Origin of the sequence: Streptomyces sp. NPDC001634, from assembly GCF_040298185.1 — a bacterium.
Lineage (GTDB): Bacteria > Actinomycetota > Actinomycetes > Streptomycetales > Streptomycetaceae > Streptomyces.
Window position 1 is genome coordinate 24,122 of sequence record NZ_JBEOZU010000047.1, and the last position, 52,069, is coordinate 76,190.

Consider the following 52,069-nt stretch of genomic DNA (forward strand, 5'->3'; position numbering starts at 1 on the left):
GCCCTCTGCCATGTCGACATGGCAGAGGGCCCCGGCCGTTCTCGGTCAGCGGTGCGTCACGTGTCGTTCCACTTGAAGAAGCGCAGCGTCAACGCGGTCACCACGGCCGTGAAGGCCAGCATGCCGCCCATGGTCGGCAGGGCCTCCAGCACGCCGCCGCCACGGCTGAGCACCGCCTCGCTGCCCTTCACGAGGTAGCGCAGCGGCATCAGGTACGAGATCGCCTTGACCCAGCCCGGGGCGTTGTCCAGCGAGAAGAAGGACCCGGACAGGAACGACATGGGCAGCACCAGCAGCTGGGCGAGACCGCCGGCGGACTCCTCGGTCTTGGTGACCGAGCCGATGAACAGGCCGAGCGACATCAGCGACAGGGTGCCGCACATCACCAGCGGCACGACCAGCCACCAGTTGCCGGTGAGCTGCAGCCCGAAGTACGGCAGCGTGGCCACCAGCAGGAACAGGGCCGTCTGGGTGAGCGCCATGAGCATGGTCATGGAGATACGGGCGGCCACGACCTCCCAGGCCCGGATCGGCGACAGCCGCATCCGCTGGAGGATTTTCTTGCGACGCAGGGTCACCAGCGTCAGCGAGGTGCTGAACACCGCGCTGGAGGCGATGGCCCATCCCATCAGACCGGGGGTCAGATACTGGATCGGCTTGATCGCCTGGTCCTCGACCTGACTGGCCTTCAGCGTGTACGTGGCCGGCCGGCCCGTCGCGGCCAGGTTCGCCTGCTCCAGCAGCGCGTTGAGCGTCGCGCGGGCGGAGGCGCCCTTGACCGGGTCGGCGGCGCTGTAGCGCAGGACGACCGTGCCGCCCTCCTGCTCGACCAGCGCGTCGAAGTCGCCCTTGCGCACCTTCTCCAGCGCGTCCGACTCGTTGCTCACCTTGGAGATCGCGGCGGCCTTGGACAGCTGCTTCTGCTGGTCCTTGGTGAGCGAGTCGAGCACCCGTACGTCGCCGACCTGGGCCACCTTGATGTGCGAGGTCGCGGTGCTCTTGAACAGCGTGCCGAACAACAGCAGGAACAGGATCGGGAAGATCAGCAGGAAGAAGATCGTGCCCTTGTCCCGCAGCACGCTGAGGATCATCGCCCGGGACAGCTCGCGGACCGGGCTGAGCCGCTCGTCCCCGGCGGAGTCCTTGCGGCCCGAACCGGCCTTCCTGGCGGGCTTCTTCCGCTCGGACGGGCCGGTCCCGGCTGTCTCCGCCGGTGCGGTTCGCGTGGTGGTCTCCTCGATGCTCACGCGCGGTACTCCCGTCCGGTCAGCTGGAGGAAGACGTCCTCCAGGGTGGCTCCGCGTACCTCCAGGCCGCGCAGGGCCCCTTGGTCGGCCAGGATCGAGAGCACCGGCCCCGGAGCGTGGGTGGCGACGCACAAGGAGACTCCGTCGTCCTCCACGGCGGCGCCGTCCACCCCGGCGGACTCCAACAGGTCCCGCAGGGCGTCCGGCTTGAGCAGCCCGGACTCCACGGTCACCCGCACCATGTCGTCCAGCTCGCGGATCAGGGCCGCCGGGGCGCCGGTCTTGAGCACCTTGCCGTGCTCCATGACCGACACCCGGTCACAGAGGATCTCCGCCTCGTCGAGGTAGTGCGTGGTGAGGACCACCGTGCGGCCCTCCTCATTGACGTCGCGCAGCAGGTCCCACAGATTGCGCCGGGCCTGCGGGTCCAGACCGGCGGTGGGCTCGTCCAGGAAGACGATCTCAGGGTCGTGGACGAGACCGCAGGCGATGGACAGCCGCTGCGCCTGGCCGCCGGAGAGCTTGTCCGCCGGCACGTTCCCGAACTCGGTGAGGCCGACCCGCTCCAGCATCGCGTCGGCCTGCCGGGCGCCGACCCGGTAGAAGGAAGCGAACAGCCGGATCGTCTCCCGCGTGGTCAGCTTGTCGAAGAACGAGGACGCCTGGAACTGCACGCCGATCCGGGTCAGCAACTCGTGATTGCGGGGCCAGGGGCTCTTGCCGAACAGCTCGATCCGGCCCTCGTCGGGCTCACGGACGCCCTCCAGAATCTCCAGAGTGGTCGTCTTGCCCGCGCCGTTGGGGCCCAGGATGCCGTAGAACTCGCCCGCTTCGATGTGCAGCGAGACCCCGTCGACGGCCTGGATGTCCCCGTACCGCTTACGGACGCCGTCCGCGACGATCGCCGCCGTCATGACGCCGCCACCCTGACCCTGCGGAGCCGTGTCCCGGCCCCGTCGCACATGAACTGAAGGTCCATCACTCGACTGTCGTCTCTCCGTGATCGGTTGAGGGATCGGGGTCGAGCCGGGGAGTTCCCGGCCTTCCGCCCGCGTCCGACCGCCGGCGGCCGGCAGCGGCCGGACAGGGACGGGAGCATGGGCGCTCTTCGGCGGTACGGAACTCCAGCCCAGCACAGGCGCCATGGCGACGGCCATCGAAGGCGACGAAGACTAGGGAATCGCCCCTACTCCGCTCCGCAGAAAGGGGAATGACTCCGTCCAGTACGGTCACCGACCGTACGTTCACGATAAGAGATCCGCGACGGCTCTCCGCCGCGGCCCGACAGGATCGAGGCCACCACGATGCCCCCCACAGCCCGGGACGAGGCCGTGCACCGCGACGGCGGACACGGCAGGCCCGGGGCCACCCCCCGCCCGACCTCCGCCGACCCTTCGACGGACCAGCCTCCTGCCCTTGCCCTGCTGCCGGTGGCCGCGATCGCCTGCGCCACTGCGGCCCTGCTGCTGCTCACCGCCCCCCGCTTCGGCTACTTCAGCGACGAGTTGTACTTCCTCGCCGCGGGCCGCCGTCCCGCCTGGGGATACGCGGACCAGCCACCGCTGTTACCCCTGCTGGCCCACGCCCTCGACGCCGTCTCCCACGGCTCACTGGTCTGGCTGCGCGCACCGGCCGCGGCCGTCACCGCACTCGGTGTGCTCACCGCCGCACTGACCGCCCGTGAGCTGGGCGGCAGACGGGCCGCCCAGATCGCCACCGCCGGGGCGTACGTCGTCTCACCCGTCATGCTGCAGATGGGCCATCTGCTCATCACCGCCACCCTGGACATCTTCCTGACGACGGTCACCACCTGGCTGCTGGTGCGCTGGGTCCGCACCCGGCGCGACCGGCTGCTGCTGCTCGTCGGACTGACCGCCGCGCTCTCCCTCCAGGTCAAGTTCCTCAGCGCCGGCTTCTGGGCCGTGCTCCTCGTGGCCCTGGTGTTCGCCGGGCCCCGGGACCTGCTGCGGCGCCCCCTGCTGTGGGTGTCGGCGGCGGGCGCCCTGCTCACCGCGGTGCCCGGTCTGCTGTGGCAGGCCCGCAACGGCTGGCCCCAACTGGCCATGACCAAGGTCATCTCCCATGAGGTCGCCACCGAGGAGGGCGGCCGGGTCATGTTTTTGCCCACCGTGCTGTCGGCCTCGGGACTCGTCGGCGCCGTACTCCTGAGCTACGGTCTGTGGCGGCTGCTCACCGCCCGCGAGGCGCGCCCCTACCGGTTCCTCGGACTGACCTTCGCCGGACTGTGCGTCTGTTACCTCGTCGTCCACGGACGGCCCTACTACGTCTCCGGGCTCTTCGCCGTCCTGTGGGCGGCGGGCGCCACGGGGCTGCAGCGGCTGCGCCCCACCCGCCCACGCGCCTGGTCGACAGCCGTGGCGTACGTGCTCTCGGCGGCCCTGGCGGTCCAGGTCCTGCCCGTCTACCCTGTTCACCGGCTGACCAGCCCCTCTGCCGACCGGCTGGCGATGGAGAGCGTGGGCTGGCCCGACCTCGCGACATCGGTGGCCCGTGTCTACAGCGAACTGCCTGCCGACCGGCGCCGCCGGGCCCTGCTGATCACCGACCGGTACGACCAGGCGGGCGCCCTGGACCGGTTCGGCCCGCAGCTCGGCCTGCCGCGGCCCTACAGTGGCCACCGAGGCTACTGGTACCTGGACCGCCCGGCCGACGACACCGCGACAGTTGTCTTCGTCGGTGCCGACGCCCGCTATCTCCGGCAGTTCTTCACCAGCGTGCGCCGGCAGGGCACGGTCACCAACGCCCAGAAGGTCCACAACCTCAACTGGGGCGCCCCTATATGGGTGTGCGAGGGCGAGCGCCGGCCGTGGCGCACTCTCTGGCCCCGCTTCTCCCATCTGAACGCCGACTCGGCGAAGAGGCAGGCCGATCCTCCGAGGCGGTGACAGAGCTGCGGGCCGCCCCTTTCCGGGACGGCCCGCAGCCCGCTCGTGTCGGCGCGATCAGCCCCAGGTCACGGGCAGCGCGTACACGCCGTAGTGCATCGCCTTGTCACGCAGCGGGATCTCCTGCGGCTCGACGGCCAGCCGGAGGTCCGGGAAGCGGTCGAACAGCTTCTGGAAGCCGATGCGCAGGGTCGCCCGGGCCAGGTGCTGCCCCAGGCACTGGTGGATGCCGAAACCGAACGCCAGATGGCGTCGGGAGGGGCGGGTGACGTCGAAGACCTCGGGGTTCTCGAACTGCTCCGGATCCCGGTTGGCGGCCGGCAGCGACAGCACCACGGTCTGCCCGGCCTCGATGGTCCTGCCGCCTACTTCGACCTCTTCCAACGCCACGCGGCTCGCACCCATATGAGATATCGTCAGATACCGCAGCAGCTCCTCCACCGCCCGCTCCATCAGCTCCGGCTGCTTGCGGATCTTCTCCAGCTGCTCCGGATGCTCCAGCAGCGCGAAGGTGCCGAGGCCCAGCATGTTCGGTGTGGTGTCCAGCGCGCCGCCGATGGTGATCCAGGCGATGTTCGCCAGCTCCTCCTCGGTCAGCTCACCGGTCTTCACCAACTTGCCGAGCAGCTTGTCGTTGGGCTCGGCGAACAGGTCCTTGACGACCCGCGCCAGGGTCTGGTCCAGCGCCGTGTTGTGCTCGACGAACTCCTCGAGCGTGTAGTCGATGCGCATGATCGCCGAGAAGTGCCTGTCGAGCTCGGCGATGTCCTCCTCCGGCACGCCCATCACCGAGTGCACCGACCGGTACACGACCTTCTGGACGAACGCCGGCAGCAGGTCCACCGGCGGCTCCAGCCCGGCCATCTCCTCCAGTACGTCGTCGATGATCCCGGCCAGCGTCGGCTCGTACTCCTGGATCTTGCGGACCGTGAAGAAGCCGGTCAGCAGCCGCCGGTAGTGCGTGTGGCCCGGCGCGTCCATCCGTACGAAGGAGCCGGGGCCCGAAGGCTGCGGGTCGTAGCTCTCCACCTCGAACGGCGGCGACGCCACCAGCGCCAGCAGCTCGGCGCGGTGACTGAACCGCGGGTCGGTCATGATCGCCCGCACGTGCTCGTGCCGGGTGACCAGCCAGCCATCGTTGCGGCCCGGCGCGATGTCGAACGTGACCGGACTGATCGGATCTTCCTCGCGCAGTCGGCGGTACTCCGGGTCGGGGTCGAAGGGGCAGGTGCGATCGGTCGGGATCACAGGTGGTTTCGGCTCGTAGGCCATGAATCCTCCGTCTGGTGGGTTCCGTCCGCCGGGTGCGAGGCCCTGTCGTCGAACTCCCGCCTGCCCGGCGACGCCGGGCCCACCCTCCGGGCGGACGACGGGAGTTCGACGACGGGACCTAGGCCCGCCGGACCGTGAGCGGCAGCTGCCGAAGACCGAAGACGTTGACGCGGTTGTCGAAGTAGGACAGCGGACTGCCGCGGTCGACCCGGATGTCGGCGTAGCGGTCGAGCATCAGATTGAGGGCGATCTGACCTTCCATACGGGCCAGCGGGGCGCCCAGGCAGTAGTGGATGCCGTGCCCGAAGGCGAGCTGCTTGGCGTTGGGCCGGCCCGGCAGGAAGCGGTCCGGTTCGGGGAAGACGCGCTCATCGCGATTGGCGGAGAGCAGCCAGAGGTACACCATCGTGTTCTCCGGCACCTTCTCCCCGGCGATCTCCACGGGAGCCGTGGGCACCCGTTCGATCTTCAGGAACGGTGGCCTGCAGCGCAGTACCTCTTCGGTGAACGGCGTGATCTTCGCCCGGTCCGCGCGCAACTCGGCGAGCAGGCCCTCCTCCAGATCCAGCGTCAGCAGCATGTTGCCCAGCAGCACGGCGGTGGTGACATGACCGGCCAGCAGCAGCAGTGCGGCGAAGCTCACCACGTCGTCGTCGTTGAGGCTCTCCCCGTCGACCTCGGCCCGCACCAGCAGACTCATCAGGTCGTCGTGCTCGCGCGCCCGCCGCTCGGCGACGTGCTGCCGTAGATAGGCGTCCAGCTCCTGCACGGTCCTGCCCAGGACCTCGGCGCCCTCGGGTGTCTCCCAGTCCACGGTCAGCAGGTTGTCGGCCCACACCTGGAACAGCGGGCGGTCGGACGGCGGCACGCCGAGCATGGAGGAGATCACGATGACCGGCAGCGGATTGGCGAACGCCTCGACCAGGTCGAAGCGGTCGCTGCCCGCCAGGCCGTCGAGCAGCTCGGTGGCCACCTCGGTGATCCGCGGAGCCAGCTCGTTGATCATCTTGGCGGTGAAGACCTTGCTCACCAGCCGCCGCAGCTTTCCATGCCGGGGCGGGTCCAGCAAAAGCAGCGTTCCGCCGGGCGGCTGCTGCTCGCCGCCCGACAGCCGGCTCACCGTGTCCGAGGAGAAGGCTGCCGGGTCGGCGGTGATCCGCTGGATGTCCTCGTGGCGGAACACGTGGTAGCGACCCGCCGGATCGCGCCACACCGGCTGCTCGTCACGCATCCGTCGCAGCCAGGCCAGCAGGGTCGCACCGCCGTCAAGACCCACTTCGGGCGGCGCGGAGACCTCAGGGCCGTCAGGAGCGGGCACGGCTGTCATCGGGAACCCCTCTCGTAGGGCAGGCCGCACAGGAGGCGGGCCGGGAGCGGCCCCAGCGCAGCACGCCCGGCGAAGCCAAGGCCAGAAAACCCGGGCAACTCTAGGGATTTGCCGGTGCCGGAGGCCGCGGGCCCGGCCCGGCGGGCAACTAGGGGATTTTTCAGAGTCGGAGGTCAAGCCGCCGTGGACGGCGCGGGCGCCCCCAGACTTGGCCGGGTTCGAGGTGTACGAGGAGCCATGCCGAGCGCGTGGGTGTCCGAGCCTGAGGAGATCCGGTGTTGTCTACCGTTCCGAGCGCAGCGGGCCTGCCGCCGGTCATGTCCGCCATGGTGCGCGACTGGAGCCTGGGGGCCGAGCTGTGAGCGAAGACCGCCTGCGGGACTACCTGAAACGGGTCACCGCCGACCTGCACCGCACCACCACCCGTCTGCGCGAGTTGGAGACCAAGGACCGCGAACCCATCGCGATCGTCTCCATGGCCTGCCGCTACCCGGGTGGTGTCCGCACCCCCGAGGACCTGTGGCGGCTCGTCGCCGACGGCACCGACGCCATCACCCCCTTCCCGGAGGACCGTGGCTGGGACGTCGACTCCCTGTACCACCCGGACCCGGAGCACCCGGGGACCTGCTACACCCGGGAGGGCGGCTTCCTGCACGACGCCGCCGACTTCGATCCCGACTTCTTCGGCATGTCCCCGCGCGAGGCCCTCGGCACCGACCCGCAGCAGCGGCTCCTCCTGGAGATCTCCTGGGAGGCGCTGGAGCGGGCCGGCCTGGACCCGGGGTCCCTCCGCGGCAGCCCCACCGGTGTCTTCGTCGGCGTCATGTACAACGACTACGGCTCCCGCTTCGACGTGCCGCCGCCCGGCCTGGAGGGCTTCATCGGCAACGGCAGCGCGGGCAGCATCGCCTCCGGCCGCGTCGCCTACACCCTGGGCCTGGAGGGCCCCGCGGTCACGGTCGACACGGCCTGCTCCTCCTCCCTCGTCGCCCTGCACCTGGCCTGCCGGGCCCTGCGCGCCGGAGAGTGCTCGCTGGCGCTGGCGGGCGGTGTCGCCGTCATGTCGACCCCGGTCACCTTCACCGAGTTCAGCCGTCAGCGCGGACTGTCGCCCGACGGCCGCTGCAAGTCCTTCGCGGACGCCGCGGACGGCACCGGGTGGGGTGAGGGCGCGGGTCTGCTCCTGCTCGAGCGGCTGTCGGACGCCCGCCGCAACGGTCACCGGGTGCTGGCCGTGGTGGCCGGTTCGGCGGTCAACCAGGACGGTGCCAGCAGCGGCCTGACCGCGCCCAACGGCCCCTCGCAGCAGCGGGTGATCCGGGCGGCGCTGGCGAGTGCCGGGCTGCCCGCCGCCGACGTGGACGCGGTGGAGGCACATGGCACCGGCACCACGCTGGGCGACCCGATCGAGGCGCAGGCACTGCTGGCGACGTATGGGCGTGACCGTGAACGGCCGCTGTGGCTGGGCTCGTTGAAGTCCAACATCGGCCACACACAGGCGGCTGCCGGTGTGGGCGGTGTGATCAAGATGGTGATGGCGATGCGACACGGGGTGCTGCCGCGCACCTTGCACGTCGACGCGCCGTCCTCCCACGTCGACTGGTCCGCGGGCCGGGTGAGCCTGCTGACCGACCCCCAGGACTGGCCGAGCACGGAAGAGCACCCGCGGCGTGTGGGCGTCTCCGCCTTCGGCGTCAGCGGCACCAATGCGCATGTGATTCTGGAGGAGGCCGAGGCGGTCGAGGAGGCTGCTGAGACCACGGAGCCGGGTGCCGGCGGGTTTGTGCTGTGGCCGCTGTCGGCTCGGGGAGAGGGCGCTCTGCGGGCGCAGGCGGCTCGGTTGCTGGAGTACTTCGATGCTGCGGTCGGGTCTCCGGTTGACGTCGGCCTGTCGCTTGCGGTGACGCGGTCGGCGTTCGAGGACCGCGCTGTTGTCGTGGGTTCCGGTGCGGAGGAACTGAGGTCCGGGCTCGCGGCGTTGGCGGCGGGCGGGACCGATGCGCGGGTCGTGCGGGGTACGGCGGCACGTGGGCGTACGGGGTTCCTGTTCGCCGGTCAGGGCTCCCAACGGCTCGGTATGGGGCGGGAGTTGTATGACACATACCCCGTCTTCGCCGAGGCGTTCGACGCGGTGGATGCGGAACTGCCGTTCCCTCTCCGGGAGGTTGTCTTCGGGGACGACGCCGAGCTTCTGAACCGGACCGAGTTCGCGCAGCCTGCTCTCTTCGCCCTTGAGGTGTCGCTGTTCCGGCTGCTGGAATCGTGGGGTGTGCGACCGGACGTGCTCGCCGGTCACTCCATCGGTGAGATCGCCGCGGCGCATGTGGCCGGTGTGTGGTCGCTGTCGGATGCGTGCCGTCTGGTTGTGGCGCGTGGCCGGTTGATGCAGGCGCTTCCGGCGGGCGGGGCGATGGTCGCGCTCCAGGCCGCCGAGGACGAGGTCCAGCCGCTCCTCAATGACGCGGTGGGTATCGCCGCGGTCAACGGTCCCCGGTCGGTGGTGATCGCCGGTGGGGCCGATGCCGTGGAGGAGATCGCCGCGCACTTCCGTGGCGAGGGCCGCAAGACCACGGCCCTGCGGGTCAGTCACGCCTTCCACTCACCGCTGATGGAGCCGATGCTCGACGACTTCCGCAAGGTCGCGCAGGAGTTGTCGTACGGGCGACCGAAGTTGCCCCTGGTCTCCACGGTCACCGGCGAGGCCGCGAGCGTGGACGAGTTGATGTCGCCGGAGTACTGGGTGCAGCACGTGCGCCGCACCGTCCGGTACGCCGATGCCGTACGCACCCTCGCGCAGAGCAGGGCGACCCGGTTCGTCGAACTCGGGCCCGACGGCACTCTCACCGCTCTCGCCCGCACCCTGCTCGACGACGACCGGCACATGGTGGTGCCCGCACTGCGCAAGGAGGGGCCGGAGGCGGGCAGTCTGCTCGGGGCCGTCGGTGCGCTCCACGCGCACGGGCACAGTCCGGACTGGTCCGCACTGTTCCCCGGCGCACGGAACGTCGAACTGCCCACCTACGCCTTCCAGCAGCGCCGCTTCTGGCTCGACCCGATTCCCGGCAGCGGGCGGCGCGGCGGGGGGCATCCGCTGCTCGGCTCCTCGGTGACCCTGGCGGACTCCTCCGCCGTACTGTCCACGACCGTCCTCTCCACCCGCATCCACCCCTGGCTGGCCGATCACGCCGTGGCGGGCACCGCCGTGCTGCCCTCGGCGGCGTACATCGACTTCGCCCTGCACCTCGGTGGCCGGGTCGGCTGCCACCACGTCGTCGAACTCGGCCAGGAGCAGCCGCTCGTCCTCGACGGTCATGAGCCGGTCGACATCCAGGTCGTGCTCGACGGACCGGGGGAGGACGGCATCAGGCCCTTCGCCTGCTACTCCCGGCCGGCCACTGCCACCTCCGCCGACGACGGTGAGGCCGACCGGCTCTGGACGTGCAACGCCCGTGGTGCTCTGGCACCGGCCGGTGCGGAGCCGGGGCTGTCCGCCCAGGACGAACCGGTTGGTGCGTGGCCACCGCCGGGTGCCCAGGCCCTCGACGCCGACGAAGTCGACGAGATCTACGGGAGTTTGCGGGAGCAGGGGCTGGACCACGGCCCCGCCTTCCGCGGACTGACCGCCGTGTGGCGGGCCGGGGACGAGGTGTACGCCGAGGTCGCCGTGCCGGAGGAGTTCCGGGCGGACGCCCTGCGGGTCGCACTGCACCCGGCGCTGCTGGACGCGGCCCTGCACGCGGCCCCCGCGCTCGGGCACCCCGGCGGATTCGCCGTGAACTGGCGGGACTGCACCCTGAATGCGTCCTCCGCGGAGGTGCTGAGGGTCCGGCTGCGGTCCCTGCCCGACGGCGCGCTGCGACTGGACCTCACCGACGAGTCCGGTGCCCCGGTCGCCGCCGTGGGTGCTGTCGCCCTCACTCCGGCCGGCGAGCTGTCCCTGCCCGCCGTGTCCCGGGCCGATGACGACCTGTTCGCCGTCGAATGGGCCGAGCTGCCCGCCGCAGCACGGCCCGCGCACCGGCCTGTGGTGGCCGTCGTGGGCACCGGACCGGCCCCGGCGGACGCCGACCGGTACCCGGACCTGGATGCATTCGGCACCGCTCTCGGCGACTCCGGCGTCGCCGTGCCGGACCTGGTCCTCGTGTCCTGGCAGAGCGACGGGGCGGAACTGCCCGCCGCCGTACACGAGTCGGCCTCCGCGGCCCTGGAGGTGCTGCAGCGCTGGCCGGCCGAGGAGCGGACGGCCGACGCCCGGCTGGTCGTGGTCACGCGGAACGCGGTGTCCGTCCGCCCCGGCGAGCCGGTCGCCGACCTCGCCGCGGCCGCCCTGCGCGGTCTGGTGCGCTCGGCGCAGTCGGAGAACCCCGGGCGCCTTCTGCTCGTGGACATCGACACGGACACCGGCGCAGAGGCCGGCACCGATGCCGAGGCCCTTCTCGCCGCCGTCGTCGACGCGGTGCAGGGCGGGGAGACGGAGATAGCCCTGCGGGACGGGCGCACGTACGCCGCCCGTCTGACCCGGCACCACCCGGTCGGCGCCGCCACGCCGGCCCTCGATCCGGAACGGACCGTGCTGATCACCGGGGCCGGCGGCACCGTCGCCGCCGCCGTCGCTCGGCACCTGGTCACCACGCACGGAGTACGCCATCTGCTCCTCGCGAGTCGCCGCGGCCCCGACGCTCCCGGCGCCGGTGAACTGCGCGCCGAGCTGGAACAGGCCGGTGCCCGGGTGACGATCGCCGCCTGCGATGTGGCCGACCCCGCCGCGCTGACCGCACTGCTGGCCGCCGTACCGCACGAGCATCCGCTCGGCGCCGTCTTCCACGCTGCGGGGCTCATCGACGACGGGGTGATCCCCGCGCTGACCCCCGAGCGGCTGTCGGCCGTGCTGCGGCCCAAGGTGGACGCCGCCGTCCATCTGGAGCGGCTGACCCGGGACCAGGACCTGTCGGCGTTGGTGTTCTTCTCGTCCGCCGCCGCCACCTTCGGCGGTCCGGGTCAGGGCAACTACGCCGCCGCCAACACCTTCCTGGAGGCGCTGGCGGTCACTTTGCGGGCGCAGGGCCGGCCCGCGCTCGCGCTCGGCTGGGGTCTGTGGGCCGAGGACAGCGGTATGACGGCCGGGCTCGGCGAGGCCGACCGCACCCGGATGGCCCGCGCGGGCATCGCGCCGCTGCCCACCGCGGACGCCCTGAACCTGCTCGACCTCGGACTGGCGCAGGACCGCGCGGTACTGCTGCCCGTCCGGCTCGACCTGGCGGCGGCTCGCGCCGCGACCAGCCCCACCCCGGCCCTGCTGCGCGACCCCGCCGCCACGCGCCGGGTCGCGGGGGCCGGCCGGTCCGGCGGGCGACTGGCCCGTACCCTCGCCGCGCTGCCGGAGTCCGAGCGGCCCGCCGCCGTGCTCCGCCTGCTCCAGACGGAGATCGCCACCGTCCTCGGCCACGCCGCGGACGCCCCGGCCGCCGACCCCGAACGCGCCTTCCGTGACCTGGGCTTCGACTCGCTGACCGCCGTCGACCTGCGCAACGCGCTGGAACGCCGGACGGGTCTCAGGCTTGCGCCCACCGTTGCCTTCGACCACCCCACCCCGGCCGCGCTCGCCGCCCATCTCCTGCGTTCCCTGCCGGCCGGTGACCGGCCCGCCCGGGCCACCACCGCCCCGGCCCGCACCGCGCACTCCGGCGCGGACGAACCCATCGCCATCGTCGGCATGGCCTGCCGGCTCCCCGGCGGAGCCGACACCCCCGAGCGGCTGTGGGACCTGCTCGCCTCCGGCGACGACGGTCTGACCGGCTTCCCCGACGATCGCGGCTGGGACCTCACGTCCCTGTACCACCCGGACCCCGACCACGAGGGCACCAGCTACACACGCACCGGCGGCTTCCTGACCGGAGTCGACCGGTTCGACCCCGCGTTCTTCGGTATCTCGCCGCGCGAGGCGCTGGCAATGGACCCGCAGCAGCGGCTGCTCCTCGAGGTGTGCTGGGAGGCCGTGGAGCGTGCGGGCGTCGACCCGCGTACGCTGCGGGGCTCCCGCACGGGCGTCTTCGCCGGCACCAACGGCCAGGACTACCCGGCCCTGTTGCGTACCTCCGCCGAGGACGTCGACGGCTACCTCGGCACCGGCAACGCCGCCAGCGTCGTCTCCGGCCGCATCTCCTACACCCTCGGTCTGGAGGGGCCCGCCGTCACCGTCGACACCGCCTGCTCGTCGTCCCTGGTCGCCCTGCACTGGGCGGCGCGGGCGCTGCGCGCGGGCGAGTGCGACCTGGCCCTCGCGGGCGGCGTCACCGTGATGTCGACGCCGGCGGCGTTCCTCGAGTTCAGCCGCCAGCGGGGCCTCGCCCCGGACGGGCGCTGCAAGGCGTACGCGGACGACGCGGACGGTACCGGTTGGGGCGAGGGCGCCGGGATGCTGTTGGTGGAGCGGCTGTCCGACGCCCGCCGCAACGGACACCGGGTGCTCGCCGTGGTCCGCGGCAGCGCCGTCAACTCCGACGGCGCCAGCAACGGTCTGACCGCGCCCAACGGCCCCTCCCAGGAACGTGTGATCCGGGCCGCGCTGGACGACGCCGGGCTCACCGCGGCCGACGTCGACGCCGTCGAGGGACATGGCACCGGCACTGTCCTCGGCGACCCCATCGAGGCGCAGGCGCTCCTCGCCACCTACGGCCAGGACCGCGAACGGCCGCTGTGGCTGGGGTCGGTGAAGTCCAACATCGGTCACACCCAGGCCGCCGCGGGAGTCGCCGGCATCATCAAGACGGTGCTCGCATTGCGCCACGGCGAGCTGCCCCGCACCCTGCACGCCGACCGGCCCTCCACCCATGTCGACTGGACCTCGGGTGCCGTACGCCTGCTGACCGAGACCCAGCCGTGGCCGCAGGACGAGGGCCGTCGGCGGCGCGCGGGAGTCTCCTCCTTCGGCTTCAGCGGCACCAACGCCCATGTGATCCTGGAGGAGGCCCCGCCGACCCCGGAAGCGGCCCCGGCCGCCTCCGGTCAGCCCGCAAAACATGCCGCGACCGCCTGGCCGCTGTCCGCCCGTACCCCCGAGGCGCTGCGCGCCCAGGCCGAAAGACTGCTCGACCACGCCGTCCGGCACCCCGAGCTGTCCGCCGCCGACCTCGGCCACTCCCTGGCGACCACCCGCGCCGCCTTCGAACACCGCGCCGTACTCCTCGGCAGCGGACGCGACGACCTGCTCGCCGAACTGGCCCGGCTCGCCTCGGGCGACCTGCGACCCGACGAGATCGGCGCCGCCGCCCGTGGCGGGCGCACGGCCTTCCTGTTCACCGGTCAGGGCGCCCAACGCCCCGGCATGGGAGGCGAGTTGTACGCGGCCTTCCCGGCCTTCGCCGACGCGTTCGACGAGGTGTGCGCCCACTTCGGCGCCGGAGTCCTCGATATCTCGCTCCGCCAGGCCGTCCTCGGCGACGCCGGACGACTGCTCGACCGTACCGGGTACGCCCAACCGGCCCTGTTCGCGCTGGAAGTGGCCCTGTACCGGCTCGTCCGGAGCCTCGGCGTGACCCCCGACCATCTGCTCGGCCACTCCATTGGCTCCCTCGCCGCCGTGCACGCCGCCGGAGTCCTCTCCCTCGCCGACGCCTGCGCCCTGGTCGCGGCCCGCGGCAAGCTGATGGACGCCCTCCCCGACGGTGGCGCCATGGTCGCGCTCCAGGCCACCGAGGAGGAGGTGCTGCCGCTCCTGGACAGCCAGGAGCACCTGGTGGGCGTGGCCGCCGTCAACGGCCCCCGGTCGTTGGTGGTCTCCGGCGAGGAGGCCGCCGTCCTCGCTCTCGCCGCCCGCATCGAGGGTCTCGGCCGGCGCACCAAACGCCTGTGCGTCAGCCACGCCTTCCACTCGCCGCTGATGGAACCCATGCTCGGCGACTTCCGCCAGGTCGCCGCCACGCTGGAGTACCACGAGCCCCGCATCCCCATGGTGTCCGACGTCACGGGCCGGCCCGCCACCGGCGACGAACTCGCCTCCCCCGACTACTGGGTGCGGCATGTGCGCCAGGCCGTCCGCTTCCACGACGGCGTACGCACACTGGAGGACCTCGGCGTACGCCGCTACCTGGAGATCGGCCCCGACGGCACGCTGACCGCACTGACCGCCGACGCCCTCGCCGCCCCCGCCGACGCCGCCACGATCGCGCTGCTGCGTCCCGGACAGGAGGAGCCCGGCAGCCTGCTCGCCGGACTGGCCCGCGCCCACGCGTATGGCGTCGACGTCGACTGGAGCGCCGCCACCGGGGGCTCCGGCACGGTCGTCGACCTGCCCACCTACCCCTTCCAGCGTCAACGCTACTGGCCCGCCGCCGGAGGCCGGAGCGCGGGCGACCTGGCCGCGGCGGGCCTTGCCGACGCCGGACACCCGCTGCTCGGCGCACGCGTCGACCTCGCGGACGCCGACGGACACGTCTTCACCAGCCGGCTTTCCGTGGCGGACCAGCCGTGGCTGGCCGACCACGCCGTCGGCGGCACAACCGTCCTGCCCGGCACCGCCTACCTCGACCTGGCGCTGCTCGCCGGCGAGCGCGCGGGCTGCGACCGGGTGGCTGAACTGACCCTGGTGGAGCCGCTGTTGCTCGCCGCCGGGCAGGCCGTCACGCTGCAACTGCGGCTCGGCGCGCCCGACGCCCAGGGCAGCCGCCCACTCGGCGTGCACTCGCGTGCCGCCGACGCCGCGCCCGACCGGCCCTGGACCCTGCACGCCGACGCCATCCTCGCCTCCGCCACCGCCCGCCCGGAGCCCGATGGCTCCGCGCTCGCCGCCTGGCCGCCCGCGGACGCCGAGGAACTGCCCGTCGACGACACCTACGACCGCCTCGCCGCGGCCGGATTCGGCTACGGGCCCGTCTTCCAGGGGCTGCGCGCCGCCTGGCGGCTCGACGGCGACGTGTACGCCGAGATCGAGCTCCCTGAGCAGGCACACGCCGACGCCGCCCACTACGGCCTGCATCCCGCCCTGCTGGACGCCGCCCTGCACGCCACCGCCTTCCTGTCCATGGACGGCTCCGCGCCCGGCCGGCTGCCGTTCTCCTGGCGGGACGTGACCCTGCACGCCACCGGCGCCACCGCCGTACGCGTCCGGCTCGCCCTGCGCGGCGACGATGCCGTCACCCTCGACGTCGCCGACACGACCGGACGGCCCGTCGCCTCCATCGGTTCCCTCACCCTGCGCGAGATCGACCCCGAGCGGCTGCGCGCACGGCCCGACCGGGGCGCGGGCGACCTGTTCCGGCTGGACTGGCAGCCACAGCCGGCCACCGACGGCCCCTCCGTCGACCAGCCGGACACGGACACGCTCACGGTCCTGGGAGACGCGGCGGGGCGGGAGTTCGCGGCACAACTCGCCGCCGTCGGCGTGACCGCAGACCTCACCGAGGCCACCGATCTCGCCGCCCTCGCGGCGGGAGCGGGGGAGACCGGGGCGTCCGCGCCGGGCACCGTCCTCGCGGTCGTACCCGACGACAACGGTCTCCTCGACCAGGCAGGTCACTCGGCGGCCCAGCACGCGCTCACCCTCGTACGGCAGCTGCTCGGCGAGCGGCGCCTGGACGCGACCCGGCTGGTGCTGGTGACCCGGGAGGCGTTCGTGCCGGACGGACCCGCCGGACCCGGACTGCGTCACCCCGCCGCGGCGGCGGCCTGGGGCCTGGTCCGCTCTGCCCAGTCCGAACACCCCGGCCGGTTCCTCCTCGTCGACACCGACAGCGCCGCCGCCTCACTGGCCGCACTGCCCTCCGCACTCGGCCGCGGCGATTCCCAACTCGCCCTGCACGAAGGCTCCGTGCACCTGCCGCGCATCGCCCGCACCGACCCGGACGCCGCGCTGCGCATCCCGCACCCCACGGCCGGGACGGCCTGGCGGCTGGACATGGTCCGCAAGGGCACCCTCGACGGCCTGGAACTCGTCGCCGCTCCCGACGCCGAACGCGCCCTCGCCGACGGCGAGATACGCATCGCCGTCCGCGCGGCCGGCGTCAACTTCCGTGACGTGCTCAACGCACTCGGCATGTACCCCGGCCCGGCCCGCGACTTCGGCCTGGAGGGCGCCGGCGTGATCACCGAGATCGGCCCCGGTGTGACCGGTTTCGCCGTCGGAGACAGCGTCATGGGCATGTTCCCCGCCGCCTACGGGCCCGTCGCGGTGGCCGACGCCCGCACCGTCGCCCGTATCCCGGACGGCTGGACGTTCGCCCAGGCGGCGACCGTGCCGATCGTCTTCCTCACCGCGTACTACGCGCTCGTCGACCTCGGCGGCATCACCGCGGGACAGTCCGTCCTCGTCCATGCGGCGGCCGGCGGCGTCGGCATGGCCGCCACCCAGCTCGCCCGCCATCTGGGCGCCGAGGTGTACGGCACCGCGGGACCCGGTAAGTGGGACACCCTGCGCGCGGCCGGACTGGACGGCGCACACATCGCCTCATCCCGCGACCTGTCCTTCGAGGACGCCTTCCGCGACGCGACCGGCGGCCACGGTGTCGACCTGGTCCTGGACTCCCTGGCCGGGGAGTTCGTCGACGCCTCCCTGCGGCTGCTGCCCCGCGGCGGACACTTCTTGGAGATGGGCAAGACCGACGTCCGCGACCCCGAGGACGTCGCCGCCCGCCACCCCGGCGTCCGCTACCGGGCGTTCGACCTCATCGAGGCCGGACCCGACCGCATCGGCGAGATGCTTACCGCCCTCGTCGATCTCTTCGAGACCGGGGTGCTCACCCCGCTGCCGGTCACCCCGTGGGACGTACGCCGCGCCCCGGAGGCCTTCCGGTACATGTCGCAGGCCCGCCACACCGGCAAGGTCGTGCTCACCGTCCCGGCGCCGCTGGACCCGGACGGCACCGTCCTGATCACCGGCGGCACCGGCGGCCTGGGCGCCCTGCTCGCCCGCCACCTGGTCACCGAGCACGGTGTACGTCATCTGCTGCTCGCCTCACGCCGCGGTCCGGCCGCTCCCGACGCGGCGCAACTCGCCACCGAACTGGAGGAGTTGGGTGCCGAGGTACGCATCCAGGCCGCCGATATCGCGGACCGCGACCAGGCCGCCGCACTCCTCGCCTCCATACCCGCCGGGCAACCGCTGACCGCCGTCGTCCACGCCGCCGGCGTCCTCGACGACACGGTCGTGGACCAGCTCAGCCCCGAGCGGCTGGACGCCGTCCTGCGCCCCAAGCTGGATGCGGCGGCCCATCTGCACGACCTCACCCGCCCCCTCGACCTGACCGCCTTCGTCACGTTCTCGTCCGTCGCCGGCACCCTGGGCGCCCCCGGACAGGGCAACTACGCCGCGGCCAACGCCTTCCTCGACGCACTCGCCGGGCACCGGAGGGCCCTGGGCCTGCCCGCCCTGTCGCTGCCCTGGGGACCCTGGTCCCAGGCCACCGGAATGACCAGCGGCCTCACCGACGCCGACATCCGCCGCATGGAACGCGCCGGACTGCCGCCGCTCACCCCGAAGGAGGGCCTGGCCCTGTTCACCGAGGCCCTGGAGCAGCCGGCGGCCGTACAGCTGCCCCTGGCGGTGGACACCTCCCGCCTCGGCGCCGACGGCCCCGTACCCCCGCTGCTGGCCGGCCTGGCCCGCGCCCGCCGCACCGTCGTGGAACGGAAACTGGCCGACCGGGCGGGCGACAGCGCGGACCTCGCCGCCGAACTGGCCCGGCTCGGCGAGGCCGACCGGCAACGCAGGCTCGTCGAGGAGGTCTGCCGCCAGGTCGCCGCCGTCCTCGGGCACGCCTCCGCGGCCCGGCTCGACCCCGACCAGTCCTTCAAGGAGCTCGGTTTCGACTCGCTCACCGCCGTCGAACTGCGCAACCGGATGAACGCCGCCACCGGAGTACTGCTGCCCGCCACGCTGGTCTTCGACTACCCGACCCCCGCCGTGCTCGCCGACCACCTGTGCCGGGAGCACTTCGCCGGTGCGACGGACGCCGGCCCGGCGGCACGGGCCGGGGACAGCGGTGGCGCGGGCGAACCCGACGAGGCCACCATCCGCAAGCTCCTGACGTCCATCCCCATCACCAAATTCCGCGAGTCGGGGCTGCTGGACGCGTTGATGGACCTGGCGCCGGCCGCGGTCCCCGCCGCCCGCGACGGCCAGGGCTCGACCACGGACGACGGCGCCGACGTGGACGTCGACGAGATGGACGTGGACGACCTGGTCCGGATGGCCCTGGGCGCCGACGACTGAGCGTCCTGGCCCCCTCCTTATCAACCCGTCCAGCCCGTCCGGCCCCTTGTCCGCATGTTGTCTGCATCGAAGCGCGAAGTGTGGAGCTGAGCATGTCCTCCGAAAAAGTCGTCGAAGCCCTCCGTGCCTCGCTCCGGGAGAACGAACGGCTGCGCAAGCACAACCAGCAGTTGCAGGAGGCGATGACCGAGCCGGTCGCCATCGTCGCCATGGCCTGCCGCTGGCCGGGCGGAGCCGACACCCCCGAGGACTTCTGGCGACTCCTGGCCGACGGCACGGACGCCATGACGGACTTCCCGGCCGACCGCGGCTGGGACCTCGACGCACTGTTCCAGCAGGACGGCACCGGCGGAGGCAGCGCCGCCACCCAGGGCGGCTTCGTCCACGCGGCCGACCGCTTCGACGCCGACTTCTTCGGCATCTCGCCCCGCGAGGCCCTGGCCATGGACCCGCAGCAGCGGCTGCTGCTGGAGGTCGCCTGGGAGACCGTGGAACGCGCGGGCATCGCCCCCGCTGCCCTGCGCGGCAGCAGCACAGGGGTCTTCGTCGGGTGCAGCAACCAGGAGTACGGCTCGGGGCTGCGCGAGATTCCCGAGGGCGTCGAGGGCCACATCCTCACCGGAAACACCGGCAGCGTTGTCTCCGGCCGTGTCGCCTACACCCTGGGTCTGGAAGGCCCGGCGGTCACGGTCGACACAGCCTGCTCCTCGTCGCTGGTCGCGCTGCACCTGGCCGCACACGCCCTGCGGGCCGGTGAGTGCTCGCTGGCGCTGGCGGGCGGTGTCGCCGTGATGTCGACCCCGGGTGCCTTCGTCGAGTTCAGCCGCCAGGGCGGTATGGCCACCGACGGCCGCTGCAAGCCGTTCGCGGATGCCGCGGACGGTACCGGGTGGGGCGAGGGGGCCGGCCTGCTCCTGCTGGAACGGCTGTCGGACGCCCGCCGCAACGGTCACCGGGTGCTCGCCGTCATCCGGGGCAGCGCGGTCAACCAGGACGGTGCGTCGAACGGTCTGACCGCGCCCAACGGTCCCTCGCAGCAGCGGGTGATCCGCGCGGCGCTGGCGAGCGCGGGCCTGTCCTCCGCGGACGTGGACGCGGTGGAGGCGCATGGCACGGGCACGACGTTGGGCGACCCGATCGAGGCCCAGGCGCTGCTTGCCACGTACGGGCGCGACCGTGAACGGCCTTTGTGGCTGGGCTCCGTGAAGTCCAACATCGGGCACACACAGGCCGCGGCCGGTGTCGCCGGCGTCATGAAGATGGTGCTGGCCATGCGGCACGGTCTGCTGCCGCGCACCCTCCACGTGGACGCGCCGTCCACCCACGTCGACTGGTCGGCGGGCGAGGTGAGCCTGCTGAACGAACCGCAGGACTGGCCACGTGCCGACGACCGCCCGCGCCGGGCGGGTGTGTCGTCCTTCGGCATCTCCGGCACCAACGCGCACGTGATCCTCGAGGAGCCCGAGGCGGTCGAGGAGGCTCCCGAGGCCACGGAGCCGGGTGCCGGCGGGTTTGCGCTGTGGCCGGTGTCGGCGCGCGGGGAGGGTGCCCTTCAGGCCCAGGCCTCGAGGCTGCTGGAGATCGTGGACGGTTCGGCCGGTTCTCCCGCCGATGTGGGGTTGTCGTTGGCGGTGACGCGGTCGCCGTTCGAGGACCGCGCCGTCGTCGTGGGTTCCGGTTTCGAAGAACTGCGGTCGGGGCTCAAGGCGTTGGCGTCCGGCGAGGCGCACGCACGAGTCGTACGCGGAACGGCGGCGCGGGGGCGCACGGCGTTCCTGTTCGCCGGTCAGGGCTCCCAACGACTGGGCATGGGCCGGGAGCTGTACGAGACGTACCCCGTGTTCGCCGAGGCCTTCGACGCCGTGGACGCGGAGCTGCCGTTCGGTCTGCGGGACGTGGTGTTCGGTGCGGACGCGGACCGGCTGAATCGTACGGAGTACGCGCAGCCTGCTCTCTTCGCTCTGGAGGTGGCGCTGTTCCGGCTGCTGGAGTCGTGGGGTGTGCGCCCGGATGTCCTTGCAGGGCATTCGATCGGCGAGATGGCCGCGGCACATGTGGCGGGTGTGTGGTCCCTGGCGGACGCCTGCCGCCTGGTGGTCGCGCGGGGACGGCTGATGCAGGCGCTGCCCGAAGGCGGTGCGATGGTCGCACTCCAGGTCACCGAGGAGGAGCTGCTGCCCCTGCTCGACGACCGGGTGGGCATCGCCGCGGTCAACGGCCCGCAGTCCGTGGTCATCGCCGGAGCCTGCGAGGCCGTTGACGAGGTCGCCGCGCACTTCCGTGCCCAGGATCGCAAGACCACGGCCCTGCGGGTGAGCCATGCCTTCCACTCCCCGTTGATGGAGCCGATGCTGGCCGAATTCCGGTCGGTCGCCGAGGAGTTGTCGTACGAGCTGCCGCAACTTCCCCTTGTCTCCACGGTGACCGGCGAGGCGGCAAGCGTGGACGAGCTGACGTCGCCGGAGTACTGGGTGCAGCACGTGCGCCGCACCGTCCGCTTCGCCGACGCCGTCCGCACCCTCGCGGACCACAACGTCACCCGCTACCTCGAACTCGGACCCGACGGCACGCTCTCCGCCCTCGCCCAGGCGGCCCTGCCCTCCAAGGAGGAGGACCCGGAGCCGGCCGAGGTGCGGCACGTGGTGGTGCCCGCCCTGCGCAAGGAGGGGCCGGAGGCGGGCAGTCTGCTCGGGGCCGTCGGCGCGCTCCACGCGCACGGGCACAGCCCGGACTGGTCCGCACTGTTCCCCGGCGCACGGAACGTCGAACTGCCCACCTATGCTTTCCAGCGGGCCCGGTACTGGCTGGCCGACGCCGCGTCCGACGCGGAGGACGGCCAGTCGGCGGAGGCCGTCGACTCGGCGTTCTGGTCGGCCGTCCACAGGGGTGACGTCCGCGACCTGGCCGAGCGGCTGGCGCTCGACCCCGACGTCCTGGCACCCGTGCTGCCCGCCCTGACGGCCTGGCACCACAACAGCAGGCAGCGGGCCACCGCCGAGTCCTGGCAGCACCGGGAGCTCTGGACACCGCTGCAGTCCCCGACGGGCTCCCCGGCGGGGCTCTGGCTCGTGCCCTACTGCGGGGACGACCCGCACGCCGCCGAGACGGCCATGGCCGTGGTGGAGGCGTTCTCCGCCGCCGGGGCGGAAGCGAGCCCCCTCCCCGTGGCCGCCGACACGGACCGCGTTCGGTTCGCCGCCGCCCTGACCGACGCCGCCGCACACCGCGGCGGCACGGTCCAGCTGCTGTCGCTGCTCGCCCTGACCGAGACACCCCACCCGGACCACGCCGACGTCCCCTTGGGTCTGCACCTCAACACGCTGCTGGTGCAGGTGCTGGCCGAGTCCGGCACCCAGGCACGGCTGTGGGCGGCCACACAGTCGGCGGTGTCCGTCGGCGCCGCCGACCGGCTGACCCGGCCACTGCAGGCCACCACCTGGGGCCTGGGCCGCACCGTGGCCGTCGAACACTCCGACCTGTGGGCCGGCCTCGTCGATCTGCCGCAGCGGCCGGACCGGCGCGCGCTGGCCCGGCTCACGGCGCTCGTCGCGCAGCCCGGCGACGACAACGAGCTGGCGGTACGGGACTCCGCCGTCTTCGCCCGCCGACTGACCCGCATCACCCGCGGCGACGACGACCGTTCCGGACCGCGGCTCACCGGAACGACGTTGATCACCGGCGGCACCGGAGTCATCGGCGCCCATGTCGCCCGCCGACTCGCCAGAGAAGGCGCCGAGCACCTGCTGCTCGTCAGCCGGCGCGGACCCGAGGCACCCGGTGCCGACGAACTGCGCCGCGAACTCGAGGAGACGGGCACCCGGATCACCTTCGCCGCCTGCGACCCCGCCGACCGGACCGCGCTGGACGCCCTGCTCGCCACCGTGCCCGCCGACCGGCCGCTGACCACGGTGCTGCACGCCGCGGGCACCCTCGACGACGCGCCCCTGACCGCGATGGACCCCGAGCGCTACGCCACCGTCCTGCGCGCCAAGCTCAGGGCGGCCATCAACCTGGACGAGGCCACCCGGCAGCTGGACACACCCCTCACGGCATTCGTGCTGTTCTCGTCGATCGCCGGCGCGCTCGGCTCGGCGGGCCAGGCCGGATACGCGGCCGGCAACGCCTTCCTCGACGCCCTCGCCCGGCAGCGGCGCGCCGCCGGACTGGCGGCCACCTCCATCGCCTGGGGGCCCTGGGCGGGCGGCGGCATGGCCGACGACCCCGCCGTACTGACCCGGCTGCGGCGCGGCGGCCTGACCCCGATGGAGGTCGAACCGGCGCTCACCGCCCTGGACAGCCTGCTCGCCCACGACGATGCCTGGGCGCTGGTCGCCGACGTCGACTGGGCCAGAATCGCCGCCGGGCGGCTCGGTCTGCCGGGCGGCGCGCTGCTGAGCCGTATCCCAGAGGCCGCCCGCGGCCTGGCGGAGGCCGGCGACCAATCGGCAGGGCGGGGTGGCCGGCTGCGCGCCGAACTCGCCCCGCTGGGCGCGACCGAGCGCCGTCAGGCACTGCTCAAGCTGGTGCGGCACAGCGCCGCCACCGCGCTCGGCCATCCGACACCGGAGAGCATCCAGCCGACGCGGGCCTTCCAGGACTGCGGCTTCGACTCGCTCACCGCCGTGGAACTGCGCAACCTGCTGGCCACCAGCACCGGCCTCACGCTGCCGACGACCCTGGTCTTCGACCACCCGACGCCCCTCGCCCTCGCCGACCACCTGCTGCACGAACTCGACGACGGCACCCTGCCGGCCGGCCACCTGACCAACACCGCGGACCCGGTCCCGGCGGGCGGCAGCGGCGCCGGCAACGACGAACCGATCGCCATCGTCGCGATGGCCTGCCGGCTTCCGGGCCGGATCACCTCGCCCGAGGAGCTGTGGGATCTCCTGGCCGATGGCGGCGACGCCATCGCCTCTTTCCCGACCGACCGCGGCTGGGACCTCGACGCGCTGTACGACCCCGACTCGCTGCGGCCCGGCACCAGTTATGTCAACGAGGGCGGCTTCCTGTCCGACGCCGACGCCTTCGACGCCGCGTTCTTCGGCATCTCGCCGCGCGAGGCGGTCGCCATCGACCCGCAGCAGCGACTGCTGCTGGAGGTCTCCTGGGAGACCGTCGAGCGGGCCGGTCTCGATCCGCGCTCCCTGCGGGGCAGCCGCACCGGCCTGTTCGTCGGCTGCGGACACCAGGGCTACGGCGCCACGCTCACCGAGGTCCCGGACGACGTACGCGGCCATCTGCTCACCGGCAGCGCGGCGAGCCTGGCATCCGGCCGGGTGTCGTACGCGCTCGGACTGGAGGGCCCCGCGGTCACACTCGACACGGCGTGTTCGTCGTCGTTGGTTGCGTTGCATCTGGCGGTCCAGGCACTCCGTAGTGGTGAGTGTGATCTGGCGTTGGCCGGTGGTGTGACGGTGATGTCGACGCCGGGTGTGTTTGTGGAGTTCTCGCGGCAGCGGGGGCTTGCGGTGGATGGGCGGTGCAAGGCGTTCTCGGATGACGCGGATGGTACGGGGTGGTCCGAGGGTGTGGGCATGCTGCTGGTGGAGCGGCTGTCGGATGCCCGGCGTAACGGTCATCGGGTGCTGGCGGTGGTGCGGGGCAGTGCGGTCAATCAGGACGGTGCGTCGAATGGTCTGACGGCGCCGAACGGTCCTTCGCAGCAGCGGGTGATCCGTGCGGCGCTGGCTGGTGCGGGGTTGTCGCCGGCGGATGTGGACGCGGTCGAGGCGCACGGCACGGGCACGACGCTGGGTGATCCGATCGAGGCGCAGGCGTTGCTGGCCACGTACGGGCAGAACCGTGAACACCCGCTGTGGCTGGGTTCGGTGAAGTCGAACATCGGGCACACCCAGGCCGCCGCCGGTGTGGCGGGTGTGATCAAGATGGTGCTGGCGATGCGGCATGGGGTGCTGCCGCGCACCCTGCATGCGGACGAGCCGTCGTCGCACGTCGACTGGTCGGCGGGCGACGTACGGCTGCTGACGCAGGCGCGGGAGTGGCCGGGGCAGGAGGACCGGCCGCGCCGCGCCGCCGTCTCCGCCTTCGGGCTCAGCGGTACCAATGCCCACGTCGTACTGGAGGAGGCACTCCCCGCCGACGCTCCGGAACCCCCGGCCGCTCCGCAGCCGCCGGCGGCCATGGTGCCCTGGCTGGTCTCCGGCCGCAGCGACGAGGCACTGCGCGCCCAGGCCGCCCGGCTGGCCGGGCACATCGAGGCCCACCCCGAGCTGAGCCCGGCCGTGGTCGGACACGCGCTCGCCGCCTCCCGGTCCGCCTTTGAGCACCGCGCTGCCGTCGTCGGCGAGGACCGCGACGATCTCCTCGCCGCGCTCAAGGCAGTCGGCCGCGGCGAACCCACGCCCGCCGCGGCCGTGGGCACGGCCGACTCCGAAGGGGGCCTCGCCTTCCTCTTCGCGGGACAGGGCTCCCAGCGGCTCGGCATGGGCCGCGAACTCTACGAGACCTTCGAGGTGTTCGCGGAGGCGTTCGACGGCGTCTGCGCCCACCTGGACAACGAACTCGGCCACTCGCTGCGGGAGATCGTGTTCGGTGACGACGAAGTCGCCCTGAACCGGACCGAGTTCACCCAGCCGGCCCTGTTCGCCTTCGAGGTGTCGTTGTTCCGGCTGCTGGAGTCGTGGGGCGTCCGGCCGGACGTGCTCGCCGGGCACTCCATCGGTGAACTGGCGGCGGCCTACGTCGCGGGCGTGTGGTCCCTGGAGGACGCCTGCCGGCTGGTCGCCGCTCGCGGCCGGCTGATGCAGGCGCTGCCCGAGGGCGGTGCCATGGTCGCGGTGCAGGCGTCCGAGGAGGAGGTGCTGCCGCTGCTGGCCGGGTGGGAGGCCGAGGTCGGGATCGCCGCGGTCAACGGGCCGCAGTCCGTCGTGGTCTCCGGCACCGAGGACGGCGTCTCACGGATCGCCGGGCACTTCGGGGCCGCCGGACGCCGGACCACCAGGCTGCGGGTCAGCCACGCCTTCCACTCGCCGCTGATGGAACCGATGCTGCGGGAATTCCTGCACGTCGCCGAGAGCCTCACCTACCACCGTCCGCAGATCCCCATCGTCTCCGACGTCACCGGTACCCTTGCCGACCCCGGCGAACTGTGCGCGGCCGGCTACTGGACGGCTCACGTCAGGCAGCCCGTGCGCTTCGCCGACGATGTGCGCCGCCTGAGGGAGCATGGCGTCACCCGTTACCTCGAACTGGGCGCCGACGGCACCCTCACGGCGCTCGCCCGTACCTGCCTCGCCGGCGACCCGGCCGCCGGACCCGGCCCGCTGCTCGTCCCCCTGCTGCGCAAGGACCGCCCCGAGCTCACCGGCGTGTACGGCGCGCTCGCCCAACTGCACGTCAACGGCGTCGATGTCGACTGGATGCAGGCGTTCGGCGCCGTCCCCACCACACCGGCGGCGGACCTGCCGACCTATGCCTTCCAGCACAAACGCTACTGGCTCGATCACGGCACCGCGGCCGCCGTCAGGGTCGGCGAATCCGCCAGGACCGCGGCCGACACCGCCGACGACCGTTTCTGGGAGGCCGTCGAATGCGAGGACCTCGACGCGCTGACGCAGACCCTGGGCCTGGCGGCCGAGCAGATCGGCGCGGTCGTACCGGCGCTGGCCTCATGGCGTAAGCGGCAGCAGCAACAGACCGCCGTCGACGCCCTGTACTACCAGGTGGTGTGGAAGCCCGCCGCGACCGAACCTGCCGTCACCGCCCCGGACTTCACCGACCGCCGCTGGCTGCTGGTCCTTCCCGGCGACCCGGACGGCGACGACCCGACGGTCGCCACCCTGACCGCGGCCCTCGGCGGCCCGGACCGCGTCGCCACCGTCGAGGTCCCCGGCAGCGCCCGTACGAACCGTGCCGTACTCGCCGACCGGCTGCGCGAGGCGACGCAGGGGAACCCCGTCGAAGGCGTGCTCGCCCTCGCCGGACTCGCCGGAGCCGACGACGACGGCCTGCCGCTCGGCCCCGCCGCGGTGGCCGCGGTCATCCAGGCGCTCGGGGATGCGGGTGTGGGGGGCCGGTTGTGGGTGTTGACGCGGGGTGGTGTGTCGGTGGGCCGTTCGGACGGTCCTGTCGATCCGGTGCAGGGTGCGGTGTGGGGTCTGGGCCGGGTGGCGGCGCTGGAGTACCCGGACCGCTGGGGTGGTCTGATCGATCTGCCCGAGGTGCTGGACCGCCGCGCCACCACCCGCCTCCTGGGCGTACTCCTCGGCGGCGGTACGGAGGACCAGGTGGCCGTCCGGCCGTCCGGCGTTCTCGGCCGCCGGCTGGAACGCATCCCCACCGCCGAGGAGGGGACCGACTGGCGTCCGCGGGGGACGGTGCTGGTCACGGGTGGTACGGGTGCGTTGGGTGCTCGTGTGGCGCGGTGGGCGGCGGCGGAGGGTGCTCGGCATCTGGTGTTGGTCAGCCGTCGGGGCCCGGAAGCTCCGGGTGCCGCGGAACTGCGGGACGAGCTCCTGGGTCTGGGTGTGCACGTGACGGTGGTCGCGTGTGATGTGGCGGATGGCGACGCGCTGGCGGAGTTGCTGGCGGCGCATCCGGTGGATGCGGTGGTGCACACGGCGGGTGTGCTGGACGACGGTGTGATCGACGCGCTGACTCCGGAGCGGTTCGCGACGGTGTTGCGGACGAAGGCACTGGGCGCGCTGCACCTGGACGAACTCACCCGCGACCGCGACCTGGACGCCTTCGTCCTCTTCTCGTCGGTCTCCGGCATCCTCGGCACCTCTGGTCAGGGCAACTACGCGGCGGCCAACGCTTTCCTCGACGCGCTCGCCGACCGGCGCCGCGCGGCCGGGCTGCCGGCCACGTCGATCGGGTGGGGGCCGTGGGCCGACGGCGGCATGGCCGACGAGGAGGTCGTGGCCTGGCGCATGCACCGCGGTGGCGTGCTGCCACTGCAACCCGCTCTCGGCGTACTCGCCCTGCGCCGCGCCATCGGCGCACCCCGGCCGGCCGTCATGGTCGCGGACATCCACTGGGGCGAATTCGCACCGCCCTTCACCATGACGCGCCCGAGCCCGCTGATCGAGTCGCTGCCCGAGGCACGCGCGGCCGTCGAGGGCGCCGGAGCCGCCTCCGAGCGGTTCGGCCGTGGCGACGGCTCCGGCCTGCGCGGCCAGCTCACCGGGCTCACCCCCGCGGAACAGGAACGCGTCCTCCTCGAAGTCGTCCGCCTGTGCGCCGCCGGCGTGCTCGGCTACTCGGGCGCCTCCGCCGTTCCCGCCGAGCGTGCCTTCCGCGATCTGGGTGTCGACTCCCTCACCGCGGTCGAGTTGCGCGGCACCCTCGCGATGGCGACCGGCGTGGCACTCGCCGCGACGGTGGTGTTCGACTATCCGACGCCGGTGTCGTTGGCGCGGTATCTGCGGGAGCAGTTGCTCGGTGATGTGTCCGAGGCGGTGCCCGCGGTGGTGGGTCCGGTGAGTGCGGGTGTCGTGGACGATCCGGTGGTGATCGTCGGGATGGCCTGCCGGTTCCCGGGTGGTGTGCGGGATCCGGAGGGGTTGTGGCGGCTGCTGTCCGAGGGCGGGGACGCGGTGGGTGCCTTCCCGGCGGACCGCGGCTGGAACCTCAACACCCTGTACGACCCGGACTCCGGGCGGCGGGGCACCAGTTACGTGGACGTCGGCGCCTTCCTTGATGGTGTGGATCGTTTCGATGCGGGTTTCTTCGGGATGAGTCCGCGGGAGGCGTTGGCGACGGATCCGCAGCAGCGGTTGTTGCTGGAGACGTCGTGGGAGGCGTTGGAGCGGGCGGGTATGGCGCCGGCTTCGCTGCGGGGCAGCCGGACGGGTGTCTTCGCGGGGACGAACGGTCAGGATTACACGGGTCTGTTGCTGGCCTCGGGTGAGGACTTCGAGGGGCATGTGGGCACGGGCAACGCGGCGTCGGTGTTGTCGGGCCGGGTGTCGTATGTGCTGGGTCTTGAGGGGCCTGCGGTGACGGTGGACACGGCGTGTTCGTCGTCGTTGGTTGCGTTGCATCTGGCGGTGCAGGCGTTGCGCAGTGGTGAGTGTGATCTGGCGTTGGCCGGTGGTGTGACGGTGATGTCGACGCCGGGTGCGTTTGTGGAGTTCTCGCGGCAGCGGGGGCTTGCGGCGGATGGCCGGTGCAAGGCGTTCTCCGACGATGCCGACGGCACCGGGTGGGGTGAGGGTGTCGGTGTGCTGGTCGTGGAGCGGCTGTCGGATGCCCGCCGTAACGGTCATCGGGTGCTGGCGGTGGTGCGGGGGAGCGCGGTCAACCAGGACGGTGCGTCGAATGGTCTGACGGCGCCGAACGGTCCGTCGCAGCAGCGGGTGATCCGGGCGGCGCTGGCCGGTGCGGGGCTCAAGCCCTCCGACGTGGACGCGGTCGAGGCACACGGCACGGGTACCGCGTTGGGTGATCCGATCGAGGCGCAGGCGCTGCTGGCCACGTACGGCCAGGACCGTGAACAACCCCTGTGGCTGGGTTCGGTGAAGTCGAACATCGGGCACACCCAGGCCGCCGCCGGTGTCGCCGGTGTCATCAAGATGGTGCTGGCCATGCGACACGGGGTACTGCCGCGCACCCTGCATGTGGACGAGCCGTCGTCACGCGTGGACTGGTCGGCCGGTTCCGTGGAGGTGCTGACCGAGAATCGCGTCTGGCCCGAGGCGGGGCGCGTGCGCCGGGCGGGTGTGTCGGCGTTCGGTGTCTCCGGCACCAACGCGCACGTCATCCTGGAGCAGCCCGTCTCCGAGGGGGCTCCGGCTTCTCCCGGGGCCGATCCGCTGTCGTCCCTCGTCCCGTGGGTGGTGTCGGCGCGCAGCCGTGACGCGTTGCGGGCGCAGGCCGGACGGCTGGCGGAGTACGTGAGCGGCGACGCGACGCCGGGCGCCGCGGAGGTCGCTGGATCCCTGGTGCGGTCGCGGTCGGTGTTCGAGCACCGTGCGGTGGTGTGGGGTGCGGACCGTGAGGAATTGCTGCGCGGACTCGAGGCCGTGGCGGCGGGTGAACCGGCCGCCGCCGGTGCGGTGACCGGCGAGGTGGGCGAAGGGGGGCGTACGGCCTTCCTGTTCGCGGGTCAGGGCTCACAACATCTTGGTATGGGCCGGGAGTTGTACGAGGAGTACCCGGTCTTCGCGGACGCGTTCGATGCCGTGTGCGCGCATCTGGACCTGGAGCTGGAACTACCGCTGCGGGAGGTCGTGTTCGGCCAGGACGCGGAACGCCTGAACCGGACCGAGTACGCGCAGCCCGCCCTCTTCGCCCTCGAAGTGGCCCTGTTCCGGCTGCTGGAGTCCTGGAGCGTCGGCCCGGACGTGCTGGCCGGTCACTCCATCGGTGAGCTGGCCGCCGCCCATGTCGCCGGGGTGTGGTCCCTGGCGGACGCCTGCCGTCTGGTGGTGGCGCGGGGCCGGTTGATGCAGGCGCTGCCCGAGGGCGGTGCGATGGTCGCGCTCCAGGCCACCGAGGAGGAGGTGCTGCCCCTGCTCGACGACCAGCGGGTGGGCATCGCGGCGGTCAACGGGCCGCAGTCGGTGGTGATCTCGGGTGCGGCCGGCGCCGTCGAGGAGGTGGCCGCCCACTTCCGCTCCCAGGACCGCAAGGCCACGGCCCTGCGGGTGAGCCATGCCTTCCACTCGCCGCTGATGCGACCGATGCTCGCCGACTTCCGCAAGGTGGCCGAGAGCCTTTCGTACGAGCACCCGCGGCTGCCCATCGTATCGACCGTCACCGGGGAGGCCGCCACCGCCGAGGAGCTGACGTCGCCGGACTACTGGGTGCAGCATGTCCGCGCGACGGTGCGCTTCGCCGACGCCGTACGCGTCCTGGACGGGCAGAACGACGTCCGCCGCTTCGTCGAACTCGGTCCGGAGGGCACGCTCACCGCCCTTGCGCAGTCAGCCCTGGACGGTGGGAGCAGGGTCGACCGTGACCCGCCCGTACTCGTCGCCGCTCTGCGCAAGGACCGGTCCGAGGCGAGGTCGGTCCTGTCCGCGATGGCCGGCGTTTTCGTGTCCGGCGGTGCCGTCGACTGGTCGTCGATGGTCGATGCCGACGTCCCCGGGGCCGTCGAACTGCCCACGTACGCCTTCCAGCACCAGCGGTACTGGCCCACGGCCGCCGGTACACAGGCATCCAGCGGCACGGGTGGCGAGATCGACGCCCGTTTCTGGGAGGCCGTCGAGCGGGAGGACCTGGAGGCCCTGGCCGGGGCGCTGGAGCTGGAGGAGGACGTGGTGGGGGCGGTGTTGCCCGCGCTGACCTCCTGGCGGCGGCAGAGCGTGGAACATGCCGAGGTGGACGGTTACCGGTACCGGGTGCAGTGGGCTCCGATGGCCGGAATCCCGCGCGGAGCCACACTGGCGGGCCGCTGGCTGGCGGTCGTACCGGACGGCCTTGAGGCCGACACCTGGGCCGTCTCGGTACGGGAAGCCCTCACGGCCGCGGGTGCCGAGGTCGAGTGGTGGACGTGCGACCCACGCGCGGACCGCGTACGGCTCGCGGCGCTGCTGGAGGACATGGCACCGGTCGCGGGTGTGGTGTCCTTGCTCGCTCTCTCCGATGACGTGTCCGAGGACGGTGTGCCGGTGGGCGTGTCCGGTTCCGTGGCGTTGGTGCAGGCCCTCGGCGACGCCGGTGTGACGGCTCCGCTGTGGGTGCTGACCCGGGGTGCCGTGTCGGTCGGGCGGTCGGACACGGCCGTCGATCCGGTCCGGAACGCGGTCTGGGGCCTCGGTCGTGTGGCCGCCCTGGAGGCACCCGGCCGATGGGGAGGTCTGATCGACCTCCCGGCCGCCCTGGAGGGCACCACCGGGAACGCGCTGGCGGCTGTTCTGGCCGGTGTGGGGAATGAGGATCAGGTCGCGGTGCGGGCGTCCGGTGTGTTCGGGCGTCGGCTGGTGCGGGTGACCCCGGGCGACAGCGCAGGCGGGGAGAAGGTTTGGCGTCCGCGGGGCACCGTGCTGATCACGGGTGGTACGGGTGCGTTGGGTGCTCGTGTGGCGCGTTGGGCGGCGGCGGAGGGTGCCGGACATCTGGTGCTGGTCAGCCGTCGGGGTCTGCAAGCTCCGGGCGCCACGGAGCTGCGCGACGAACTCGCCGCCTGTGGGGTGCCGGTGAGCGTGGTCGCCTGTGATGTGGCTGATCGTGCCGCGGTGGAGGAACTGCTGGGCCAGTACGCGGTCGACGCCGTCGTGCATGCGGCCGGCGCGGTGGTGAACCTGCCGCTGGACGAGGTGTCGCCGGAGGATCTGACCGCCGTGTGGGCGGGCAAGGTGGCCGGTGCCGTGCATCTGGACGCGGTGCTGGGTGAGCGCCCGCTGGATGCCTTCGTGGTGTTCTCCTCCATCGCCGGTGTGTGGGGCAGTGGCGGCCAGGCCGGTTACGCGGCGGCCAACGCCTTCCTCGACGGGTTGGTTGAGGCGCGCCGCGCGCGGGGGCTGGCCGGGACGTCGGTGGCGTGGGGCCCGTGGGCCGACAGTGGGATGGCGGCCGGTGCGGAGGCAGCCGAGGCGCTGCGCAGGCGTGGCCTGCCCGCCCTGGAGCCGGACCGCGCGGTACGGGCGCTGGGCCGGGTCGTTCCGGGCGGGGATGCGGTGGCGGTCGTCGCGGATGTGGACTGGGCACGGTTCACCCCTGCGTACACGAGCGTCCGTCCCAGCGCCCTGCTCGCCGACCTTCCCGAAGTACGTGCGGCCCTCATCGCCACCCCGGGAACATCCGGGCAACCGGCGGGCGAACAGGAGTCCGGGCTGCGGCAGAAGCTCGGCGGTCAGTCGGCGGACGAACGTCGGCAGGCGCTGCTCGACCTGGTGCGAAGGCGTGCCGCCGAGGTACTGGGCCATGGCGACACCGGGGTCGTAGGGGCCGGCCAGGCCTTCCGGGAGCTCGGCGTCGACTCACTGACCGCCGTCGAGCTGCGCAACCGGCTCGCCGCCGAGACGGGTCTGAAGCTGCCCAGCACCCTGGTCTTCGACTACCCGACGCCACGCCATCTCGCGGCCTTCCTCGACGACGAGCTGTTCGGCGAGGAAGACGCCGACGACGCCGTCGCGGAAACCGCCCTGGTCGCCGAGCTGGACCGGCTGGCCTCCACGATTTCAAGGCTTTCCCCAGATAACAGCGCCAGGACTCTCGCGAAGGCACGACTGCGCAGCATGCTGACCGAGCTGGGTGATCAGAGCGAGGGCGATCCCAAGGCCTCCGTCTCCCAGCAGCTCGAGGCGGCCTCGGACGACGAGATCTTCGACTTCATCAACCGGGAACTCGGCCGGTCCTGAGCGCCCGCGTCACAGCAGGCCGAAACGTTCCTACCGCTACAACGTATGGGGCAAGTTCCAATGGCGAATGAAGACAAGCTCCGGGACTACCTCAAGTGGGTCACCGCCGACCTGGCCGAGACGCGTCGACGGCTCCAGGAACTGGAGTCCCGCGGGGACGAGCCCATCGCGATCGTCGGGATGAGCTGCCGGTTCCCCGGCGGGGTGCGGTCCCCCGAGGACTACTGGCAGCTCCTGGCCGACGGTGTCGATGCCATCTCCGAGTGGCCCACGGACCGTGGGTGGGACGCGGAGGCGCTCTACGACCCCGACTCCCGGCGCGTGGACGGCAGTTACGCCCGCGAGGGCGGATTCGTCCACGACGCGGGCGACTTCGACCCGGCGTTCTTCGGTATCTCGCCCCGTGAGGCCGTGGCGATGGACCCGCAGCAGCGGCTGCTGCTGGAGGCGTCCTGGGAGGCGTTCGAGCACGCTGGCATCGACCCGGAGTCGGCGCGGGGCGGGCGCGCCGGCGTCTTCGTGGGATGCAGCAACCAGGAGTACGGCGCTGGTCTGGGAGACATCCCCGATGACGTACGCGGCCACCTGCTGACCGGCAACTCCACTTCCGTGGTCTCCGGCCGCGTCTCGTACGTGCTGGGTCTTGAGGGGCCTGCGGTGACGGTGGACACGGCGTGTTCGTCGTCGTTGGTGGCGTTGCATCTGGCGGTCCAGGCACTCCGTAGTGGTGAGTGTGATCTGGCGTTGGCCGGTGGTGTGACGGTGATGTCGACGCCGGGTGTGTTCGTGGAGTTCTCGCGGCAGCGGGGGCTTGCGGTGGATGGCCGGTGCAAGGCGTTCTCGGATGACGCGGATGGTACGGGTTGGTCCGAGGGTGTGGGCATGCTGCTGGTGGAGCGGCTGGCGGATGCCCGGCGTCTTGGTCATCGGGTGCTGGCGGTGGTGCGGGGCAGTGCGGTCAATCAGGACGGTGCGTCGAATGGTCTGACGGCGCCGAACGGTCCCTCGCAGCAGCGGGTGATTCGTGCGGCGTTGGCGGGTGCGGGGTTGTCTGCGGCGGATGTGGATGCGGTGGAGGCGCATGGCACGGGTACCGCGTTGGGTGATCCGATCGAGGCGCAGGCACTGATTGCGGCTTATGGGCAGAACCGTGAACGGCCTTTGTGGCTGGGGTCGGTGAAGTCGAACATCGGGCACACTCAGGCGGCTGCGGGTGTGGCGGGTGTGATCAAGATGGTGCTGGCGATGCAGCACGGGGTGCTGCCGCGCACCCTTCACGTGGATGAGCCGTCGTCGCATGTGGACTGGTCGGCGGGTTCTGTGGAGCTGCTGACGCGGGAGCAGGAGTGGCCGGAGCAGGAGGACCGGCCGCGCCGCGCCGCCGTCTCCGCATTCGGCGTGAGCGGCACCAACGCCCACGCGGTCCTCGAAGAGGCGCCCCGCGAGGAACTGCCCGAAACCCCCGAGGCAACCACCGACGGCGACTCCGCCCCCGCCATGTCCCCGGCGTTGCCGCAGAAGGCACCTCGGGTGCTGCCCTGGGTGCTGTCGGCCCGTACCGCGGAGGCCCTGCCCGCGCAGGCCGGACGGCTCCTCGCGCACCTACGGGAGCACCCCGGCGCCACCCCGCTCGACATCGCCTGGTCGCTTGCCGCGCACCGGTCGGCCCTGCCGTACCGGGCCGCCGTCATCGGCACCGGTCACACCGAACTCGTCGATGTGCTCGCGGCGTTCGCCAACGGAGACCGCACCGACGGCATCGTGACCGGCATCGCCCAGCCGGACGGCCGCACCGCCTTCCTGTTCGCGGGGCAGGGTTCTCAACGCCTCCGCATGGGCCGCGAGTTGTACGAGGAGTACCCGGTCTTCGCGGATGCCTTCGATGCCGTAAGCGCGCATATGGACCCGGAGCTCGAACTGCCGCTGCGGGACGTCGTCTTCGGCGAGGACGCGGACCTGCTGAACCGGACGGAGTACGCCCAGCCCGCGCTGTTCGCGCTGGAGGTGGCGCTGTTCCGGCTGCTGGAGTCGTGGGGTGTGCGCCCGGATGTGCTGGCGGGTCACTCGATCGGTGAGCTGGCCGCCGCGCATGTTGCCGGGGTGTGGTCGCTGGGGGATGCGTGCCGGCTGGTGGCCGCGCGTGGCCGGTTGATGCAGGCGCTGCCCGCGGGCGGGGCGATGGTCGCGCTCCAGGCTGCCGAGGACGAGGTGCTGCCGCTGCTGTCCGGTCGGGAGGCCGAGGTCGGCATCGCCGCCGTCAACGGGCCGCAGTCGGTGGTGATTTCGGGTGCGGCCGAAGCGGTCGAGGAGATCGCGGACGGTTTCCGTGCGCAGGACCGCAAGGTGACGTCCCTACGAGTCAGCCATGCCTTCCACTCGCCGCTGATGGAACCGATGCTGGCGCAGTTCCGGCAGGTCGCCGAGAGCCTTGAGTACGCGGACCCGGCCTTCCCGATCGTCTCCACCGTCACCGGTACGACCGCGACCGCCGAGGAACTGCGCTCCCCGGAGTACTGGGTGCGGCACGTCCGCCGGACGGTCCGCTTCGCCGACGGCGTGTCCGCCCTCGCCGCGCGCGGCGTCACCCGCTATCTCGAACTCGGGCCCGACGGCACCCTCACCGCTCTGGCCCAGGCCTGCCCGGAGACGGTCGCCGCGGCCGACACCGTCGGCAGCGACGGCATCCTGTTCACTGCGACCCTGCGCAAGGACCGCAGCGAGCCGGTCAGCGCCCTCACGGCCCTGACCCGCCTGCACACCCATGGCGCCACCATCGCCTGGGAAACCGTGCTCCCCGGCGGCTGCCGGGCGGACCTGCCCACGTACGCCTTCCAGCACCAGCGCTACTGGCTGGCGGACCAGAGCCGCCCCGGCACCGGCAGCGGAGGCATCAACGGCGAGCAGCAGTCCGCCGATGCCGTCGAGAACGAGTTCTGGGACGCCGTCGAGCGCGGCGACCTCGGCTCGCTGGCCGGGTCGCTCGGCCTCGCCGAGGAGTCCCTCAACGGTCTCGTACCCGCCCTCTCGTCCTGGCGGCGTCGTCGCCAGGAACGTTCCCGGGCCGACCGGTGGTTGTACCGGGCGCAGTGGAAGCCGCTCGAGCCGTCGTCCGCCACCGTTCTCTCCGGCCGTTGGCTCCTGCTCCTCCCCGAAGGCGCGACACAGGACGCCGGCACGGACGCCGTCACGGCGGAACTCGCCGCGCGCGGCGCCGAACCCGTGATCGTCGAGCTCCCCGGTTCACCGGAACGAGCCTCCCTCGCAGCACAGTTGGAAACAGCCGCTGCCTCCGACGACGTCTCCGGTGTCGTCCTCGCCACCGGCACCACGGATGACGTGACGCAGACGTGCGCCGCGGTGGCCGCGGTCATCCAGGCGCTCGGGGATGCGGGTGTGGGGGGCCGGTTGTGGGTGTTGACGCGGGGTGGTGTGTCGGTGGGCCGTTCGGACGGTCCTGTGGATCCGGTGCAGGGTGCGGTGTGGGGTCTGGGCCGGGTGGCGGCGCTGGAGTACCCGGACCGTTGGGGTGGTCTGATCGATCTGCCCGAGGTCCTCGACCGCCGCGCAACGCAGAGGCTTGCCGTGGTCCTGGCCGACGGAACCGCCGACGAGGACCAGGTCGCCCTGCGGGCATCGGGAGTCTTCGGGCGCCGGCTGGCCCGGGTGACCCCGAACGGGACTGGCGGTGAGGCCAAAGGCAGCGGTTGGCGGCCGCGGGGAACGGTGCTGGTCACGGGCGGTACGGGCGCGTTGGGTGCCCGTGTGGCGCGGTGGGCGGCGGCGGAGGGCGCCCGGCATCTGCTGCTGGTCAGCCGCCGGGGCCCGGAAGCTCCGGGTGCCGCGGAACTGCGGGACGAGCTCCTGGGTCTGGGCGTGCACGTGACGGTGGTCGCGTGTGATGTGGCGGATGGCGACGCGCTGGCGGAGCTGCTGGCGGCGCATCCGGTGGATGCGGTGGTGCACACGGCGGGTGTGCTGGACGACGGTGTGATCGACGCGCTGACTCCGGAGCGGTTCGCGACGGTGTTGCGGACGAAGGCACTGGGCGCGCTGCACCTCGACGAACTCACCCGCGACCGCGACCTGGACGCCTTCGTCCTCTTCTCCTCCTTCGCGGGAAGCATCGGAGCGGCCGGCCAGGCCAACTACGCCGCGGCCAACGCTTTCCTCGACGCGCTCGCCGACCGGCGCCGCACGGCCGGGCTGCCCGCCACGTCGATCGCGTGGGGCCCCTGGGCCGACGCCGGCATGGCCGAGGACGCCGGATCCACCTCGCGCATGCGCCGCGGCGGGGTGCTCCCGCTGGACGCGGGGACCGCCACGAAGGTCCTCACACGCGCGGTGGCCGCCGACACGCCGGCCGTGATCGTCGCCGACCTCAACTGGTCGGACTTCGCACCGGCCTTCACCATGACGCGTCCGAGCCCGCTGATCGGATCGCTGCCGGAGGCACGCGCTGCGGTCGAGGGCGCCGCGGCCACCTCCGAGCGCATCGGATCCGACGACCGTGCCGGGCTGCTCGGCCGACTGACCGGGCTCACCCCCGCCGAACGGGACCGCGTCCTGCTGGAGACGGTGCAGTCCTGCGCCGCCGCCGTCCTCGGCTACCCCAACCCCGAAGCTGTCGCCGCCGAGCGCGCCTTCCGTGACCTGGGCATCGACTCTCTCACCGCGGTCGAACTCCGCAACGGCCTGGCGGCGCTGACGGGTGTCTCGGGTCTCGCCGCGACGCTGGTGTTCGATTATCCGACGCCGGTGTCGTTGGCGCGGTATCTGCGGGAGCAGTTGCTGGGCGGTGTGGCCGAGGTGGAGGCGTCGGTGGCAGGGCCCGCGCCTGTGGGGGGTGTGGACGATCCGGTGGTGATCGTCGGGATGGCGTGCCGGTTCCCGGGTGGTGTGCGGGATCCGGAAGGGTTGTGGCGGCTGTTGTCGGCGGGTGGGGACGCTGTGGGCGCGTTCCCGGCCGACCGGGGCTGGGACCTCACCACCCTCTACGACCCGGACGGTGAGCGCCCCGGAACCACGCTGGTCAACGTCGGCGCCTTCCTTGATGGTGTGGATCGTTTCGATGCGGGTTTCTTCGGGATGAGTCCGCGGGAGGCGTTGGCGACGGATCCGCAGCAGCGGTTGTTGCTGGAGACGTCGTGGGAGGCGTTGGAGCGGGCGGGTATGGCGCCGGCTTCGCTGCGGGGCAGCCGGACGGGTGTGTTCGCGGGGACGAACGGTCAGGATTACACGGGTCTGTTGGTGGCCTCGGGTGAGGACTTCGAGGGGCATGTGGGCACGGGCAATGCGGCGTCCGTGTTGTCGGGCCGGGTGTCGTATGTGCTGGGTCTTGAGGGGCCTGCGGTGACGGTGGACACGGCGTGTTCGTCGTCGTTGGTTGCGTTGCATCTGGCGGTGCAGGCGTTGCGCAGTGGTGAGTGTGATCTGGCGTTGGCCGGTGGTGTGACGGTGATGTCGACGCCGGGTGCGTTTGTGGAGTTCTCGCGGCAGCGGGGGCTTGCGGCGGACGGCCGGTGCAAGGCGTTCTCCGACGATGCCGACGGCACCGGGTGGGGTGAGGGTGTCGGTGTGCTGGTCGTGGAGCGGCTGTCGGATGCCCGGCGCAACGGTCATCGGGTGCTGGCGGTGGTGCGGGGGAGCGCGGTCAATCAGGACGGTGCGTCGAATGGTCTGACGGCGCCGAACGGTCCTTCGCAGCAGCGGGTGATCCGGGCGGCGCTGGCGGGCGGTGGACTCAGCCCGGCCGATGTCGATGCCGTGGAGGCGCATGGCACGGGTACCGCGTTGGGTGATCCGATCGAGGCGCAGGCGCTGCTGGCCACGTACGGCCAGGACCGTGAACAACCCCTGTGGCTGGGTTCGGTGAAGTCGAACATCGGGCACACCCAGGCCGCCGCCGGTGTCGCGGGCGTCATCAAGATGGTGCTGGCCATGCAGCACGCGGTACTGCCGCAGACCCTCCACGTCGAGGAGCCCTCGTCGCATGTCGACTGGTCGGCGGGTGACGTACGGCTGCTCACCGAGCCGCGCGACTGGGCGAGGGAGGAGGACCGGCCGAGGCGCGCCGCCGTGTCCGCCTTCGGTGTCTCCGGCACGAATGCGCACGTCGTCCTGGAGCAGCCTGTCGCTGAGGAGGCCGGGGCTGCGGCCGGTGGCGATCCGATGTCGTCGATGGTTCCTTGGGTGGTGTCGGCGCGCAGCCGTGACGCTCTGCGGGCACAGGCCGGTCGGCTTGCGGAGTACGTGAGCGGCGACGAGACGCTGGGCGTTGCGGGGGTCGGTGGATCTCTTGTGCGTTCGCGGTCGGTGTTCGAGCACCGTGCGGTGGTGTGGGGTGCGGATCGTGAGGAGTTGCTGCGCGGGCTTGAGTCCGTTGTGGCCGGTGAGCCGGCTGCCGAGGGTGTGGTGACCGGTGAGGTGGGTGAGGGGGGCCGTACGGGCTTCCTGTTCGCTGGGCAGGGATCTCAACGCCTGGCCATGGGGCGGGAGTTGTATGAGGAGTATCCGGTCTTCGCGGATGCGTTCGACGCCGTGTGTGCGCACCTGGACACCGAACTGCCGCGCCCGCTGCGGGAGGTCGTCTTCGGCGAGGACGCGGAGCTGCTGAACCGGACGGAGTACGCCCAGCCCGCGCTGTTCGCGCTGGAGGTGGCGCTGTTCCGGCTGCTGGAGTCGTGGGGTGTGCGCCCGGATGTGCTGGCGGGTCACTCGATCGGTGAGCTGGCCGCCGCGCATGTTGCCGGGGTGTGGTCGCTGGGGGATGCGTGCCGGCTGGTGGCCGCGCGTGGCCGGTTGATGCAGGCGCTGCCCGCGGGCGGGGCGATGGTCGCGCTCCAGGCTGCCGAGGACGAGGTGCTGTCGCTGCTGTCCGGTCGGGAGGCCGAGGTCGGCATCGCCGCCGTCAACGGGCCGCAGTCGGTGGTGATTTCGGGTGCGGCCGGGGCGGTCGAGGAGATCGCGGACGGTTTCCGTGCGCGCGATCGCAAGGTGACGGCGCTGCGGGTCAGCCACGCGTTCCACTCGCCGTTGATGGAGCCGATGCTCGCCGATTTCCGTGCCGTTGCGGAGGAACTGTCCTATGAGCAGCCGAAGCTGCCCATCGTCTCCACGGTGACCGGCGCACTCGCCACCGCCGAGGAACTGACCTCCCCCGACTACTGGGTGCAGCACGTCCGTCGGACCGTTCGTTACGCAGACGCTGTCCGTACCCTCGCCGGGCAGACCGTCACCCGTTTCCTCGAACTCGGCCCCGACAGCACCCTCACCGTCCTCGCCCAGGACTGCGTGGCGGACGAAGGACGGCTGTTCGTCCCGGCGCTGCGCAAGGACCGGCCGGAGGCCGGGGCGGTGGTCGCCGCCGTGGCCGCGGCTTTCACACGCGGTGCCGAGGTCGACTGGTCGAGCCACTTCCCGCACAAGCCCTGGGTGGAGTTGCCGACTTACGCCTTCCAGCACGAGTCCTACTGGCCGACGATCACGAGCCCGGAACCGGCCACGAACACCGGCGGCGAGATCGACGCCCGTTTCTGGGAGGCGGTCGAGCGCGAGGATCTCGAAGCGCTGGCCGGGGAATTGGAGCTGGAAGCGGACGTCGTGGGCGCGGTGCTGCCCGCGCTGACCTCCTGGCGGCGCCAGAGCCTGGAACAGGCCGAGGTGGACGGCCTGCGCTACCGCGTCGAGTGGCGGCCGTCGGCCGACGTCTCCGGCTCGGCAACCCTGTCCGGACGCTGGCTGGTGGTCGAGCCGGCGGGACTCGCCGAAGACGCATGGTCGGAGTCGGTGATCGACGCTCTGACAGCCCGTGGTGCCGAGGTGGAGCGGGTCGCGTACGAGGCCGGTACGGACCGTGCGCAGATTGCCGCACGGCTGCAGGGTATGGCGTCGCTCGCGGGTGTGGTGTCGCTGCTTGCTCTCTCCGGTGAAGTGTCCGAGGACGGCGTGCCGGTGAGTGTCTCCGGGTCGGTGGCCTTGGTACAGGCCCTGGGCGACGCCGGTGTGACGGCACCTCTGTGGGTGCTGACCCGTGGTGCCGTGTCGATGGGCCGCTCGGACGGTCCCGTGGACGCGGTGCAGGGAGCGGTCTGGGGCCTGGGCAGGGTGGCAGCCCTGGAACTGTCCGACCGTTGGGGCGGTCTCGTCGATCTGCCCACCGCCATCGACCGCCGCACGGCGGGCCGACTGGCCGCTGTTCTGGCGGGTGTCGCGGACGAGGATCAGATGGCGGTCCGCGCGTCGGGTGTGTTCGGACGTCGGCTGGCGCGGGTGATTCCGGGCGAGGCCACCGGCGGAGACACGGCCTGGCGTCCTCGGGGAACGGTGCTGGTCACGGGTGGTACGGGTGCGTTGGGTGCCCGTGTGGCGCGTTGGGCGGCCGCGGAGGGTGCCGGGCATCTGGTGCTGGTCAGCCGCCGGGGCCTGGATGCGCCGGGCGCCACCGAGCTGCGGGATGAGCTTGCCGCTTCCGGGGTGCAGGTGAGCGTTGCGGTGTGCGACGTTGCCGACCGTGCCGCTGTGGAGGAACTGCTGACGCAGTACTCGGTGGATGCGGTGGTGCATGCGGCCGGTGCGGTGGTGAACCTGCCGTTGGAGCAGATGTCGGTGCAGGATCTGGCCGAGGTGTGGACGGGGAAGGTCGCGGGAGCGGCGAATCTGGATGCGGCGCTCGGTGAGCGTCCGCTGGATGCGTTCGTGGTGTTCTCCTCCATTGCCGGGGTGTGGGGCAGTGGTGGGCAGGCCGGTTATGCGGCGGCCAATGCGTTTCTGGACGGGCTGGTGGAGGCGCGTCGGGCGCGGGGGCTGGCGGGGACGTCGGTGGCCTGGGGGCCGTGGGCCGACAGTGGTATGGCGGCCGGTGCGGAGGCGGTCGAGGCGCTGCGGCGCCGGGGTCTGGTGGCGCTGGAGCCGGAGCGGGCCGTGCGCGCACTCGGCCGCGTGGTGCCGGGCGCGGACCCTGTGGTGGTCGTGGCGGATGTGGACTGGGCACGGTTCACGCCCGCGTACACGAGCGTCCGTCCGAGCGCGTTGCTCGCCGACCTGCCCGAAGCCCGCACCGCCCTGACCACGGCCTCGGATTCTCTCGCCGGTGAAACGGCCGGCTCGGCGCTGCGCGACCGGCTCGGCCGGATGGCCGCGAGTGAACGCGAGCGTGCGCTGCTGGAGCTGGTGCTGGACCGTGTCGCCGCGGTGCTCGGTCATGCCGGCGCCGGGGCGATCGAGGCCACCCGGTCCTTCCGCGACCTGGGCTTCGACTCCCTCACGGCCGTCGAGCTGCGCAACCGGCTCGCCGCCGAGACCGGTCTGAAACTGCCCAGTACCCTCGTCTTCGACCACACGACGCCGACGGCCCTCGTACGGCTGCTGCGACAGGAACTGTTCGCCGACGACGGCGACGAGCCCGGCACCAACGCGCTGCTGCCGGTCCCGGTCGTGACGTCCACGACGGACGACCCGATCGTCATCGTCGGGATGGCCTGCCGTCTCCCGGGCGGGGTCGCGGGACCGGACGATCTGTGGCGACTGGTCACCGAAGGAACCGACGCAATCTCCGAGTTCCCCACCGACCGGGGCTGGGACCTCGACGCCCTGTACGGCTCCGCGGACGGCGGCGGCCAGGGCCGCAGCCACACCCGTGCGGGAGGCTTCCTCTCCGACGCCGCGCAGTTCGACCCCGGCTTCTTCGGGATTTCGCCCCGCGAGGCCGTCGCCGTCGACCCGCAGCAGCGGCTGCTCCTTGAGACGTCCTGGGAAGCCCTGGAACACGCGGCGATCAGGCCCGACTCGCTGCACGGCAGCCGTACGGGTGTGTTCGTCGGTGCCGGCAGCTCCGGATACGGCGCCGGACTGCGGGAGGTGCCGGAAGGGCTCGGCGGGCAGCTGCTGACGGGTGTCGCGGGCAGCGTGGTCTCCGGCCGCGTCGCCTACACCTTCGGCTTCGAGGGCCCCGCGGTGACCGTCGACACGGCGTGCTCGTCCTCGCTGGTGGCGCTGCACCTGGCGGCTCAGTCCCTGCGTTCCGCAGAGTGCGACCTGGCGCTGGTCGGCGGTGTGACCGTGCTGGCCGACCCGGGCGCGTTCGTCGAATTCAGCTCGCAGGGCGGTCTGGCGGCGGACGGCCGGTGCAAGGCGTTCTCCGACGACGCCGACGGCACGGGCTGGGCCGAGGGTGTGGGCGTGCTCATCGTGGAACGGCTGTCCGACGCCCGCCGCAACGGACACCCGGTGCTGGCGGTGGTGGCCGGATCCGCCGTCAACCAGGACGGCGCCAGCAACGGCCTCACCGCCCCCAACGGGCCCGCACAGCAACGCGTCATCCGACAGGCCCTCGCCGGGGCCGGACTCGCGCCGGCCGACGTGGACGCCGTGGAGGCACACGGCACCGGTACGACCCTGGGCGACCCTATCGAGGCCCAGGCCCTCCTTGCCACCTACGGCCAGGACCGCGAACAGCCCCTGCTGCTGGGCTCGTTGAAGTCCAACATCGGGCACACCCAGGCCGCCGCCGGTGTCTCCGGTGTCATCAAGATGGTGCTGGCGATGAACCACGGCCTGTTGCCGCGCACCCTGCACGTGGAACAGCCCTCGACGCATGTGGACTGGTCGGCCGGTGACATCAGGCTGCTGACGGAGAACGCCGAGTGGCCGGGGACCGAGGGGCGTCCGCGCCGGGCCGGAGTGTCGGCCTTCGGCGTGTCCGGCACCAACGCCCATGTCATCCTGGAGCAACCCGCACTGGAGGCCCCGGCCCCTGAGGAACCCTCGTCCGAGGGCTCCCGGAGCGGTGGCAAGAACGACCTTCCGGAGCCCGCACTGCTGCCGTGGGTGGTCTCCGGCCGCAGCCGAGCCGCCCTGCGCGCCCAGGCCGAACGGCTGGCAGCCTTTGTCGCCGGGCGTCCCGAGACGACGGCTGTCGAGGTCGCCGCGTCCCTCGTGCGCTCCCGCTCGGTGTTCGAGCACCGGGCCGTGATGTGGGGCGCCGACCGCGAGGAGCTGCTGCGCACCCTCCGCGCGGTCGCGGACGGCGAGCAGACCGACGGGGCCGTCATCGGCTCCGCACTCGCGGACGGCCGTACGGCGTTCCTCTTCGCGGGCCAGGGATCCCAACGCCTCGGCATGGGCGGGGAGTTGTACGAGGAGTACCCGGTCTTCGCGGATGCCTTCGACGCCGTAAGCGCGTACCTGGACACCGAACTGCCGCGCCCGCTGCGGGAGGTCGTCTTCGGTGAGGACGCGGAGCTGCTGAACCGCACCGAGTACGCCCAGCCCGCCCTCTTCGCGCTCGAAGTGGCCCTGTTCCGGCTGCTGGAGTCGTGGGGTGTGCGCCCGGACGTGCTGTTCGGCCACTCGATCGGTGAGCTGGCCGCCGCCCATGTCGCCGGGGTGTGGTCCCTGGCCGACGCCTGCCGACTGGTCGCCGCGCGCGGACGGCTGATGCAGGCGCTGCCAGAGGGCGGGGCGATGGTGTCGCTCCAGGCGTCCGAGGACGATGTGCTGCCGCTGCTCGCGGGCCGGGAGAACGAAGCCGGCATCGCCGCCGTCAACGGACCGCTGTCCGTGGTGGTGTCCGGCACCGAGGGCGCGGTGAGCGAAATCGCCGCCGCCGTCGAGGCGCTGGGCCGGCGGACCCGGAGACTGCGGGTCAGCCATGCCTTCCACTCCCCGCTGATGGAACCGATGCTGGTCGACTTCCGTGCCGTCGCGGAGAGCATCGCCTACGCGCCGCCGCGTATTTCCGTCGTCTCCGACGTCACCGGCGCACCCGCCACCGCCGAAGAACTGACCTCGCCCGAGTACTGGGTGCGGCACGTGCGGGACGCGGTCCGCTTTGCGGACGGTGTGCGCACCCTGGCCGGCCAGAACATCACCCGGTTCCTCGAACTCGGCCCCGACAGCACCCTGACCACCCTTGCCCAGTCCTGCCTGCCCACGGCGGACGGCCTCCAGGTGTCCGCCCTGCGCGACGACCGTCCCGAGCCGCGGACCCTGCTGTCCGCGGTGTCCGCGCTGTTCACGCGGGGCGTCGACCTGGACTGGGCGGCACCCCTGCCGTGGCTGTCCCGCGCGCCGAGGATCGCCCTGCCCACGTACGCCTTCCAGCGCAGGCGCTACTGGCTCGAGGTGCCCGCGGGGTCCGGCGACGCCTCCGCGCTGGGTCTCGCCGCCACCGGCCATCCGCTGCTCGCCGCCGCGATGCCGGTCGTGGGCACCGGCGCGGTTGTACTGACCGGACGGCTGTCGCTGCGCTCCCACCCGTGGCTGGCGGACCACCGGCTCGCCGGGGCCGCCGTTGTGCCCAGCACCGCCTTCCTGGAACTCGCCGTCCACGCGGGCGACCAGGTGGGCTGCGCCGAAGTACGCGAACTCACGCTGGAGGCACCGCTGACCGTGCCCGAGCACGGCGCGGTCCGGATCCAGGTCCGGATCGAGGAGCCGGACGCCCGCGGCACCCGCGCCCTGGCCGTCTACTCGCACCCCGACGAAGCGGGGCTCGACGACACCGCATGGACCCGCCACGCGGGCGGCCTGCTCGTCCCCGGCGGCACCACGGACGCGGGGACCGACGCGGGGCAGGAAGGCGAGTTCGCCCTCTGGCCGCCGGCCGGCGCCGAACCCGTCGAGATCGGCGACCTGTACGAACGGCTTGCCGCCGACGCGGGTCTGGAGTACGGCCCCGCGTTCCGCGCGCTGACCGGCGTATGGCGGCACGGAGACGACGTGTACGCCGAGGTCGCCCTGGGTGAGGAGGCGCGCGAGCAGGCGCGGCGGTTCGGGGTGCACCCGGCGCTGCTGGACGCCGCTCTGCATCCGCTGGGGCTCGGCCTGCCGGAGGGGCTGGGCGACGGACTGCTGCTGTTCGCGTGGCAGCGCGCCACGCTTCTCGCCGACGGCGCCGGCGCGCTGCGCGTCCGGCTGACCCGGTGCGCCGAGGACGCGGTGACCCTCCGGGCCGCCGACGCCTCCGGACAGCCGGTCCTCGTCATCGACTCGCTGCGGCTGCGTCCTGCCTCCGGCGGGCGCACACCGGCCGTCGGCGCCGCCACCGCGGGAGACGGCACGGACAGTGTGATCACGGCGAACCGCGTGGACACCCCCGTCGGCGCCGACGACCGTACGGAGTCCGCGCGTTCGGCCGCCCCGGCACGGCCGGTACGCCGCCGCGCCGCCGACTCCGGTGACGCGAGCGGGGGAGTCGGCCTGCTCGACCGGCTCGCCGGCCGGTCCGCGGCCGAGCGGCAGCGAGTACTGCTCGACCTGGTGCGCCGCAAGGTGGCCGCCGTGCTCGACTATGTCGACGTCGACGAGGTGGAACCCTCCCGCGTCTTCAAGGACCTCGGCTTCGCGTCCATCACCGCGGTGGAACTGCGCAACCAGCTCAGCGCCGACATCGGGGTGCTGCTGCCCGCCACCCTGGTCTTCGACCACCCGACGCCGCTCGCGCTCGCCGCGCACCTCGACGAGGAACTGTTCGGGGCCCGGCCGGACTCCGCGACGCCCGCCGCCTCCCGTGCCCGTCTCGACGACGATCCGGTCGTCGTGGTCGGCATGGCCTGCCGCTACCCGGGCGGCATCACCAGCCCCGAGGAACTGTGGGACCTGGTGGCGAACCGGGGCGACGGCATCTCCCCCCTCCCGGCCGACCGCGGCTGGGACCTCGCGAAGCTCTACCACCCGGACCCGGACCACCCGGGCACCTGCTACGCCCGCGAGGGCGGATTCCTGCACAACGCAAGCCAGTTCGACCCCGGCTTCTTCGGCATCTCCCCGCGCGAGGCGCTGGCGATGGACCCGCAGCAGCGGCTGCTCCTTGAGACGTCGTGGGAGGCGCTGGAGCGGGCCGGTATCGACCCGGTGTCCCAGCGCGGCAGCCTCACCGGTGTCTTCGCCGGCGTCACCTACCAGGACTACGTCGGGATCCTCGGCGCCGCCAAGGACAGCTTCGAGGGCTACATCGGCACCGGAAACTCGCCGAGCGTCCTGTCCGGACGTATCGCCTACGCCCTGGGCCTCGAGGGCCCGGCCCTGTCCGTCGACACCGCCTGCTCGTCGTCCCTGGTGGCGCTGCACCTCGCGGTGCAGGCGCTGCGGCAGGGCGAGTGCAACCTGGCTCTTGCGGGTGGTGTCACCGTGATGTCGACACCGGGCTCCCTCATCGAGTTCAGCCGGCAGCGCGCGCTCGCCGAGGACGGTCGCTGCAAGCCGTTCTCCGCGGACGCCGACGGAGCGAGCTGGGCCGAGGGCGTCGGCATGGTCGTACTGGAACGGCTGTCCGACGCCCGGCGCAACGGACACCCCGTCCTCGCCGTCGTACAAGGCAGCGCCCTCAACCAGGACGGCGCGTCCAACGGCCTGACCGCGCCCAACGGCCCCTCGCAGCAGCGGGTCATCCGTGCCGCGCTGGCTGCCGGCGGGCTCGCCCCGGGCGACGTCGACGCCGTCGAGGCGCACGGCACCGGTACGACGCTGGGCGACCCCATCGAGGCACAGGCGCTGATCGCCGTCTACGGCCAGGACCGGCCCGAGGACCGTCCGTTGTGGCTGGGCTCGCTGAAGTCCAACATCGGTCACTCCCAGGCGGCGGCCGGTGTCGGCGGCATCATCAAGATGGTCATGGCCCTCCGCAACGGGGTCCTCCCGGCCACCTTGTACGCCGAGACCCCGACCCCCGAGGTCGACTGGTCCGCGGGCGCCGTACGGCTGCTCGACGAGCCGCTGCCGTGGCCCGAGACCGGCCGTCCGCGCCGCGCCGGCGTCTCCTCGTTCGGCATGAGCGGCACCAACGCGCACGTCATCATCGAACAGGCCCCCGCCGACGTTCCTCGGGACGCCGGTACCACCGGTGACGAGCACGACACCCGCCCGGTACTGCCGCTCGTACCCGTCCCCGTGTCCGCCCGCACCTCCGACGGGCTGCGCGCCCAGGCGGGCAGGCTCCTCGCCCACCTGCGCGCCCACCCCGGCGCCCGGCTCGCCGACGTCGGGCTGTCCCTGGCCACCACCCGCACCGCGTTCGAGCAGCGCGCGGTCGTACTCGCCGCCGACCACGACGGCCTGGAACGCGGACTGCGTGACCTCGCCGAGGACCGCATGGTCAGCGATGCCGTCCAAGGCGTCGACCGGCGTGGCACCGGACCCGTGCTGGTCTTCCCCGGCCAGGGCGCCCAGTGGGCCGGAATGGGCCGGGAACTCCTCGACACCGCACCGGAGTTCGCCCGCAGCATCGCCGAGTGCGAGCAGGCCCTCGCGCCGTACGTGGACTGGTCGCTGACCGCCGCCCTGCGCGGCGGCCCGGACGCCCCCGACCTCGACCGGGTGGACGTCGTCCAGCCCGTCCTGTGGGCCGTCATGGTCTCCCTCGCCCACCTGTGGCGTTCGTACGGCGTCGAACCTGCTGCCGTCGTCGGTCACAGCCAGGGCGAGATCGCCGCGGCCGTCGTTGCCGGCGCCCTGTCGTTGGAGGACGGTGCCCGCGTCGCCGCCCTGCGCAGCAAGGCCATCACCGCCATCGCGGGCGACGGCGGCATGATGTCCGTCCCGCTGCCCGCCGACGAGGTACGCAGCCGCCTCGAGCCGTACGGCGACGCGCTCGCCGTCGCCGCCGTCAACGGCCCCTCCTCGGTCGTCGTCTCCGGTGCCGCCGATGCCCTGGACCGGCTGTTCACCGAACTGACCGGCGACGGCGTCCAGGCCCGCAAGGTCGCCGTGGACTACGGCAGCCACTCCGGCCATGTCGAACCCATCCGCGAACAGGTCCTCGACGCGCTCGCCGGCCTGCGGCCCCAGCCCGCCGAGATCCCCTTCCGCTCCTCGGTCACCGGCGACTGGCTGGACGACGACATCGTCCTCGACGCCGCCTACTGGTACACCAACCTGCGTGAAACCGTCCGCTTCGAGGACGCGGTCCGAGGCCTGCTGGCCGCCGGTCACCGCGCCTTCATCGAGGTCGGGCCGCACCCCGTCGTCGCCTTCGGTCTGCGCGAGACCATCGAGGACGCCGCCGCCGACGCCGTCGTCCTCGGCACCCTCCGCCGCGACCAGGGCGGCCTGGACCGCTTCCTGACCTCCCTGGCCGAGGCCCACACCCAGGGCGTGGCCGTGGACTGGCGCGCCGTCTTCGCCGGCACCGGCGCCGAACGCGTCGACCTGCCCACCTACGCCTTCCAACGGCTCAGGTTCTGGCCCGAGTTGCGGGACGCCGACCCTGCCGCCGAGGACGGCGGAGACGTCGTCGACGAGGTGGAGAGCCGCTTCTGGCAGACCGTGGAGGAAGAGGACCTCGAATCCCTCGCCGACACCCTCGACCTCGGCGGTGACACCCCGCTGCGCGAGGTGCTGCCCGCGCTGTCCGCCTGGCGGCGCAGCAGCAGGGAGCAGTCCACCGTCGACAGCTGGCGCTACACCGTCGGCTGGACCCCGCTCACCCAGGACACCGCGGCCGCACCCCCGGCCGGAACCTGGCTCCTCGTCGTGCCCGCCGCCGGTCACGAACTGGCGGACGCCACCCGGCAGGCCCTCGCCGACCACGGTGTCCCCGTCCGCCTCGTGCCCGTCGACGGCGCCGGCCCCGACGCCGACCGGGAGTGCCTGGCCGCCCTGCTGACCGCCGCGCTCGCCGCCACCGGCGACGGGCCCGCCCTCGAACCGGCCGGCCTCGGTGGTGTGCTGTCGCTCCTCGCACTGGACGAGAACCCGCACCCCGAACACCCGGCGGTGCCCGCCGGACTCGCCGGAACGCTCTCCCTCCTCCAGGCGCTCGGCGACCTCGGCGTCAGCGCACCCCTGTGGTGCGCCACCCGCGGTGCCGTCGCCGTCGCCGGCTCGGAGACCGTCCTCAGCGCCCCGCAGGCCCTCGTCTGGGGTCTCGGCCGGGTCGCCGCCCTGGAACACTCCGACCGCTGGGGCGGCCTGATCGACCTGCCCGCCGTCCTCGACCGCCGCGCGGGCGACCGGCTCTGCGCGCTGCTCGCCCGGCCCGACGGCGAGGACCAGACCGCCGTACGCGCCTCCGGCACCTACGGCCGCAGGCTTCTGCGCGCCCCGCTCGCCGGTGCCACCCCGCCCGGCGAGAGCTGGCGCCCGCGCGGCACCGTCCTGATCACCGGTGGCACCGGCGCCGTCGGCGGACACATCTCCCGCCGGCTCGCCTCCCTCGGTGCCGAACATCTGCTGCTCACCAGCCGCCGGGGCGCCGACGCGCCAGGCGCCGACGAACTCCTGGCGGAGCTCACCGAACTCGGCGCCGGCCGCGTCACCCTCGCCGCCTGTGACGTCGCCGACCGCGACGCCCTGCGCGACCTCCTCGACTCGATCCCCGAGGAGCACCCGCTGGACGCCGTACTGCACATTGCCGGATCCCTCGACGACGGTGTCATCGACGCCCTCGACCCCGGCCGTATGAACCCGGTGCTGCGCACCAAGGCCACCGCCGCGGTGAACCTGCACGAACTGACCGCCCACCTCGATCTGTCTGCGTTCGTGCTGTTCTCCTCGACGTCCGGCACCATCAGCGGCCCCGGCCTCGGCAACTACGCCCCCGGCAACGCCTTCCTGGACGCCCTCGCCCAGCAGCGCCGCTCCCTCGGTCTGCCCGCCACCGCCGTCGCCTGGGGGCACTGGGCCGACGGCGGCATGGGCGACGGCGCGGTCGGCGAACGTCTGCGCCGCTACGGCGTCTACGACATGCAGCCCGAACTGGCCTGCCAGGCCCTCCAGCAGGCCCTCGACCACGGCGAAACCTACCTCGCCGTCACCGACATCGGCTGGGAACGCTTCGCGCCCGCCTTCACCGGCTCCCGGCCCAGCGCCCTGCTGCGCGACCTGCCCGACGCCCAGCGCGTCCTCAACCCGGCCCGCGGCACGGCCTCCGGACAGGCCGCATCGGACGCCTTCGGAGGTGACGGCGCCGACGGCGACCAGCCCGCCCTCCGCCGCCACCTGGCCGGTCTCACCGACGACGAACGCGCCGGCGCCGTCCTCGACGTCGTCCGCGGCTATGTCGCCACCGTCCTCGGCTACCCGGGGCCCGAGGCCGTCGAGCCGACCCGCGCCTTCAGCGACCTCGGCTTCGACTCGCTGAGCGCCGTCGAGCTCCGCAACGGGATGAACAAGATCACCGGGCTGCGTCTGCCGGCCACGCTGGTCTTCGACTACCCGAACTGCGCGGAACTGGCCCGGATGCTGCTCGGCGAACTCGGCGCGGCGTCCGACGATGGCGACCGCCTGCCCGCCACGACGCGGCCCGTCGCCACGTCCGCCTCCTTCGCCGACGACCCGATCGTCATCACCGCGATGAGCTGCCGCTTCCCCGGCGGGGCGAACACCCCCGAGGACTACTGGCGGCTGCTCGCCGACGGTACCGACGCCATCGCGCCCTTCCCGGCCGACCGCGGCTGGGACGTCGACAACCTGTACCACCCGGATCCCGACCACCCCGGCACCTGCACCGCCCGCGAGGGCGGATTCCTGCGGGACATGGCCGAGTTCGACCCCGCCTTCTTCGGTGTCTCGCCGCGTGAGGCGCTGGCGATGGACCCGCAGCAGCGGCTGCTGCTGGAGCTGGCGTGGGAGGCGTTCGAGCGGGCCGGCATCGACCCGCTGTCGCTGCGCGGATCCCGGACCGGCGTCTTCGCCGGCACCAACGGCAACGACTACACCCCGCTCCTCGTCGCCTCCGGCGAGGACGTCGGCGGCCACCTCGGCACCGGCAACGCGGCAAGCATCGTCTCCGGCCGTGTGTCCTACACCCTGGGCCTGGAGGGCCCGGCGGTGACGGTGGACACGGCATGCTCGTCCGCGCTGGTGGCCCTGCATCTTGCGGTGCAGGCGTTGCGGGCGGGGGA

General features: G+C 72.6%; 7 protein-coding genes and 1 pseudogene. 4 read left to right on the forward strand and 4 right to left on the reverse strand.

Translation table 11 applies throughout. The features are described from left to right. Positions 1-56: 56 nt before the first annotated feature. On the reverse strand, positions 57-1,247 hold the full coding sequence (locus ABT186_RS28125) for an ABC transporter permease (RefSeq protein WP_351927411.1): 1,191 nt from the start codon (positions 1,245-1,247) through the stop codon (positions 57-59). Beyond that, entirely contained in the window at positions 1,244-2,161 is a 918-nt protein-coding gene (locus tag ABT186_RS28130) for an ABC transporter ATP-binding protein (protein ID WP_351237759.1), read from the reverse strand. Before ABT186_RS28130 ends, ABT186_RS28125 begins: the two co-directional genes overlap by 4 nt. 390 nt (positions 2,162-2,551) lie before the next feature. Here ABT186_RS28130 and ABT186_RS28135 point away from each other — a divergent pair, with 390 nt between their 5' ends. Then, a complete protein-coding gene (locus tag ABT186_RS28135) occupies positions 2,552-4,153 on the forward strand; it encodes an ArnT family glycosyltransferase (RefSeq protein WP_351927413.1) in 1,602 nt (533 codons plus the stop codon). Positions 4,154-4,210: 57 nt separating this feature from the next. Here ABT186_RS28135 and ABT186_RS28140 read toward each other — a convergent pair whose 3' ends face one another. After that, positions 4,211-5,425: a cytochrome P450 gene (locus ABT186_RS28140; RefSeq protein ID WP_351232493.1), complete on the reverse strand. Its 1,215-nt coding sequence runs from the start codon at positions 5,423-5,425 to the stop codon at positions 4,211-4,213. 118 nt (positions 5,426-5,543) lie between these two features. Next, positions 5,544-6,752 carry a cytochrome P450 gene (locus ABT186_RS28145; RefSeq protein ID WP_351232491.1) on the reverse strand — a complete coding sequence of 403 codons (1,209 nt, stop codon included), beginning with the start codon at positions 6,750-6,752 and terminating at the stop codon, positions 5,544-5,546. Between the two features lie 373 nt (positions 6,753-7,125). Between ABT186_RS28145 and ABT186_RS28150 the strand changes: the two are divergent. The 3 genes and pseudogenes from ABT186_RS28150 to ABT186_RS28160 form a co-directional block, all read left to right on the forward strand. After that, positions 7,126-18,957 (forward strand): annotated as a pseudogene (locus tag ABT186_RS28150) (SDR family NAD(P)-dependent oxidoreductase); the annotation flags it as partial. Positions 18,958-19,049: 92 nt separating this feature from the next. Further along, on the forward strand, positions 19,050-33,230 hold the full coding sequence (locus ABT186_RS28155; protein WP_351927417.1) for a type I polyketide synthase: 14,181 nt from the start codon (positions 19,050-19,052) through the stop codon (positions 33,228-33,230). Between the two features lie 60 nt (positions 33,231-33,290). After that, positions 33,291-52,069: type I polyketide synthase (locus tag ABT186_RS28160; RefSeq protein WP_351927419.1), on the forward strand; the 18,779-nt coding region annotated here is incomplete at its 3' end.

Bases quoted from the DNA above. Each gene is read 5' to 3' on its own strand.
- ABT186_RS28130 (WP_351237759.1), bottom strand. From the start codon at position 2,161: ATGACGGCGGCGATCGTCGCGGACGGCGTCCGTAAGCGGTACGGGGAC.
- ABT186_RS28135 (WP_351927413.1), top strand. From the start codon at position 2,552: ATGCCCCCCACAGCCCGGGACGAGGCCGTGCACCGCGACGGCGGACAC.
- ABT186_RS28140 (WP_351232493.1), bottom strand. From the start codon at position 5,425: ATGGCCTACGAGCCGAAACCACCTGTGATCCCGACCGATCGCACCTGC.
- ABT186_RS28145 (WP_351232491.1), bottom strand. From the start codon at position 6,752: ATGACAGCCGTGCCCGCTCCTGACGGCCCTGAGGTCTCCGCGCCGCCC.
- ABT186_RS28155 (WP_351927417.1), top strand. From the start codon at position 19,050: ATGTCCTCCGAAAAAGTCGTCGAAGCCCTCCGTGCCTCGCTCCGGGAG.